At 42.0% G+C, this 57,671-nt stretch carries 41 protein-coding genes (1 of these 41 running past the window's edge); 18 read left to right on the top strand and 23 right to left on the bottom strand.

All coding sequences use genetic code 11. From position 1 onward, the window contains the following. On the top strand, window positions 1-1,986 hold the 3' portion of the coding sequence (locus ACK4HU_RS04545; RefSeq protein ID WP_409803705.1) for a DUF1549 domain-containing protein. The gene continues 429 nt to the left of window position 1, outside the view; only the last 1,986 of its 2,415 coding nucleotides appear in the window; its start codon lies beyond the left edge, outside the window; it ends in the stop codon at window positions 1,984-1,986. 220 nt (window positions 1,987-2,206) lie between these two features. Further along, complete coding sequence (locus ACK4HU_RS04540; protein ID WP_409803703.1) at window positions 2,207-3,634, top strand: DUF1501 domain-containing protein; 1,428 nt, start codon at window positions 2,207-2,209, stop codon at window positions 3,632-3,634. A gap of 13 nt (window positions 3,635-3,647) precedes the next feature. Here the strand turns inward: ACK4HU_RS04540 and ACK4HU_RS04535 are convergent, their stop codons facing one another. Further along, entirely contained in the window at window positions 3,648-4,415 is a 768-nt protein-coding gene (locus ACK4HU_RS04535) for a hypothetical protein (protein WP_409803701.1), read from the bottom strand. 326 nt (window positions 4,416-4,741) lie between these two features. Here ACK4HU_RS04535 and ACK4HU_RS04530 point away from each other — a divergent pair, with 326 nt between their 5' ends. Next, window positions 4,742-5,326, top strand: a complete 585-nt coding sequence (locus tag ACK4HU_RS04530; RefSeq protein WP_409803700.1) for a YceI family protein — start codon at window positions 4,742-4,744, stop codon at window positions 5,324-5,326. A gap of 419 nt (window positions 5,327-5,745) precedes the next feature. Here the strand turns inward: ACK4HU_RS04530 and ACK4HU_RS04525 are convergent, their stop codons facing one another. Continuing rightward, window positions 5,746-8,421, bottom strand: a complete 2,676-nt coding sequence (locus tag ACK4HU_RS04525; protein ID WP_409803698.1) for a carboxypeptidase regulatory-like domain-containing protein — start codon at window positions 8,419-8,421, stop codon at window positions 5,746-5,748. A 62-nt stretch (window positions 8,422-8,483) separates the two neighbouring features. Then, entirely contained in the window at window positions 8,484-9,323 is an 840-nt protein-coding gene (locus ACK4HU_RS04520) for a GLPGLI family protein (RefSeq protein ID WP_409803696.1), read from the bottom strand. Between the two features lie 142 nt (window positions 9,324-9,465). On the opposite strand from ACK4HU_RS04520, the gene ACK4HU_RS04515 reads away from it, so the two are divergent. Both ACK4HU_RS04515 and ACK4HU_RS04510 read left to right on the top strand, forming a co-directional pair. Next, window positions 9,466-11,034: a sensor histidine kinase gene (locus tag ACK4HU_RS04515; protein ID WP_409803694.1), complete on the top strand. Its 1,569-nt coding sequence runs from the start codon at window positions 9,466-9,468 to the stop codon at window positions 11,032-11,034. Then, window positions 11,031-11,711 carry a response regulator transcription factor gene (locus tag ACK4HU_RS04510; RefSeq protein WP_409803692.1) on the top strand — a complete coding sequence of 227 codons (681 nt, stop codon included), beginning with the start codon at window positions 11,031-11,033 and terminating at the stop codon, window positions 11,709-11,711. The genes ACK4HU_RS04515 and ACK4HU_RS04510 overlap by 4 nt, the downstream gene beginning before the upstream one ends. A gap of 96 nt (window positions 11,712-11,807) precedes the next feature. Here the strand turns inward: ACK4HU_RS04510 and ACK4HU_RS04505 are convergent, their stop codons facing one another. Together ACK4HU_RS04505 and ACK4HU_RS04500 are read right to left on the bottom strand one after the other, a co-directional pair. Continuing rightward, a complete protein-coding gene (locus ACK4HU_RS04505; protein WP_409803690.1) occupies window positions 11,808-12,128 on the bottom strand; it encodes a hypothetical protein in 321 nt (106 codons plus the stop codon). A 322-nt stretch (window positions 12,129-12,450) separates the two neighbouring features. Next, window positions 12,451-13,713: an alpha/beta fold hydrolase gene (locus ACK4HU_RS04500; RefSeq protein ID WP_409803688.1), complete on the bottom strand. Its 1,263-nt coding sequence runs from the start codon at window positions 13,711-13,713 to the stop codon at window positions 12,451-12,453. A gap of 181 nt (window positions 13,714-13,894) precedes the next feature. Here ACK4HU_RS04500 and ACK4HU_RS04495 point away from each other — a divergent pair, with 181 nt between their 5' ends. Both ACK4HU_RS04495 and ACK4HU_RS04490 read left to right on the top strand, forming a co-directional pair. After that, a complete protein-coding gene (locus tag ACK4HU_RS04495) occupies window positions 13,895-15,205 on the top strand; it encodes an ATP-binding protein (RefSeq protein ID WP_409803686.1) in 1,311 nt (436 codons plus the stop codon). 528 nt (window positions 15,206-15,733) lie between these two features. Continuing rightward, window positions 15,734-18,151: a penicillin acylase family protein gene (locus tag ACK4HU_RS04490; protein WP_409803684.1), complete on the top strand. Its 2,418-nt coding sequence runs from the start codon at window positions 15,734-15,736 to the stop codon at window positions 18,149-18,151. Window positions 18,152-18,309: 158 nt separating this feature from the next. Here ACK4HU_RS04490 and ACK4HU_RS04485 read toward each other — a convergent pair whose 3' ends face one another. The 5 genes from ACK4HU_RS04485 to ACK4HU_RS04465 form a co-directional block, all read right to left on the bottom strand. Next, window positions 18,310-19,176 carry a sugar phosphate isomerase/epimerase family protein gene (locus tag ACK4HU_RS04485; RefSeq protein WP_409803682.1) on the bottom strand — a complete coding sequence of 289 codons (867 nt, stop codon included), beginning with the start codon at window positions 19,174-19,176 and terminating at the stop codon, window positions 18,310-18,312. A 111-nt stretch (window positions 19,177-19,287) separates the two neighbouring features. Then, the gene (locus ACK4HU_RS04480; RefSeq protein ID WP_409803680.1) at window positions 19,288-20,991 is read right to left on the bottom strand and encodes a GMC oxidoreductase; all 1,704 of its coding nucleotides are present in this window, start codon (window positions 20,989-20,991) and stop codon (window positions 19,288-19,290) included. A 99-nt stretch (window positions 20,992-21,090) separates the two neighbouring features. Further along, window positions 21,091-21,315, bottom strand: a complete 225-nt coding sequence (locus ACK4HU_RS04475) for a hypothetical protein (RefSeq protein WP_409803678.1) — start codon at window positions 21,313-21,315, stop codon at window positions 21,091-21,093. A gap of 10 nt (window positions 21,316-21,325) precedes the next feature. After that, the gene (locus ACK4HU_RS04470; protein ID WP_409803676.1) at window positions 21,326-21,859 is read right to left on the bottom strand and encodes a gluconate 2-dehydrogenase subunit 3 family protein; all 534 of its coding nucleotides are present in this window, start codon (window positions 21,857-21,859) and stop codon (window positions 21,326-21,328) included. 121 nt (window positions 21,860-21,980) lie between these two features. Then, window positions 21,981-23,405, bottom strand: coding sequence for an amidohydrolase (locus ACK4HU_RS04465; protein ID WP_409803674.1), 1,425 nt, complete (start codon window positions 23,403-23,405; stop codon window positions 21,981-21,983). A 408-nt stretch (window positions 23,406-23,813) separates the two neighbouring features. Between ACK4HU_RS04465 and ACK4HU_RS04460 the strand changes: the two genes are divergently transcribed. Further along, the gene (locus ACK4HU_RS04460) at window positions 23,814-25,499 is read left to right on the top strand and encodes a bifunctional metallophosphatase/5'-nucleotidase (RefSeq protein ID WP_409803672.1); all 1,686 of its coding nucleotides are present in this window, start codon (window positions 23,814-23,816) and stop codon (window positions 25,497-25,499) included. A gap of 112 nt (window positions 25,500-25,611) precedes the next feature. Continuing rightward, entirely contained in the window at window positions 25,612-27,714 is a 2,103-nt protein-coding gene (locus ACK4HU_RS04455; protein WP_409803670.1) for an acylase, read from the top strand. Between the two features lie 129 nt (window positions 27,715-27,843). Here ACK4HU_RS04455 and tnpA read toward each other — a convergent pair whose 3' ends face one another. The 5 genes from tnpA to tsaD all read right to left on the bottom strand — a co-directional run bounded on the left by tnpA (window position 27,844) and on the right by tsaD (window position 31,564). After that, complete coding sequence (gene tnpA, locus ACK4HU_RS04450) at window positions 27,844-28,305, bottom strand: IS200/IS605 family transposase (RefSeq protein WP_409803669.1); 462 nt, start codon at window positions 28,303-28,305, stop codon at window positions 27,844-27,846. Window positions 28,306-28,805: 500 nt separating this feature from the next. Beyond that, window positions 28,806-29,318, bottom strand: a complete 513-nt coding sequence (locus ACK4HU_RS04445) for an HNH endonuclease (RefSeq protein ID WP_409803667.1) — start codon at window positions 29,316-29,318, stop codon at window positions 28,806-28,808. A gap of 3 nt (window positions 29,319-29,321) precedes the next feature. Next, entirely contained in the window at window positions 29,322-30,119 is a 798-nt protein-coding gene (locus ACK4HU_RS04440) for a hypothetical protein (RefSeq protein WP_409803665.1), read from the bottom strand. Next, window positions 30,082-30,549, bottom strand: coding sequence for an SsrA-binding protein (smpB, locus tag ACK4HU_RS04435; RefSeq protein ID WP_409803663.1), 468 nt, complete (start codon window positions 30,547-30,549; stop codon window positions 30,082-30,084). The genes ACK4HU_RS04440 and smpB overlap by 38 nt, the downstream gene beginning before the upstream one ends. 1 nt (window position 30,550) lies before the next feature. Further along, window positions 30,551-31,564, bottom strand: a complete 1,014-nt coding sequence (tsaD, locus tag ACK4HU_RS04430) for a tRNA (adenosine(37)-N6)-threonylcarbamoyltransferase complex transferase subunit TsaD (protein ID WP_409803661.1) — start codon at window positions 31,562-31,564, stop codon at window positions 30,551-30,553. Window positions 31,565-31,683: 119 nt separating this feature from the next. Here tsaD and ACK4HU_RS04425 point away from each other — a divergent pair, with 119 nt between their 5' ends. The 4 genes from ACK4HU_RS04425 to ACK4HU_RS04410 are packed head-to-tail and all read left to right on the top strand — an operon-like array spanning window position 31,684 to window position 39,294. Continuing rightward, window positions 31,684-36,168: a translocation/assembly module TamB domain-containing protein gene (locus ACK4HU_RS04425; RefSeq protein WP_409803659.1), complete on the top strand. Its 4,485-nt coding sequence runs from the start codon at window positions 31,684-31,686 to the stop codon at window positions 36,166-36,168. 43 nt (window positions 36,169-36,211) lie between these two features. Then, the gene (locus ACK4HU_RS04420; RefSeq protein ID WP_409803658.1) at window positions 36,212-37,510 is read left to right on the top strand and encodes a cryptochrome/photolyase family protein; all 1,299 of its coding nucleotides are present in this window, start codon (window positions 36,212-36,214) and stop codon (window positions 37,508-37,510) included. Beyond that, a complete protein-coding gene (locus ACK4HU_RS04415) occupies window positions 37,507-38,457 on the top strand; it encodes a DUF2027 domain-containing protein (protein ID WP_409803656.1) in 951 nt (316 codons plus the stop codon). Before ACK4HU_RS04420 ends, ACK4HU_RS04415 begins: the two co-directional genes overlap by 4 nt. A 3-nt stretch (window positions 38,458-38,460) precedes the next feature. Then, complete coding sequence (locus ACK4HU_RS04410; RefSeq protein ID WP_409803654.1) at window positions 38,461-39,294, top strand: hypothetical protein; 834 nt, start codon at window positions 38,461-38,463, stop codon at window positions 39,292-39,294. Between the two features lies 1 nt (window position 39,295). Here ACK4HU_RS04410 and ACK4HU_RS04405 read toward each other — a convergent pair whose 3' ends face one another. After that, window positions 39,296-40,441, bottom strand: coding sequence for a cystathionine gamma-synthase (locus ACK4HU_RS04405; RefSeq protein WP_409803652.1), 1,146 nt, complete (start codon window positions 40,439-40,441; stop codon window positions 39,296-39,298). Window positions 40,442-40,655: 214 nt separating this feature from the next. On the opposite strand from ACK4HU_RS04405, the gene ACK4HU_RS04400 reads away from it, so the two are divergent. Continuing rightward, window positions 40,656-41,351: a TVP38/TMEM64 family protein gene (locus ACK4HU_RS04400; protein WP_409803650.1), complete on the top strand. Its 696-nt coding sequence runs from the start codon at window positions 40,656-40,658 to the stop codon at window positions 41,349-41,351. Here ACK4HU_RS04400 and ACK4HU_RS04395 read toward each other — a convergent pair. After that, window positions 41,348-46,372: a C25 family cysteine peptidase gene (locus ACK4HU_RS04395; protein WP_409803649.1), complete on the bottom strand. Its 5,025-nt coding sequence runs from the start codon at window positions 46,370-46,372 to the stop codon at window positions 41,348-41,350. The genes ACK4HU_RS04400 and ACK4HU_RS04395 overlap by 4 nt on opposite strands. Beyond that, window positions 46,369-47,493 carry a PorV/PorQ family protein gene (locus ACK4HU_RS04390; RefSeq protein ID WP_409803647.1) on the bottom strand — a complete coding sequence of 375 codons (1,125 nt, stop codon included), beginning with the start codon at window positions 47,491-47,493 and terminating at the stop codon, window positions 46,369-46,371. Before ACK4HU_RS04390 ends, ACK4HU_RS04395 begins: the two co-directional genes overlap by 4 nt. 365 nt (window positions 47,494-47,858) lie before the next feature. Here ACK4HU_RS04390 and ACK4HU_RS04385 point away from each other — a divergent pair, with 365 nt between their 5' ends. From ACK4HU_RS04385 to ACK4HU_RS04370, 4 genes are all read left to right on the top strand, one after another. Next, window positions 47,859-48,188: a PadR family transcriptional regulator gene (locus ACK4HU_RS04385; RefSeq protein WP_409803645.1), complete on the top strand. Its 330-nt coding sequence runs from the start codon at window positions 47,859-47,861 to the stop codon at window positions 48,186-48,188. 123 nt (window positions 48,189-48,311) lie between these two features. After that, window positions 48,312-50,267, top strand: coding sequence for a PspC domain-containing protein (locus ACK4HU_RS04380; protein ID WP_409803643.1), 1,956 nt, complete (start codon window positions 48,312-48,314; stop codon window positions 50,265-50,267). A gap of 86 nt (window positions 50,268-50,353) precedes the next feature. Continuing rightward, window positions 50,354-51,754 (top strand): MBL fold metallo-hydrolase RNA specificity domain-containing protein, encoded by a 1,401-nt coding sequence (locus ACK4HU_RS04375; protein ID WP_409803642.1) that lies wholly within the window; start codon window positions 50,354-50,356, stop codon window positions 51,752-51,754. Between the two features lie 259 nt (window positions 51,755-52,013). After that, window positions 52,014-52,478: a carboxypeptidase regulatory-like domain-containing protein gene (locus ACK4HU_RS04370; RefSeq protein WP_409803640.1), complete on the top strand. Its 465-nt coding sequence runs from the start codon at window positions 52,014-52,016 to the stop codon at window positions 52,476-52,478. A gap of 176 nt (window positions 52,479-52,654) precedes the next feature. Here ACK4HU_RS04370 and ACK4HU_RS04365 read toward each other — a convergent pair whose 3' ends face one another. The 5 genes from ACK4HU_RS04365 to ACK4HU_RS04345 all read right to left on the bottom strand — a co-directional run bounded on the left by ACK4HU_RS04365 (window position 52,655) and on the right by ACK4HU_RS04345 (window position 57,473). Continuing rightward, window positions 52,655-52,849 carry a hypothetical protein gene (locus ACK4HU_RS04365; protein WP_409803638.1) on the bottom strand — a complete coding sequence of 65 codons (195 nt, stop codon included), beginning with the start codon at window positions 52,847-52,849 and terminating at the stop codon, window positions 52,655-52,657. A gap of 223 nt (window positions 52,850-53,072) precedes the next feature. Further along, window positions 53,073-55,610 (bottom strand): ATP-dependent Clp protease ATP-binding subunit, encoded by a 2,538-nt coding sequence (locus tag ACK4HU_RS04360; protein ID WP_409803636.1) that lies wholly within the window; start codon window positions 55,608-55,610, stop codon window positions 53,073-53,075. Window positions 55,611-55,690: 80 nt separating this feature from the next. Continuing rightward, the gene (locus tag ACK4HU_RS04355; RefSeq protein WP_409803633.1) at window positions 55,691-56,314 is read right to left on the bottom strand and encodes a WbqC family protein; all 624 of its coding nucleotides are present in this window, start codon (window positions 56,312-56,314) and stop codon (window positions 55,691-55,693) included. A gap of 104 nt (window positions 56,315-56,418) precedes the next feature. Beyond that, on the bottom strand, window positions 56,419-57,048 hold the full coding sequence (locus tag ACK4HU_RS04350; RefSeq protein WP_409803631.1) for an L-threonylcarbamoyladenylate synthase: 630 nt from the start codon (window positions 57,046-57,048) through the stop codon (window positions 56,419-56,421). Then, entirely contained in the window at window positions 57,048-57,473 is a 426-nt protein-coding gene (locus ACK4HU_RS04345) for a (deoxy)nucleoside triphosphate pyrophosphohydrolase (protein WP_409803629.1), read from the bottom strand. The genes ACK4HU_RS04350 and ACK4HU_RS04345 overlap by 1 nt, the downstream gene beginning before the upstream one ends. Window positions 57,474-57,671: the final 198 nt, after the last annotated feature.

Below are 57,671 nucleotides of genomic sequence, written 5' to 3'. Positions count from 1 at the left end.
GCAGGTCACTTCGGAGCCTCTTTGACTCATGGTGAAGATTTTCTGACCGAAGTTTTACCTAGAAATCAGGAATTAGAACCTCCACAGTCCTTGACAGTGAATTTGGCAAACTTTGCATCTGACCTTTCCCCAGAAAAAGAAATCCAACTCGTCACCAATGTCCGATCAGTTCTCGCTCACAATTGCTACAAATGCCACTCCGGAGCCAAAATCGAAGGAGAACTTCGATTGGATGAAAAGGAATTTGTTTTTGCCGGAGGCAAAAAAGGAAAAGTAATCATCCCCGGAAAACCTGATGAAAGTGAATTGATTCGCCGCATTTCTCTCCCAAAAAATCACAAAGAAGTGATGCCCTCCAAAGGCAAACCACTCAGCAAAGATGAAATCCAAATGCTTCGGCTTTGGGTGGAAAAAGGTGCTCCTTGGCCGGATGGTGTAGCACAACAATCTGTATATAGAGTCGCAGCTTTGGCTCCGAGGAAACCAGATTTGCCCACCGCAAAAGCTGGACTGGAAAACCCGATAGATCGCTGGGTGGATCAATACTTTGAGCAAAATCAACTCTCCTGGAGTAAGGCTGTAGATGACCGAACATTCCTCCGTAGGGTTTATCTGGATGTGATTGGACTTCTGCCATCACCTGAAGAATTGGCAGCTTTTGAAAAAGATCAAAACCCTGACAAAAGAGAAATCCTAATTGAAGCATTACTCAATCGAAAAGATGATTTCGCTCAACATTGGTTGACTTTCTGGAATGATGCACTGCGCAATGATTACACCGGAACAGGCTATATTACAAAGGGTCGCTTCGCAATCACAGGTTGGTTGTACACTGCAATTCGAGATAATAAACCCTATGATCAGTTTGTCAGGGAATTGCTCAATCCCAACGACAAATCCAAAGGCTTCATCGAAGGTATCCGGTGGCGAGGAACCGTAAATGCTTCACAACGAACTGAGATGCAAGCAGCACAAAATGTTGGACAGGTGCTTTTGGGTTTGAACCTAAAATGCGCCTCTTGCCACGACAGTTTTATCAGCGACTGGAAACTGGAAGAAGCCTATGCTTTTGCCAACATCTTCGCAGACAGCACGCTGGAAGTTAGCAGATGCGAGCAGCCAACAGGCAAATTGGCCAAAACCAAAATCCTCTGGGAAGAATTGGGGGAAATCGATTCTGCTGCAAGTAAGGCTGAAAAGCTTCGACAGCTCGCCGATCAACTTGTTCAACCTGTCAATGGTCGTATGTACCGAACAGTGGTCAATAGAATTTGGAAGCAAATGATGGGTAGAGGAATCGTGGAGCCTGCTGACGAAATGGATAATCAGCCTTGGAGTCAGGATCTGTTGGATTGGCTTGCAGTTGATTTTGTGGAAAATGGATACGATCTCAAACGTCTGGTTTTTCAGATTGCTACATCCAAAATTTACCAAAGTCAGTCCATTCCACTCGCTTCGCCTGACTTGCTTTTGGCAGAAGACTTCAAGTTTGAGGGAATGACCCGAAGGAGGATGACTGCCGAGCAGTTTTCTGATGCTGTGAGTGGAATATCGGCTCCCTTATTTGATTCTGTGGAAGTCAAATTCCGCCCTTATCAGTTGATTCCTGAAGCTAAAAGTAATTTGGGTTTTGCCAGGGCTTCTTTGGTAGCAAACAATGATTTTCTCAAATCACTTGGCCGACCCAACCGGGAAATCGTTTCTACTAGTCGGGATTCTCAGGCAAGTTTGCTTCAAGCGCTGGAACTTAGCAACGGTGAACGGCTAAACAACACCCTGGAAAAGGGAGGAAAGAATTGGGTGGAGAATTTCCCTGATTCTGACAAGCTGACGAAGGAACTTTATGCAAGAGCACTTCTTCGAAAGCCTACAGAAAAAGAGCTGGCACTTGCGAAAAAAGTATTCGGAAAAACGCCAGAGATAGCTGAAGTTCAGGATTTTCTCTGGGCAATTCTACTACTACCAGAGTTTCAAATGATTTATTGATGAGCATAGCTAAGATCTTCAATTGGAGGCAAATGGTAGGATTCGTTTTGGTTTCTGGGCGGGAAGACCGAAGACCGAGGACGGAAGAATCTCCAATTTTAGCCTCGGTAAACGCTTCTTTTCTCAAAGGCAGATATTCTCTTTCCGTTCATAAAGAAAATCATTGCCTCGGAAGCCTTAGGAAGTGTCCACCCTTAACGGTAAATAAAATTAATCGACTATGAAAACCTTCCATACCAGACGTGATTTCCTCAAAAAAACCAGCGCAGCAGCCGTGGCGACCATGGGAATGAGAGCGCCGTTGGCAGGTTTACTTTCATCCTGCGAAAGCAAAATCCCAAGCACTGCTGATTCGGTGATCCTGCTTTTTATGGCGGGGGGTATGGCACATACCGAGACTTTCGACCCAAAGAAATACACGGCTTTTCGCAAAGGCATGGAAGCGAATGAAGTATTAAGCACTTTTCCATCTATCCCCACCAGCCTCGATGGTATTTCCTTTTCCGAAGGACTTGAAAATATCGCCTCAGTGATGGATAAAGGAACTTTGATCCGATCCTATCAAGCTGCTGATTTGGGACACATACTTCATACGCGCCACCAATATCATTTCCATACTTGCTACGAGCCTCCACAGTCGGTAGTAGTTCCTCATTTAGGCAGCTGGATTGCCAAAGAAAAAGGCCCGCTTAATCCAGTCATTCCGCCCTTTATCAATATCGGTCAGCGATTTACAGTGGGTGAAGGTGAAGAGTTAAAAGCATTTCACAGTGCCGGTTTTTTAGGTTCGGAGTATGGACCGTTCTTGATTCCTGATCCTACCGCAGGATTGGATGCCGTCCGACCTCCCGTTGGGATGGATTCCAAGCGTTTTGAATCCAGAAATCAGCTTTACAAGGATTTGATCTCGGCTGGACCGATGGGAGAATTCGGTTCGGATTATCAGAAAGAATCCCTGAAGCAATCCATGGAGCAGGCTTATATGCTCTTGAATTCGCCTGAGGCGAAAGCTTTTGATCTCAGCTTGGAACCCAAGGAAAGCTATGAGAAATATGATACGGGCGGACGATTTGGATTGGGTTGTCTGCTTGCTCGAAGGCTGGTTGATCAAGGAGCGAGATACATTACCGTTACGACGGAATACGAACCGTTTTTCGGTTGGGATACCCATGACAATGGTCACACCCGACTCAAGGATATGAAAAAAATGATCGATTCACCCATTGCCCAACTGATCAAAGATCTCGATCAGAGTGGAAAGCTGGATCGGACGATGGTCATAGTAGCAAGTGAGTTCAGTCGAGATATGTTGACGGAAGGTCGGCCAGGACTTAAAGTGTTGGATCAGGTCGAAGTTCCGGATATCATCGAAGACATGAAGAATTATGGGATGCATCGTCATTTCACCGACGGATGTTCAGTTCTGATGTTTGGAGGAGGAATTAAGCGAGGACATGTCTTTGGCAAAACTGCCGACGAAAGACCTTGCAAGACCATTGAGAATCCGATCAAAATCGATGGAATACATCAAACGATTTATCATGCCTTAGGAATTCCAGCCGACAAGAATTACGAAATCGAACAGCGGCCTTTTTACACGACTCCGGATGGGCACGGGAAGGTAGAATTTGGTCTTTTGGTTGGGTAATTTTTTTCATTATTTACTCCTTTTCAAGCGTCCGATTAGCAAAAACAAATCGTAATCCGATTGAAAAATAATTATTGTGAATCACGCTTTGTTCTTTTGAAGCCTCTTTGAGGTTGGAGAAATTGTATTGAAGCTCAAGTTTGGCTCCAGGAAATCCTCCACGGATCATAATCCCCGGTTCAAAAACTATTTTATTATGGTTTTTGTCGAAAAATTGATTCGGATTAATTTGATCAGCAGTTGGGGTGAAAAAGAAATCATCCCGTGAAGTGTAAGAGAGATACACTATTCTGGGAGTAACAGCCAGTTCAAAATATTTCGAGGAAAACGCTAAGCTTGGCTGAACAAATGGTTTAATGTATTTCACGTTGATAAAATCACTATTTCTTTCCAAAGATTTATTTTTAATTGAGCCAGTACCCAATCCTCCAAATCCCTCAAACCTAAATTTACTGTTTTGAATTCCCCCAAAAATACCCGCCCCTAATTCGAAATATGAACCTTTACCTTGCCAATCATAATCTTCATCCCTGTCTGATCCAAGCGAATAAAAACTGGAAATTACACCTACATTTTTGGAGACTGCATATGCACCTTGGATTCCCGCTCCATTTGCAGACCAAACACCGCTACTTTCTCCGTAGCCAATTTGTCCACTGAATTCTCCTTTTTCTTGCAAAAGGGGAACATTTTGACCTACAGTTGAATACAAAATTGGCCCACAGCTGATGAGATTGGTAACTGAATAACAAACAATTAACACTTTAATTATCGCTCTCATATTCTTAATGTTTAAATTTCCTTTTCGGGAAAGTTCCAAAAGAATTATCCATTGACTACCTCTGAATTACTAATTCATTGGTTTTTTTTTAGGATATAATACCAAACAATTGAGTATTGGATTTCAATTAATTGATTTGTCAGAAATTGCCAAGTATTGCTCCAGCAAATTTTATAAGGGCAGTTCAAACAAAAAAATTGCCTCTAATCAAAAACCACGAACTCTGGAGACCATCACCGTTAAACTTTTATTCTTAATTCAAGTCTATATTTTAAATCATGCAATTCATTTCTAAATATTAATCAAACCAATCAAATTATAGACACATGAAACTGATTACCACATTAATCCTTGCATTTGGGACGCTACTTGCTACAAATGACTCCCTTGCCCCTGCACAAGTAAATAAATCCGAAAGCACTGTAACCTGGGAAGCGGCCAAAGTTACCGGTAAGCACTGGGGCTATGTGCCAATTGCTGACGCTAACCTTGACTACTCAAATGGTAAGATAACCGGAGGCTCATTCGAAATGGACATGGTCAACCTGACCGTTGAGGATCTTACTGACGAAAAATCAAAAGGCAATCTGACTAATCACTTGAAGTCAGACGATTTCTTTTCAGTAGAAAAATTCAACAGATCTACATTCAAAATCACCGACGTCAAGTCCACAAGTGCCACTGATTACACCATCACAGGTGATTTGACTATCAAAGGGACTACCAAACCGGTGACTTTCCCAGCTAAAGTTGCTGTAGCAGGAAATAAATTGACTGCGACTGGAGTAATCAAATTTGACAGAACTCACTACGACATCAAGTTCCGTTCTGGAAACTTCTTCGAAAACCTTGGAGATCGAATGATTTACGATGAGGTGACTTTGGATGTGAAATTGGTTGCAACAATTTGATTATTTGATTATTTGATTATTTGATTATTTGATTGAAAAATTGAAAAATTAGGTCTGAGAGAAATCTCGGACCTTTTTTTTATGTTCCTCTTTATTTTTCCAGTATTCAAGGATAATCAATATGTATATACGCAATTCTGCCAGTAGCCAAATTTTATTAAGTATCACCTCGACTTCGCTCGGTGTCCGTTAGTTTTTGTTTTTAGGGGAGGGAGGAAAATGTGGCGCAGCCACATTTTCCTCCCTCCCCTTAATAACCTGAAATCCGGTGGCCGAGCGAAGTCGAGGCCATTTTGACCTATTGGCTAAGTAGCGAATAACCAACATTGAATCAGATTAAAGATCCATTTTGTCTTTAAAAACGCATTGTCTGATGAGTTCAATCTTGCAATGTTTCAATTTTAAAATCTTCCAATCCTTCACAAATCATACTTCACAGTCAGCAATCCATACCTCGGTTGAACCAAATAAGAATAGGTACTGATCAGGTTTTCACTGAAACTATCCCTTCGAATCGATCGGGTATCTAATATATTCCAAACTGAAACCCGAAACTCCCAAGGACTTTTTTTGCCCTGATATCCTAGAAAAGCATTCAAAAACTCGAAATCGCTTCTGATTCCGCTGGCTTGATTGAGGTAGGAGTTGTAGGTATAATCCGCATTCAATTTCAAGCCTTTATAGATATCCAAGTCAATCTCAACTTTTGGACTATGGGTGGAGAAGGTATTTGAAAGCGCTCCGGAATTGTAATTGTTGGTAGTAATGGCATAGCCCAAATCCACTTCCATAACCTTGAAAAAGGTAGAAGTGATCTTGAAATCATAGGTTTGAGAAAACTGCTCGTTTCGAATAGGTCTTTCATCCAAAATCAGGTTGGTGGAGAAAGTATTCCAGCGACCTCCTGCAGCTAATTTAAATCTGCTATATCGCTTATCCATTCGCAAATCTCCATTGATCGTTTCATTGACAGGTTCCACGTTGAGGACAGAAAGTAGTCGATTAATCCCTGCAAAATCTGTTGTGGTGATGAGCTCATTTCGTTTTCGTTGCCAACTGGCATTTCCAAAGAAATTCAATCCTGAAAACATGTCGAAATGGCTGTAATTAAGGGTGTGATTGTAAAAAAGTCCATTTTCGAGCATTTGATTTCCCTGGAAAATCGAGTTGTAATCCTGCAGCACCAATCCCTGCGCTAACTTTTGAATATCCATGAAATTAGCCTCTGTCTGGAAACGGTAAGTCAGAGATTTGGTGGATTTGATATTCCATTTGGAATAAAATCCGGGAAGGGCCAAGACTTTATTATAGCTCAAATCACTTTCAAATTGCTGATCCTGCCAAGCATAGCGATGAAGGAAAACAGAAGGACTGATGATGAACTTTTTCCATTTGGTCTTATAAGTCATTCCTAGGTAGATATCCTGAAAACCAAAATCCGCATCATTTTCAAACTCCTCAAAAACCTGTTCGGAATCGACTTGATCCAAGCGCCCAATCAAACTTTGAGAAATTTTTTGATAACCCAATGACCAATTCAGATGGTTGGTGGCATTTAAGATTTGATAGTAATTGAAAGCTCCTTCTATCGTTTGGGTATGGATATCCTGTCGCTGCAGAAATCGGTAGCTCTTTTGATCCAATACTGGAAAAAGCCCCACGAACGGTTTCAAGTTGGAGGTCAGATCATAGAGTGGATCCTGGAATTTCTTTTCCCAATTGGCCTCCATGGAAAAGACCCGCTTGGCACTCGGTGCATGATACCACTCCGCTTTTTGCTGCACACTGTAGGGCATTCTAGTCTGAACAGTCGCGAGATTTTGATTGATTTTCCCAAAATTGGAGTTCAAAAGATTGCCATTTTCGATATCAGCTAGCTTTCCGAAAAAGCTGTATTTGAAATAGGTTTCTTCCTTTGGAGTGAACGTGAGTGCATATTTCAGCAAACCGGATTTATTCTCCACCCGGCTTGCGGAGGTCAGTAATTCCTGATTGTTTTCACCTGAATTCAGATAGGTTCTAAAGGATGAACTGCCAAGCCTATTATCAGAACTAGATCCTATCAAAAAGCCGGAATGCCGCCACTTTTTGCTTGGGTTGAAGTTAAAATTGAAAGCTCCGAGTGTGGTTTCAAGCGAAGCCGCATTATCCCTACTCGCCATAGGAATACCAAAATCATCCCCACCAATATTTACTCGTGAACCGGATCTTCCACCCAAACCTGCCATTCCTCCACTGAATCGGAAATAATCCTGTAGGGTGAATGTCTGTTCTCCTACATTATTGGAACCGGCGATGAGGTTTAGATTGAGTTTTGGTGCATAATAAAAAGCATTCGTATGGGCTAAATACCGCTCCTGAGGTCCTGCTCCGGCGGTAACATCACCGAACACCATATTCTTTTTCCCGTCTTTGAGTTGAATATTCAGTGCCAGCGTCTCGTCATTGTCCATTCCCCTAATTGGAGAGATTTCATTGAAGTTTTTCAAAACCTGAACCCGATCCACGGCATTGGCAGGGAGGTTTTTGGTGGCGAGTTTTGTGTCTCCATCGAAGAAAGTTTTGCCATCGATCAGTACTTTGTCAACCTTCTTTCCCTGCACTTTCACATCTCCATTGTCATCGATCTGAAAACCCGGAAGTTTTTCGAGAATATCTCCCAATTTCCGTTCAGTACCTGTGGTAAATGCGTCGGTTTTATAAGTCAGTGTGTCCCCTCGCATGGTCACGGGCATTTCTGAAACCACTTCTACCAATCCAAGCTCGGTATCGCTTTGCTTGAGCACGATCTGCATTTGAACCTCAGAATCCCATTCGGTAATCAGTCTTTCAAATTGCTGATATCCGACGAAAGAAACTCTAAGCAAATACTGAGAACCTTGTGCCAGAGTCACCTTGAATCTACCCTCCTCATTGGTAATCCCAAAGCCGCCTATTTTCTGCGTGCTTTGGTTGATAGCCACCACATTTGCATAGGCAATCGGCCGATTGAGGCTATCCAAAACCTGCCCGATAAGTGGCTTTGTTTGGGAAAAACAAGGAAATGCAAGCCATGTAAAAATGGCAAACAGGATAATTCCTTTAAAAATAGACATAGTTGGTTTTGTTTTAGCAGGCCAGACCTGCCAGGTTTTGAAAACCTGGCAGGTCTCCAAGATTAAATTCCTATCCTAATCGTAAACCGATTTCCCTCACCGGGCTTTCCCTGATATTGATTCATCATCTGCTTCATGCCTTCCTCTTGGACAACTCGAAATTCTTCTCTGCTTACTATTTTGCCTCTTTTTGGCTTTTCGATTTTTACAGGATTTGCGGACGGGTTCAGTTCGATCCGCTCACAGATCAAAACTCTGCCTTGATTCTGAACTTCCAGGATCAATCCCGGCAGTCCAAAGTAATTTTCAGGTCCATGAGAAACTGGAATCTCCGGAGTAAACCAAGCTGTGATATTGATTGTATCCTTCACATTTTCCATTTCTGTCATTCCGGTAGAAAATTGCTGAGAGTCGATGATCTTAGAATAGGTAGCCTTTTGAGCGGTATAATTCCCGATTTTTTTGGTGTCACCAGTCAATTCCCATTCAGCAGGCTCTAAAATATCTTTAACCAGAAACTCCTTTCCCATCATTTCCTGTTCCTGCTCAAAGGCTTGATCAGCGATATTTTTGTAAAGCATCCGATCTGCACTTCCGGTATTGATCACCATGGTCATACCACCTGAAGATGCTGTCGCAGGTCCACCTCCCAGACTTTCAGCCTGCTTCCAATTGGATTCTGTTTGGGTAAATGAAAGGATGAAATCTTTCTCCATCTGCTTTTTGAGCTGAGCTTGGATTTCAGCCATCTGTTCAGGAGCCATTTTGGTAGAATCCATGGAGATCTTGATTTGAGAGGAAGATTTATAGTAAGCCCGTCCGGTGAGGCCTTGACCAATGGCTGGAGAAATAGTCACACTCATAAAAAAGAAAAAAACCAGAGTTATAAATTTAGCTGTCATAGGGTAGGTTGTTATTTCAGATTGAAATTGCGTTTTGTTTTCGGTACAAACCAATATAAACCTAGAGAAGCCAAGCGTTAAGCACTGTTAACGTGTGTTAACCTCAGTTTTTTCTGCTTCTTTAACCTCATAATTTTACGAAGTGGAAAAACTGAATTTCAAGCGGATAGGGATTTTGATAGGAGCTACTTTGCTGATTAGCATTGGAGTCCAAGCCTGGAGAATGTATTCTCAGTTTGAAATTATTCAGCGCCAGCTAGTCAGCGATATTCAGGAAAGTCTGGATAATGCAGTCGAAAGCTATTATGCAGAAATTGCCAAAACTAACGTCATCACACTGACAGATAATCTTCAACTCGAACAGTCGGCGGGAATGCCACTACTTGTTGACACCCTTCCTGAGGGATTTGATCCAGCGAGATTCTTTACAGCTGACACAGTACTTTTTAATGAAATTTCAAAACCATTTATCGAGCGTGTTGGCAAAAGTAAAATGATCTTCAGAGCAATTGAGGGAGCAGAAAAGGGGCGGCCGGATTCAATTTTTTGGTCTGAAGTAAGAACTGATAGCTTGAAAACATTCACTTTTATTGACTCGGCGAAGGGGAGAGGAGTTGATCAGATTAACAATCTGAATGTATTTTGGGGACAAAAAGCTGCCGACAGTTTGACCCAAATCAAGTATCTGACTAACCGGATCATAATCTCAATCACGAGGGATTCCATTGAAGTTGACAAAATCAGAGAAAACCTAAAGTCCGAACTGGACAGGAGAAGAATCGAGATCGATTATCGCCTTGTTTATCTGAATGGGAAAGAAAAACAAAATTCTTCAACTGTTCTTCGAGCAGAAGAGATGCCTTTTAAGGTGGTTTCCCGCTCCACCTTTCTACCACGAGGCCAATCTTTGGAACTCAATTTTGAAAATACTGCACTCACAATTTTAAAGCGAGGAATCGTCGAAATACTGACTTCCTTGCTTTTCCTTGGGATCATCGCCTATGCTTTTTATTACCTCTATCAGACGATTAAAAATCAAAAGGAAATCGCCGAAATCAAGCAAGATCTGATCGCTAATATCACCCACGAATTCAAAACTCCCATCGCCACGACTCTCTCTGCCATCGAAGGAATCCAACAGTTTAATCCCGAAAATGATCCTTCAAAAACTGATCGATATTTGGGAATTTCTAAAAACCAGATGTTCAAATTGAATCAGATGGTAGAAAAACTTCTGGAAACCGCCACCCTGGATTCTTACCAATTGGTATTGAAAAAAGAAGCGATCGACCCAGAGGTACTTTTACGTCAGCTTGTGCAGAAATTCCAAACTTTGACACCAGAGAAATCGATTGATTTGATCTTACCCGCTAACCCAAAGACCATTTTCGCTGATCCTTTTCACTTTGAGAATGCAATTTCCAATCTGATCGATAATGCGACAAAATATGGTGGAAAAGAAGTCCAAATCTGCCTCGATCAAAATGGCATGAACAAAGTTCGAATTCATGACAATGGAGGAAATATCAATTCTGAGCAAAAAGAACGAGTTTTTGAGCAGTTTTACCGCATTCCAAAAGGTGATGTGCACGATGTCAAAGGCTTTGGAATCGGACTTTATTATGTAAAAAAGATCTTGGAGAAGCACGAAGGAAAAATCGAACTGGAGACGGGAAAGCAATCGACCACTTTTATCACCTATTGGCCATGAGCAAAATCAATGTGATCCTCGCAGAAGATGAATTGTCCTTGGGGACGATCATCCAGGAAAGCCTGGAGAGTCGAGATTTCAAAGTTCGGCTCTGTGGCGATGGACAAAAAGCTTTGGAATGCTACCTACAGCAAAAACCGGATGTGCTCGTTTTGGATGTGATGATGCCAAAGAAAGACGGATTTTCACTCGCTGCCGAAATCCGAAAAACAGATCCGTACACCCCGATTATTTTCCTGACTTCCAAAAGCCAAACCGAAGATGTAGTCAAAGGCTTTGGACTTGGGGCAAATGACTACATCCGCAAGCCCTTCAGCATGGAGGAACTGATTGTGCGAATCAAGTCTCAATTGGACAAAATTCGAGTTCGCCAAAGTCAAAGCGACTGGATTGTATTAGGTAAATATGAGTTCCATCCAACAAGGCAATTACTGAAACTTGGAGAAAGTGAACAGCCACTTACTTCAAGAGAATCCCAACTGCTGCAAATCCTGTTGGAAAACGCGAATGACATCACAGACCGAACGAAGATTTTGAATCAAATCTGGGGTTCGGACGACTTTTTCAACGCCCGAAGTATGGATGTGTTTATCACCAAGCTCCGTAAAAAACTACAAGAAGATCCAACAATTCAGATTCTGAATGTGCGAGGGTATGGGTTTAAGTTGGTGTGTTGAGAGTTTTATCGGATTACAAATCCAAGGTTAAGAAATTGAGATTACAAATCTCGAATAACGGTCAAATTTCAACTCTCGAAGAGCCAGCTGACTTGGTTATGATGATAAGTCCTTTTTACGCTTTATTTTTTCAAACTTCCTGGCAATTTCCTCACCATAGATGGGCTGAACAATTTGATTCCCTTTAAGATAGGTTTTAGCTACATAAAGATCCAAACAGGAAATCGCGGTCTGAATACGTTCCAACTCGGCTTCATCCTTAGCCACAAGCCTCACTTCAAATCCCTGTTTATATTTTTGAGACCCAAATTTTTCAACCTTTGACTTATCTTTAATCCTGAGATTGCCATTCCGTAAGAAGACTTCTTTGAGGATTTTAAAAGCCAACCGCTTCGATACTTTTTCCATAAATTTCAAAACTTTATAGTTTTTTTTCCTATTTCTCAACGACTCAAAACCAAAAATCAGGTTTTTTTATGGGTTTTACCCAAGGTTCAGCCGACTTTTTCAACGCCCGTAGCATGGATGTCTTGATCACCAAGCTCCGCAAAAAACCTCAGGATGATCCAGAAATTCAAAACTTTGGAAAAGTTATCCTTATGAACATCCTTCATAACCGTTTCAGATTGATATTTTGTTCTTATTGTTTTCGATTATAAATCCTGCGGTAGAATTCGAGATTACAAATCTCGAATAACGGGAGATTGCAAATCTCGAATAGCCAATTCTCGAATTCCAATCATTTTTCAACCTTAGCATTGGCCAAGTTCTTTTTGAAAAGCTCCAAATCGTTGTGTTTACTCACTTCACCCATTTTTACAGCTTTCTCAAAATAAGGAACCGCTTCCTTCGCTTTTCCCAAAGCAACTAAGCCATCTCCCATGCTGTCATAGACGTTGGCAGAATTCGGGAAACGATCCACATTGTACTGAAATAATACAAAAGCATATTCTGGTTTATCCCGGCGGAGTTGATCATATCCTAAGCCATTGATAATAGTTTCAGGGATTTTATTTTTGGGAAAATAAGCCAACAAGCCATCCAAATATTCTTGAAATTCTTCTGTTGAATATCGCTCGGCCGCTTGAACTATTTTTTTGGAAGGGTTATTCAAATATCTAAAAGAAATAATGGAAGCGAGTTTTTCTGGTTCCTGAAAAGTAAAAAACTGTGCAGATTGAGAAACCAGCACCATTTCAGAATTACTATTTTTCATAGTCTGCTGCGTAAATTCACCTATTCTATCAGCTTGCAAAATCAGATTTAAATCCTTGAATTCCTCGGCCAGTGGGCTTGATGGATCAAACATGATTTCCGACTTCATTCCTCCAGCAATAATCACAGAAGGTTTTCTAGGGTAATCATATAATGAAGAGTTTGAAATTTCTCCTGTCTCGAAATCCAGGAGTACTTTGGCCTCAGACCGAATACCCTTGGGAGAATACTTGAGTTGATCTTCCTTGATTTTGAAATAGGAAGCAGCGATTCTTTCCCCTTCTAATCCTGCTTTCTCTAACAGCGAAACCATCTTTTGCTTTTGCGTGGATTGATTGATAGGATCTATATAAATCATTGCTTCAATGTCCTGAGGATAAGTCGAAGCAAAGTCCTTGATCAAAATCCCTCCCCAAGCTTGTCCAACTAAAATATAGGGCGGGGTCAATTCCAATTTATCAAGTAAAGCTTTCAGTTGCTTGGTCCTGTTTTCAGGAGTTGGAACTTCCTCCATTGCTTCTGATTGTCCAATTCCAGCACGATCATAGGCAAAAACAGGAGTCGTTTCGCCCAACTCACTTATTACTCTGTGCCAGGTTTCCAGATTCGTGCCAAGGCCACTTTCAAAAATAACTAAGGGCTGTCCAAGCTTTCTGTCTTCAGTGCCAATAGTAAGATAGTGCTGAGACTTTCCATCAATTTGTATGGTCATGCCCTTCTTCTGAGCAAAAGTCAACCCAGAGGAAATGAAAAGAAGTGAGAAGAATAACGAGATAGCCTTTTCCATAAAGAGTTAATTTAAAGATATCTAGTTAAGAAATGATTCGCTAAAAACATACTATTTATAACTTTTTATAGTTAATATTTCGTAATAAGCTCTTTGAAAAAGCTCTCTGGGGATAGAAATTATTTATTGTAAATTTTATTACAGTATTTTTTGTTACAGTAAAAATATCTAGATTTGTACTATGAGATTCTACAATCGAGAAAAAGAACTGGACCAACTGAAGAAGGTTCGGGAGCGATCGACTCAATCGGCTCAAATGACAGTGGTGATAGGCCGGAGAAGGATCGGAAAAACCAGTCTCCTAAAAAAAGACATGGAAGGTCATTTGGCCGTTTATCTTTTTGTCGCAAAAAAAAGTGAGGCATTGCTATGCCAAGAATTTGTCGAAGCTGTCAAAAACACGCTTGAAGTCAACTTTTTCGGAGAAATCACTCGATTTAGAGACTTTTTCGCATGGGTAATGGATTTGTCAAAAACCCGAAATTTCACTCTAATTTTAGATGAGTTCCAAGAATTCAGACTAATCAATCCCTCAGTTTTCAGCGAAATTCAAAACATCTGGGATTCAGAAAAATCTGAGAGCAAGCTTAATCTGATTTTTTGCGGATCGGTTTATTCCATGATGAAGGACATATTTGAAAACTCCAAAGAACCGCTCTTTTCCCGTGCAACAGCAAAATTGGTGATTAAGCCTTTTGAAGTATCAGTAATCAAAGAAATTCTGGCCGAAGCAAATCCCAATTATACGAAGTCTGATTTACTTGCCTTCTTTTCTTTAACTGGAGGTGTGGCTAAATACGTAGAAACCTTCGTTTCCGCTAAAGCAGTTACTCTGGATGATATGCTTGAGGAGGTGTTTTCAGAAAATTCCCTGTTTTTGGAAGAAGGAAAAAACACCCTGATCGAGGAGTTTGGAAGAGATTATACCACCTATTTTTCTGTACTGTCTTTGATCGCTAGTTCCAAAACCTCAAGACCTGAGATTGAATCCATTTTAGAGATAAGCGTAGGTCCTTTTTTGGAAAAGCTTGAAAACGACTTCAGTTTGATTAAAAAAATCCGCCCAATTTTCTCAAAACCAACCGGGAGAACTATCAAATATGAAATTGTGGATAATTTCCTAAGTTTCTGGTTTCGCTTTATTTTCAAAAATTATAGTGCGGTGGAAATCGGAAATTTCGAGTTTCTTAAAGCCCAAGTTGTGAGAGAATATTCAACATTTTCGGGAAAAATGTTAGAGCGGTATTTCTTAGAGCAATTCAAATCAAGCCAGCAGTACTCAGAAATCGGCACGTATTGGGAATCCAAAAATATAAATGAGATAGACTTGATAGCTTTCAATTCAGTTGAAAAAAAAGTGGTATTAGCTGAAATTAAAGTCAATAAAGCTAAAATTAATTTGACTGATTTAATTCAGAAATCAGCTGGTCTGGTTGAAAAGTTGCAAAACTACCAAATAGAATATCAAGGGCTTTCATTGGAAGATATGTGAGTTAAAAAGAAACTTTTCCAATGTTTTGAACTTGGGAAAAGTTATCCTCCTAAACATCCATCTTAACAGTGTAAGAATTGATATTTTTGTTTTTATTGTTTTTGGATACAAATCCTACTGTAGGGATTCGAGATTTGCAATCTTGAATAGGCAAACCAAACGATCCCGAAGGGATCAAACTTTTCAATAACCGTGGGTGCAACCCGTGGAAACTAGGCTTCTACCTCATTCCCGACCCCGAAGGTGGTCAAACTAATGACTACATAAATCGAACTTATGATGCTGTGGCCGCAGGTTTAAGTTGGTTTGTTGAGTGTTTATTCGGATTACAAATCCTACGATAGGGATTCGAGATTGCAAATCTCGAATAGCGGATTTCAAATCTCTAATAGCGGAGATTCGAAATTGCAAATCGAATAGCCCAATAGCCCAAAGTTCTCTACATCAAGTAAGTTTTTTCTCCAACCATCACAATTCCAATGAAAAGCTGGTGTAAAGAATAAATATTCCTGCTTGAAATCAAGCCCAATGAACTTTAAGCATATTCTATTCGCCCTACTTTTATCTCAAACCTTCTTTTTGTCCTCTTGCCAAAATCAAGGATTACTAGTTAGCGGATTGACCGATGAGGTAGAGGTAATACGGGATCAACATGGCATCAATCATATTTATGCGAAAAACGAGCAAGACCTGTTTTTTGCTCAAGGATACTTAGCAGCCAAAGACCGTATTTTTCAATTTGAACTTTGGAGGAGACAAGCGACTGGGACCCTCGCCGAGATCCTCGGGGAACGAGAATTGGAACGTGATCGTGGAGTTCGACTTTTCAAATTTCGAGGGGATAAAGAAACCGAGCTTCGACGCTACCATCCAAGGGGTGTGGAGATTGTGGATGCTTTTGTTGCGGGAATCAATTCCTACATAGAGGAAGTCCGAAAAAATCCGGATACCCTTCCAATAGAATTTCAAATGCTGGATATCCTCCCCGAGTTCTGGACTTGGGAAGCAGTCATTTCCAGACATCAGGGTCTATTGGAGAATGTCAGCGATGAACTTAATATCAGTCGTGTTGTCAGCAAAATCGGCATAGAAAAAGCTAAACAACTCTATTATTTCCATCCCAATGAACCTATTTTGGATATTGATCCGGGTATCACGGAGGAATTGCTGATGAAGGATATTTTGGCGCCTTACCAAGCATTTAGAAGAGGGGTTAGTTTCAGGCCAGAGGATATTCTTACTTCTTTTAGAAGGGAGGAAAAGGAATTTGAAAAAGCCACTGCACTACTGGAGGAAGAGTTGACATTCACATTGGAGTCAGATGCTTTTGCTCAGGGAAGCAATAATTGGGTAATTTCTGGAGAAAAATCAGTGAGTGGATTTCCCATAATGGCCAATGATCCTCATCGATTACAGGCAATTCCTTCTTTACGCTATTGGGTTCATTTGAATGCCCCAGGTTGGAATGTCATCGGGGCCGGCGAACCCGCCATCCCGGGAGTATCTATTGGCCACAATGAGCATGGGGCTTGGGGCCTGACCATTTTTTCTACAGATAATGAAGACCTAAAAGTATATGACCTGAATCCTGGAAATCCCGAGCAATACTGGCATAAAGGTGAATGGCTCAGCATGAAAAGCATCCAAGATACCATCCGAGTGAAAGGTCAAGCAGCTCAAATTGTCACCCATCGCTACACCATTCATGGCCCGGTAACTTTCATTGACGAGGAATTAAATAAACTTGTGGCTGTCCAATGCGCTTGGCTGGAACCGGGTTCTGCACCTTATCTATCCAGTCTGAGAATGGATCAATCCAAAACTTGGGAAGAATTCCGGGAAGCGTGCACTTACAATCAAATTCCTGCGGAAAACATGGTTTGGGCGGATAAAAACGGGAATATCGGTTGGCAGGCCGCTGCAATCACGCCAATTAGAAGGGGCTTTTCCGGTTTGGTCGCAACAATGGGAGATGGGCGATACGAATGGGATGGATACCTACCGGTAACCGAATTACCCAATGCTTTCAATCCCAAATCAGGTTTTATTGCTACAGCAAACAATAATGTTACACCTCCCGATTTTCCACATACCGATGCTTTGGGTTTCAAGTGGGCGGATAATTTCCGTGCGGAGCGGATCAAGGAAATGCTCAGCCAAGAAAAGAAATTCACTGTAGAGGAAATGGGAGCTTTACAAAACGACTACTTGTCTCTTCCTGCTAGACAACTAGTGCCTTTGTTGAAAGAAATTAGATTTGAAGATCCTACCACTGATTCTTTGAGAAAAGCTTTACTAGCTTGGAATTTTATCTTGGATAAAAATTCGGTACAAGCGGGAGTGTATGTGATGTGGGAGCGTATGTTAAGGAGACAACTGGATGATAAATTTATTCCTCAAGCGGTTAAACCATGGCTTGGTAGCATTCCGATGACAAGAGTTTTGGAATGGATGGAAAAGCCGGAACTGATTTTCACCAGCGAGGTAATAATTCAAAGGAATCGAGTGTTGAAGGAGAGTTTTGTCGCTGCGATAAAAGAGCTTGATCAGAAACTCGGCGCAAATGTCCAAAACTGGCACTACGGTCAGTCGAATTATAAACACGCCCAAATCAGACATCCACTCGGCCAGGCAGTAAACGAAACTTGGCAGGCCAAACTTAACACAGAATCAATCCCGAGGGGAGGATATAGCTTCACTCCTGGCGCCAATGGATATGGAGATAATAACACCTCTGGAGCTTCCTTTCGAATTGTAGTGGATACTGAAGATTGGGAAAAAACCATCGGTATAAATAATCCTGGCCAATCGGGCAATCCGGAAAGCCCATTCTACAAGAATCTCTTTCCAATCTGGGCAAATGACGAGTTTGTGACAGTCCCTTTTTCCAAGGAAAAAATTCAAATGCTAAAGGCAAGCCAGGAATGGTTAGTACCTAAGCGGTAAAACCTGAACAAAGTCTATTTATGTTCACATGGCTCAAATGAGTGCCAGTTTTCTGCAGGAAGGTCTTCACTCACTTGATAACATACTTTAAAAAAATTCCGGTTTGTGAAGACCTGCCTACCGTCAGGCAGGCACAAACCGGGGAATTGGCAGAAACCTTAATACTTCAAACTCTTTAAGTAAGCAATGCTTTTTGGTAAGGCTTCCAATTCAAGATCGCTTTCATCTTCGATAAACATGTGCTTGATTCCGATTTTATTAGCCTGTCGAAGGATAGCCGGAAAATTAAGCTCCCCTTGTCCAAGCGGCACATCATTCTCAGGCCCGGTTAAACCGGTCATGTCTTTTGGCGCACCTTTTTTGAAATCTTTCAAGTGAAGTGATACCCATCGCTTTTTATATTTTTTCAGCAAAGCAGCTGGATCGCCACCACCGAAATGAGTCCACATGATGTCCATTTGTAGGGAAACATATTTGGGGTCGGTATTTTTCACCAAGTAGTCAAACAGCGTCCCATTTCCATAGGGCTGAAATTCATAGCCATGCACATGGTATTTGAAAGTGATCCCATTTTCTTTTAGAACTTTACCACCCTCATTAAAAGCTTTGATGGCACGATCGGCGTCAGCTTTATTGAATTCCCCTCTTTTGTGCGGAACCCAGGCACACATCACATATCTGGTCCCCAAAGCTTTTGCTTTATCAGCAACTGCCTGTGGATCGGATTCCAGAGCTTCAAAGCCTGTTCCTGTAGAGGGAATCGAAATTCCCCTATCGGAAAGCATTTTTTTGAAATCCTCCGGGCTTACACCCTGAGGCGCGCCTCCTTCAAATTCGGTGAAACCCATTTGCTGGATGATATCAAGCGTTTGAGGAACTCCGTTTTTCCATTGATTTCGGAAAGTGTAAGATGCGATTCCAAGCGGAACTTGAAGCATCGGTTCGCCTTTTTTCTGAGCGAAAGTTTCTTGTGGAGAAAAGATCCAAGCAAAGGCGAGGAGTAGGAAAACATGGGACTTCTTCATAGGTTTTTGGGATTGATTTCCCGCTTATAACCGCAGTAAAAGACGCTGTTTTTCGTAGAATTATCAGCGAAAATCAGCGCTTGAAATCAGCGCAGATCTGCGGGATACTAATTAAAGATTCATTTTATTCAACTCCTCTACTGCGAAATTCGCAGCTCGGGCAGTCAAGGTCATAAAGGTCAAGGTGGGATTCTGTGTACTTCCGCTGGTCATGCAAGCACCATCAGTGACGAATACATTCTTACAATGATGCAATTGATTATGCTTATTTAGCAAGGAAGTTTTAGGATCATTTCCCATACGAACTCCGCCCATTTCGTGGATATCCGAACCTGGAGGAGCTCCGGAATCGGTCACGTTAATATTTTTAAAGCCCATTCGCTCATACATTTCGCTTTGCTGCTGCACAAAATCGGCTGTCATTTTATTGTCGTTGTCTTTCCACTCCACTGACATGATCAGCTTTGGAATTCCGTATTTGTCTTTTTCATCGGGTGAAAGTCGAATATGGTTAGATTCTTCAGGGACCATTTCGCCTTGCATCCAAGCCGCCATGCTCCAATTCCCATACTTTGGGTTGAGCAAATTGTCTCGAAGCGCATCCCCTATTAATTCGCCATTTCCATCCAGCTGACGACTCCCTGACATGCCGATGGCATAACCACGCAGAAAGTCAGTTTCCTGCCGATAGACATTGCGGAATCTCGGCACATAGGCATGACCCGGATTTCGTCCATCGTTGAATTTGTCCAAAAAGCCTTCAAACGTTGCATTTCCTTTCCCGCGATAATTATGACAGGTGATGAATTTTCCCATCAATCCGCTGTCATTTCCGAGTCCATTTGGGAACCTATCAGACTTGGAGTTAAGTAAAATTGCATTGGAATTGATCGTCGAAGCATTAAGAAAAATGATTTTAGCATAAAATTCGATCGATTCCTGAGTCAGTCTATCAATAACGCGAACACCGATCGCTTTGCCTTTTTGCTCATCATAAATAATCGATTCCACCACTGAATCGGGGCGAAGGGTTAAGTTTCCTGTCTTTTCAGCCCATGGCAAAGTCGATGCATTGGCTGAAAAATATCCTCCATAGACACAGCCTCGGTTACACATGTTTTGACTCATGCATCTGTTTCGACCCTGATCTTTATGTATTTGTTGAGGATCTGTGAGGTGGGCACATCGGCCTTGGATCAAATGACGATCTCCGTACATTTCCTTCAACTGCTCACTGTAGTATTTTTCCAAGCAACTCAATTCAAATCCCGGTTGCACGATCTGATCAGGCAAGACATCCAATCCATCCCGACTGCCTGCGAAACCTACAAAAGTCTCCACATAGCTGTACCAAGGCTCCATATCTTTGTACCGAATCGGCCAATCGACTGCATAACCGTCTCTTGCAGGTCCTTCAAAGTCAAAGTCAGACCAGCGCTGCGTTCCTCTCGCCCAAAGCAAGGATTTTCCCCCGACATGATAGCCGCGAAACCAGCGGAAAGGTTTTTCCTCTATGTAGGGCTGCTCATCCTCTGCCATTGCCCAGTGCATGGTTTCTTCTCTTTTCCAGTTGGCTGCTCCGATTCCGGATCTTTTATCAATTGGAACTACACCTCGGAATTCAAATTCCCAAGGTGCTTTCGATGCAGAAGGATAATCTTCAATATGTCGAACCATTCTTCCCCGCTCTAGAACGAGGGTTTTCAGGCCTTTTTCTGTAAGTTCTTTTGCCGCCCAACCTCCGGAGGCTCCTGAGCCGATTACAATTGCATCGTAGGTGGTGGTTTGTTTGGCTTTCAGGTTAAGGTTTGACATGGCCCAATTCTTTTGTTTCAATTAAATTTTTCGAGAAAATCTCTAGGAGTGATAATTTCGGTTTTTTGGAATCTCTCCAAATTGGAATCAAATATTACCCTAATCCTCATTTAGGATTTGATTGAGAATATCTTCTGTCAATCCTCTTTCCTCTGCATTTTTTCGGATTTCCCGTAACCTCTCCCAATAATCCGCATTTTTTGTTCGCTCGCTTGTCGAAATGATCTTAGACACAAGTTCGTTAATTTCCTTTTTCTTTTTTTCTTCCAAAGCATTCCATGTATTGGCTACACTTTCAGAAACTTCGATTGTTATCTTTTCCATGGCTATCTTATTATGAAACTGTCAAATCCACACATCCTTTATAAAATCCAGGCGCGACCTGATATTTTCTATAGTCTACCATCACTTCTTTCACAGTAGTAAAACCCATCACGGTGTTGGATCGCATCAGACCATAGAATTTCTTCTCATCTTCATTTTCAGAGACCTTCAAGGCCAGCAGGGCTTTTTCCTTCTCTTCCTGAGATAGGTCCTCAAAGCCTGATTTCTTAAGTGCCTTGAGTTGAAATTTGATCAAATCCTGATCTTCTTTTTCGTAGCACTTTTCAAAAAGCTTGATCAAAAACTGATCTGTGCCAGTACTGAGTGCTCCGATTGGCTGCGCATCAGGATTGGGCAATTTGGCAGGAAGCCCGACAGGTATGAAAGTGTCAGCAATCATAGAAATCAGCTGCTCCTCATCAAAACTGAAAAAGCCAGAATGAGTCAAACGATCAATAATCTGCCACTTCCAATCTACTAAAGCCAAGCCAGCGATGCCTGCTACTGAACCCCCTATGATTTTGAGTGATTTACGTCTATCCATTGATTCGATATTTTGGGAGAAAGACAAAGCACAAGTTAGATTTTTTTGAAAAAGCACAAACGTAAAAAGGCCGGAATTCCATCAACGGAATATCCAGCCTTTCGAATTGGGATTCAACTTCCTATTTCCTGTAATCTAGTGGAGCCTTACGATTTCCGACCAAGGCTTCATACACAAATCCTTCTCCTCGCCTACGGTTCAGTTCCTCCAAGGCTTTACTGGTTACTGACGGATCTTTAAAAATATCCATTGCTGTCAAGGTCAAGGTCTTGGCAGCCACCATCATTCCTTTTTGCCCGATTGACATTCCACCAGCCGCAACAGCCTGCCAAGTATGAGCGGAAGTCCCAGGAACCCAAGTTGCAGTTCCTAGTCCCACGGTAGGCACTAGCCAGCTGATATCTCCCACATCTGTGGATCCTCCAGCACCAGTTTCGCTGACGACAAAAGGAGTGATTTTCCCGGCATCATCCGGACTGGATTTAACTCCGGCAGGATAGGTTTTGATGATTTCTTCTGCAAATTTCCGCTCCTCGGGAGTATAATTTATACCACCGATTGACTCCAGATTTTTATGCATGATTCTGGCAAGTGTTTCATTTGGCAGAAGATTATATACCCCATTGATCACCTCATATTCCATACGGGTTTGGGTTCCCAAAGCTGCTCCTTCCGCAGTTTTCACCATTCTGGCAAAAATCTCCTGCACGACAAGTGCATTGGGATGACGCACATAATGATAGGACTCTGCAAAAGCAGGGACCACATTGGGTGCTTCGCCTCCACGGGTAATCACGTAGTGCATTCTGGTTTCCATTGGCACATGCTCACGCATTAAGTTAACCATGAAATTCATAGCTTCTACCGCATCAAGGGCAGATTTGCCACGCTCTGGAGCTGCAGCAGCGTGAGAAGCTTCACCATAAAATCTGAATTTGGTGGAAATGTTCGCCAGTGAAGAAGTCGCTCCGGCAGCATTTTGAGATCCGGGATGCCAATGCATCATCACATCCACATCTTTGATTAAGCCAGCGCGGGCGATGTACACTTTTCCTCCACCACCCTCTTCAGCTGGGGTGCCATATACGCGCAAGGTTCCTTTGATCTTATTCTCCTTCATCCAATCCATTACTGCAATTCCAGAGGCAACTGAAGCCGCACCAAAAAGGTGGTGACCACAGGCATGTCCTGCGCCACCTTCTACAATCGGCTTGCGAAAAGGAGATGCTTCCTGAGACACACCCGGAAGCGCATCAAACTCTGCCATGATCCCGACAACCGGCTTACCCGAACCATATTCAGCAATGAAAGCAGTAGGTATTTCGGCCACTCCTGCTGTCACTTTGAATCCAGCATCAGCAAGAGTTTTCTGCAAAAGCGCTGAACTCTTGGTCTCGAGATAGCCCAATTCTGGATTTGACCAAATCTGCATGGCGATATCACCATAGAAATCGGCTTTGGAATCGAGCTTTTTCAAAACTTCCACTTGGCCGAAGAGAGGCGAGAAGGAAAGAAATAACAAAAGGAAAGCGAAGTACTTATTCATGTGAGGTCTATATTTTTTGGCAAAATACTAATTGTTCCCAATTGATTTACACTTTCTTCTTTTCAAGCAAAATCTCCCATTTTCTTCCAACAAATAAAACATAGCCAAGAAAATTTTTAATTTTTCAAATACCCTCCTCAATTTTAGAACTCATTAATTTTCAATGAGTTAGTTTTTTTTTAAATTTTATTAACCAATCAAAAATCAGGTGATTAAGTTTACAGCTTCAAAATAAATTACATAAACTTCTAAAGTTTTGACAGGGGTTTCAATCATTCGGAACCCCTTTTTTATTTCCATTTGTGACTCCGATCACCAAATTTTGGATTGAAGGATTTCTATTTTTCAGCTAGATTGGAAAAGTGTTCCCTATCGAGGAATTTAAAAATCAATTTTATAAGCCCAAATATGATGCAGCCATCTCGGAGAAAATTTATTGCACAATTAGGAGCATTAGGAGCATTAGGAGCAAACACAGGCTTTGCAGGGATAGCTTCTGCGACTCAAAATGATGAAGAAATCCAGAAAAGTAACCCTTGCTCATTTACGCTTACTATTCTCCAAACTACCGATGTGCATTGTCAAATTCATGCGCATGATGAGCTGTTTTGGGAAAATGGAAAATCAGTTTACCGGAAAACTGGGGGATACGCTCATTTGAAAACTTTCCTTGACCGGGAAAGAAAAAAGATGGAGCACAGCTTCCTAATGGATACAGGAGACATGTTTCAGGGATCTGAGCTTTCTGTGAAGACTACAGGTGAAGCGATGGTTCCCATCTTAAATGCGCTGGACTATGATCTTTATCTACCCGGCAATTGGGAGGTGATTTATTATAAAAAGACCATGCAGCACCTTCTGGGGTCGCTGGCAGCTCCAAAAGTCTGTGCAAATATGTACCACGATTTGGGTGAGGGCAAAAAAGGAGAATTGATTTTCCCACCTTATCACATTTGGAAAGTGAATGGCGTTAAGGTAGGCTTCTTGGGATACACAGATCACCTCGTCCCTATCAGACAATCTCCGAATTACAGCAAAGGAATCATTTATACCAAGCCGGAAGAAAATCTTGCACACTATGTTGATGTGCTCAATACCCAAGAAAAATGTGCCTTTATCGTAATTGTAGCCCATTTAGGCCTTTCACAACAAATCCATTTGGCCAATCATCCTTCCTGCGAAGGTGTGAATTACATACTGGGAGGTGATACCCATGAACGAGTGAGAAAACCGATCCAAGCCAAATACGCCAAAGTGGTAGAACCCGGAGCTTTTGGATCATTTGTAGGAAAATTGGAACTGAAAATCGAAAACGGAAAAGTGGTATCAGACCACTATGAACTCATGGAAGTCGATTCCAGGAAATATCCAGAATCTATAGAAATGAAGAAGATCATTTCTAAATATGAAGGCCCCTATCTTGCCGATATTCAAAAAATTGTAGGGTATTCGACCATTCCCCTATTTCGATATTTTGTAATTGAAAACACTATTGACACCATGATTCTTGATGCCATCAATTGGCAAATACCAGAGGTGGATATCGTCCTTTCAAATGGTTTCCGCTTTTGTCCACCTCGAGCCACGGCGGATCAGACAGGAAATATTCCAATTACCAACGGCTTTATTTTTGACATGCTTCCTGTGGACAGTACCATCAGAACTGGCAAAGTCACGGGAAAGCAAATACAGGAATGGCTGGAAAAAGAACTTAACAATGTATTTGCTGCGGATGCCTCTAAGCGATTTGGCGGCTGGGTTATTAAGTTCAAAGGCATGGAAGTGAAGTTTAATGCATATGGAGAAGAAGGAAAAAGAGTCCAATCAACTCTGGTAAAAGGAAAGCCACTTGACACAGAGAAAGTCTATACTATCTGTGCCTGTGAACGTGATGGAGATCCTGATGATATGCTTTGTAGATTCAAAGGTGTGATGGAAACTGAAAATACGGCATTCACCTTGCATCAAGCTATGAAAAATTATTTAGCCCAAAATTCACCAGTAACCCCAACACCTCCACAATCTGCCGTGGCACTCGATGCGTCGGTCACCTTGCTGACTCAGGTGAGTGGAGTGGATTATGAGTTCAGATAATTAAATGCTGAAATCCGAAAATGGATATTGAAAAGTATTTAATCACCCCCAAAAGCCGATCAATTGGTCGGCTTTTTTATTAATCTTGGTAAAAATTGAATCGCTACATCTCATGTCTTCAAAACACTACTTAAGAGCCCGCTTTTTTTTCATTTTCCCAATTCTTCTTTTTGCTTTTGCCTGCCAATATGTCCACAAACCTTCCAATTGGGACAGGACGCAAGTGGAAATCGCTCGGGATGAGTTTGGTGTTCCTCATATCTTCGGAAAGACCGACGCCGATGTAGCTTATGGTTTGGCTTGGGCACATGCCGAGGATGATTTTGCGACGATCCAAATGACCGTATTGGCGGGAAAAGGACTAGCAGGACGAGTATTCGGCGAGCAAGGTGCGGCCATCGATTTTTTTGTCCACTTGCTCGGAACACGAGAAATTGCCAAAGAAAAATATGAGGACAGTTTCTCATCCGAATTCAAAAAAGTACTGGAAGGCTATGCAGCAGGGCTCAATGATTATGCCTTTGCGCATCCCCAAGAAGTACTGTACAAACAATCATTCCCTATCAATCCCAAAGAAATCGCTTCAGCATACATTCTTTCACTTGCTCAAATGTCAGGTGCAGATCGGGCCGTTCAAGCTATTGTTGGTGGCAATGTGGATTTGATCCCTGAGGACACTTTGCCCAAAGGTTCCAATGCCATTGCTATTCATCCCTCTCGAACTGATACCGGAGAGGCTTTTCTTGCCATCAACTCCCATCAGCCTTTGGAGGGGCCGGTTGCCTGGTACGAAGCACATCTCCATTCAGAAGAAGGCTGGAACGCGCTGGGAGGACTTTTTCCGGGCGGTGCGATGATTTTCCATGGGGTGAATGAGCACTTAGGCTGGGCTCATACGGTGAATAATCCGGACTTTTTGGATTTGTACCAATTGGAGATCAACCCGAAGGACAACAACCAATATCGAGTGGATGGAGAATGGTTGGAATTGGAAGAAAGGACCATTTGGCTGAAAGTCAAACTTTGGGATCTGATCACCATACCTGTACCCAAAAAAGTCTGGAAAAGCATTTACGGACCCACATTGGTGACTGATCAAGGAGCTTTTTCAATTCGGTTTGGTGCATTAGATCGAATAGGAGCACCTGAACAATGGTGGCGAATGAATAAAGCTAAGAATTTCACAGAGTGGAAATCAGCCATGAACTCCATGCAGCTATCCAATTTCAATACAGTCTATGCAGACAAATACGACACAATATTCTTTGTCAGCAACGCACTTTTACCGAAACGAACTCAGGGTAATGACTATTCAGGAACTGTTCCTGGCAACAAAAAAAAGACTTTGTGGAAAGAGTATCATGCCTTTTCTGAGCTTCCCCAGCAAGTAAATCCTCCTTCAGGTTACCTTTATAATACCAATCATTCTCCATTCAAAGCATCTTCCTTTTCTGACAATCTCAATTCGGAAGAATATCCTGTGGAAATGGGATTTGATCTTAGGGACAACAACCGATCAACGCGATTTCGTGAGCTAATGCCGGACTCGGGAAAGATCAGTTGGGAAGAATTTGAGCGGATTAAATATGACCAAACCCTACCTTCCACTTTAGCTTTCCGAACGGATATGAGCAAGCTGTTCAGTCTGGATTCAGCCAACTATCCAGACATTGAAAAGCATATTTCCACTTTGAAAAACTGGAATAAAGAAGCTTCTATTGAAAGTGAAGGCGCTGCGCTTTTTGCTTTCATCTACTACTATTGGTGGGATGAATTTGCTAAGTCTGGGCGGAGTTTTGAAACCAAATTAACAGAGGAAGAGGCTGTACAAGGGATTCGAGCTGCTAAAGGCCATTTTGAAACGCAACTAGGTAAAGAACTTGTTGGTTTGGGTGACTACCAAAAGTTGGTGAGAGGTGATAAGGTTTTGCCTATTTGGGGAATTGACGATGTCTTGACCACTATCCGATCCACACCTTGGGAAAATGGTATGCGAAAAGCTGCCCAAGGCGAGTCATACATCCTGATGGTGAAGTTTGGAGATGGAATGCCAGTCATCGAATCCATCAATGTCTATGGAGCGAGCAACCGTCCTGAAAGTCCGCATTATGCAGATCAAATGGAGCGATTTATCAGCCGAGATTTGAAGCCGATGACACTGGATAAGGCGGAAGTATTGAGGACTGCAAAGCGGGTTTATAGACCTGGGGAGTGACCCTTTTTTTTTATTAGAATTCAAACAGTCCAATTTGGTAAGAAGATATTGTTAAAAATAACCCCGAAGGGGTGTGATTATTATAGAAAAAATAAAAGGCAAATGACCTATAACCCCGAAGGGGTGAGATTATTCAATCCACTCAAAAAGATATTTTTCTTCAAATGGTATTTCGAATTTTTTTAAAAATCCTAAATATTCTTCCTTGAATGTTTTGGATTGATGATGCCGCTCCTGCTTCAATATATATTGGTAAACATTGTTTAGCTGGGAATGAGAATAAGAAAAAACACCGTAGCCATCTTGCCAAGAAAATTTACCTTTTACAAATTTATATTCATTGATGAAATTCGAAGAATTGTTTTTGACGTCCCGGATCAGGTCTGAAGGACATTTAGCCGGCTTTAATCCTACAAAAACGTGTACATGATCCGATACCCCATTTACGATAATGGCTTTTTGGTCTTTATTTGTAATAATACCGGACATGTATTTAAAAACTTCTTCTCTCCAAGGCTTTAAAAGAAGGTTTTGTCTTCCTTTTACTGCGAAGACATATTGGAGATAAATTTGGTGAAAAGTGCCGGCCATGATCAAAAAGATTAAATGGAAAATCAGGTTTGTTATTTTAAATTTCACTCTTTGAAGCTTTTATTCAAAAAAATCTATTCCATTTTTCTATTATTTTTTCAACCTATTATCATTTCATCCCTTCGGGATTAAGAATCCTGCCCAGCACCTTGAATTCTTCTACAATCATTTCACCCCTTTGGGGTTTTCGGGAATCTGTTTCATGTATTTGATAACAAGATATCTGATTAAAAATCTGCCTACAAGAGTAATTTTTCTGGTTTTTTACTCTCGTTCTACTTTCGCAGGTAATTCTTACTCTCGTATTAAGTCAAAATATCGAAAGCGGAATAAAAAAATCTGATTATTCGCTTTTCCACCAGTAGGCGAATTTTCTTTAGGTTACTGGTCTGATGTCAGATGACCGATGACCGATGAAGCCCAAAATTAAGTGTTTAGAAGTATTTTCAGATCTATAATTTAAACTACTGGTAAGATTGCGGATATACATAAAAAAAAACTCAGGAATTCATAATCCTACTCGACAAAAACGGCAACCATTCTTCCGCCTGTCTTTCTGCATATTCCGCCAAAAAATAGGAAAGTGAAGGCTTGAATGGCTCAGATCGCAAAACCAAACCTGCCTGTTCGGGAGTTTTGTCTCCTTTGTTCACATTGCATCGATTACAGGCTGTGATCAGATTGGACCAGGTGGTTTTTCCTCCTTTAGACTTGGGAATGATATGATCTATTGTGAGGTGTCTTTTGCTGCCGCAATATTGACATTCGCCGTTATCACGCTTGAATAGATTGTTTCTATTCAGAAGGACCCCTCTAAAAGGAATATTCTTGTAATGAGTCAATCGGATTACAGCAGGATAATCAAAGCTACGGTCGACGGTGCGGATCTGTAAAAGCTCATATGTTGATAGAATATTGGCTTTTTCCAGAAGACAAAGCACAATGGCCTTCTGCACGGGAACAACTGCCACCGGCGAATGATCTAAGTTTAATACCAACACACGCTTTTCCATACCCTAACCCACAATTGATCTTGCGTCAAAAACGACTTGTTCCCCTGTATTGTTTCTCAAAAAATCCTCCCATTCATCCAGGTCGGAGACTTTCATCTTGTTATCCATCCAGAGGATTTCCTCTGCTCCCAAAAACAGGCCAAAATGGGACTGCTGTTTTTCCAAATCTCTGAAAACAAACAAATCGCCTGGAACAGCTTCTTCAGGTGTAACGCTTTTGCCAGGAGTTTTGCCGGAAATCCAGGAATATCCTGCGATGAAGAAAATCAGGGCAAAACCCAACTCTTCATCTAAGCCAAAAATACTCCTGCCTCCTGCCTGAAATGGCGCATTGAGGTATCTTAGTCCGATTTCGAGCAATTCTTCCCGAGTAGCCCGGACCGCATGCGGTCGATAGTTTCCGGTAAATCCAATATGATCCTGCCAATTGAAAAGCTCCAACTCGCTAAAATGAAGGCGACTTCCGGGAAGAAGATAGAGATTAGTGCCAAGGTATTCTATTGCGGCAATAGGGCTGGTGACGATCTGAAAATCCTGGTTGAGAAATTTTCGGTATTCATCGCCTGTAATTTCTTTGATGAGCTTGGCCCAAACCCAGCCTCCCATGCCAGTGTCCTCATGATAGATCCGAAACCATTGTCTGTCAGAGGTCAGCCCATTGATCTGATAGCATTCCCCAAAAAGCAGCTGACTGACCAGTGCAGAATCAAAAGTAGGTTGGCGGTAAACTGGAAGGATGGTCTGACGACATATTCCATACGCATCAATCAAAGGCCATTCGCTGGAGCTCTCTTTTTGCATCTTTTTCCTTCAGGTCCTGACGTTTATCGTGTGTTTTCTTTCCCCGTGCTAAGGCAATTTCCAATTTTGCCAGTCCACGGTCGTTGATAAATATACGAACCGGAATGATTGCCAGACCCTTTTCGGCCGACTTAGTTTCGAGCTTTTCCATTTCTTTTTTCTTCAAAAGCAACTTCCGGTCTCTAACCGCCACATGGTTATAGCTTGCCGCCATGCTGTAGGGCGCAATGTGCATCTGACGGATGTATAATTCCCCGTCCAAAAAAATGCAAAATGCTTCTGTCAGCGACACCTTACTTTCGCGAATAGACTTAATCTCAGTCCCAGTCAGCATCAATCCAGTCACATAGGTATCGATGAATTCAAACTCGAAGTTTGCCTTCTTATTCTTGATGTTGACAAATTTTTCGAAGCGGTTGGACTTAGCCATATCAGAGTTTCATTTTTGCTAAGGGAGTAACGTCGAGCCCGACGAATTCACCTTTGCCGTATTTGTAATGTGCTGCCATGGCAATCATGGCTGCGTTATCCGTACAGTATTCGAATTTCGGGACGTAGAGGTTCCATCCTTTCCTTCGGGAAAGTTCTGCCAAGGTCTCCCTCAAACCGGAATTGGCTGAAACTCCTCCCGCAATGGCAATTTCTTTCACCTCATATTGCTTGACAGCTTCCTTCAATTTGATCAGGAGCATTTCTATCAAAGTGTATTGAATGCTTGCGCAAAGATCAGGCAGGTTTTCCGTGATGAAATTCGGGTTCAACTGCAACTGGTCTCTTAGGAAATAAAGTACGGCGGTTTTGATACCTGAAAAAGAATAATTCAATCCTGGCATCCGTGTTACCGGAAATTTGAACGCTTTAGGATTTCCCTGCTGTGCATATTTATCAACTAATGGTCCACCTGGATAAGGCAATCCGAGGAGCTTGGCAGTCTTATCAAATGCCTCACCCACCGCATCATCCTGTGTTTCTCCTATGACCTCCATTACCAAGTGATCTTTAACCAAAACCAATTGTGTGTGTCCACCGCTCACCGTAAGGCATATGAACGGGAATTTAGGCTTTGGATCATCGATAAAATGAGCCAAAACATGCGCTTGCATATGGTTCACTTCAATCAATGGAATCTTCAAAGCTGCCGCAAAAGCCTTGGCAAAACTCACCCCAACCAAGAGCGAACCCATCAGTCCGGGGCCTCTGGTGAAGGCCACAGCGGATAATTGATTTTTGGAAATTCCGGAGGACAAAATAGCTTCCTGAATCACAGGAATGAGGTTTTCTTGGTGTGCACGCGAAGCAAGTTCGGGAACTACTCCTCCATATTTTTCGTGTACTGATTGCGTTGCGACAATATTATTAAGTACTTTACCATTTACTATAATGGACGCTGAAGTTTCGTCGCACGAAGACTCGATTGCTAGTATAGAAATATCCTTGTTACCCATTGGAAAAGAACTCGAAAGTTACTCATTTTTTGCACAAAGCTTTCCGAGTACTCCTTTGGTTCGTCTTTTCGACAACACTTTTACTCATTTTCATAGCTCTTGCCCTCCAAATCACGAGTGTGCAAAATTGGATGGTAGACAAGGTCACAACCTACTTGAATGAAAACACCCATTTTACTACTGAAATCGGCAAAATCAGGATTACCTGGTGGGATGCGGTGGAGTTGGACAATATCTCCATTCGTGATCATCGAGACAGTTTAATGATCGGAGCAGAAAAAGCCCATGCAGACTTTTCACTGCTATCCCTGATCCCTCCGGGAGATTTTGTGGTAGATGCAGTACGATTGGAGCAGGCCGAGGTGAATTTCTATACTCACGCAGAGGATACGACATTGAATATTAATCGATGGATAATGGAATTGGGAGCTTTGTTTGGTTCGTTGGATACCACTGCAAAAGATCCGGTGAACTTTTCGATTAGCTCCCTCGAACTAAGACAGGCTAGATTTTCATTGGTTAATTATAATGCAGAACCCGCTGAGTCCGGCTTTGACTACACCAATATCAGATTCAGAGATCTCACAGCAAATGCCGAAAATTTCCGAATGAAAGATGGCAGGATCGCTATCGACATCAAACATCTCAGCGGGACAGAAAGGACTTCGGGCGTAAAAATCGAAGAATTTAAAACGAACTTAACCTTTGCCCCTACCTATCTCGAGCTGGATCAATTAAACCTCAAAACTGAAGGAAGCCAAATCAAAGATTACCTCAGAATGGATCTCATCGGTCCTGATGGATATACTGATTTCCTCAATCAGGTGAAGTTGACAATTCGAATGGAGGAGACTAAAATCCTTTTGGACGATTTACGGATATTCGCTCCTTCCTTGCCGGACTTTGAAGATGTCATCTACCTGAGTGGCGATGTAGTGGGCACCGTTTCGGATATGAAATCAGAACAGTTTTTGATTCGATTGGGACAGAAAACAGCACTTTTTGGAGCATTCGAATTGGACGGTTTGCCTGATTTCGAAAAAACTTACATCAATCTCTCACTCAAGAACTCCGTCATTTCCGCCCGTGACCTCGCCCCTTATTTGACACCGGAGCTTGAAAAAGAAGTCAATAAATTCAATCTGATTCGCTTGGATGCAGATTTTACCGGTCTGATTACCCGCTTCACCACCAATGGGAATTTTCGGACCAGTATCGGAAACGTGGAGGGAAGAATAAACTACGATTTGGTAAATGGCATTCCTTCAGTTGTCTCACGGATACGCGTTCAAAACCTTGACTTGGGCATTTTAGCAGAAAACCGTGAATTACTCCAAAAAATCAGTCTAAGCGGGAATGTAAATCTGAAAGGAAACACCATTGAAAATGCACTTTTCGATCTGAATGCCACAATTTCCGAAGTTGGGATCAATAAGTACAATTTCACAAACATCCGAACTGATGCCACCTATGGATTGAATTTATTCAGGGGGAATTTTTCTATCGATGATCCTAATCTCAAAGCCCAAGCCAGAGGCTATGTAAACCTCAACGAATCTGTGGATTCGGTCAGAATGCTAGTGACGCTCGATACGGCATTTTTGGATAAGATCAATCTCGTAGAAACTCCAACATTCCTCAGTGGAAAACTGGATATCGATACCAAAGGAATTAAGCTCGATGATGTTCAGGGAATAGGTCGGTTTTCCAATATCAAAGTCGGCTATGAAGACCGATTCTTGGATGTGGGCAATTTCTTCGTCCAGTCTCTTTTTGCCGGAGGTACACGGACATTATCAATCAATTCCGATTACTTGGTAGCAGCAGCTTCAGGGCAGTTCAATCTGGAACAAATGAGTCGGGATCTAAACATCCTTACTCGACAATATATTTCTATTCTGATCAATGAGGAACAGCCCATAGCGAATCTGGAGGAAAACTTTTCTGAGGCTTATAACCTCGATTTAAATATTCGGCTTCAGGACCCTAATCCCATCATTCAGCTCTTTCAGCCCGATCTTTCAATATCAAAAAACACAATTTTAGAGGGAGCTTTTTACCAGACTCCTGAGAATACGGTATTCAATTTCTTTACGAGCATAGACACCTTAACGTATCAGGGGAACACGGCTTTTGGGACAAATATTGACTTCAATACGTCCAAGATTATCAATAGTGCAGATATTTTAGCTTCATTTTATGTGTATTCCAAACAACAGAAAGTTGGGAACACCCTCGGTTTTACCAATCTTGGACTCGAGGCAATCTGGGACCAAAATAACTTGGACTTACAGTTGAGTCTGGACCAAGACCCGACGCAAAGCAGAGCAAGAATATCGGCAGAAACTCGATTTTCGGCATTGGGAACAGAAATTCGTTTTCAACCCTCCCAGTTGAAAGTGTTGGACAAAAATTGGAGTTTTGACCCTAAAAACGAAATTCTGATCTCAAATGGAGAAATCACAATCAGTAGCCTTTCAGTTTTCAACGAAAAACAATCACTGGGAGTGGATGGAAAAATCAGTCAAAACCCCGATGATGTGCTTGATTTAATATTTAAAGATTTCGGGATTGACATCTTAAATACACTCACAGTCCAAGAATTTTTGGGCACGGCTAATGGGTCCTTTCAAATGAAAAGCCTTTTAGATCAACCCCTTGTAGAAGGTGAAATGACCGTCGATGAAGCAGAAATCAACAGTTTCCCGATAGGAAATCTGTTTGCTTCCCTGAGACTTCTGGACAATGAGTTGATGCTAAATCTACAAAATGAAATCAATGGCCAAAAGAAGATAGACGTCTCAGGAGTCATTGGCCTTGAATATCAAAACCTTGATTTGGATGCCGTTCTCACTGAGGCAAATCTTGTTATTTTGGAGCCTTTCCTTTCCAATTACATTTCCAGACTAGATGGTACTGTCACAGGAAACCTCCAAATCAGAGGAACTGTCGATGTGCCTGAAATAATTGGAAGCGGCCGTATTGATCAGGGGAAAGTCAGAATCAATTTCCTGAATACCAGCTATTCATTAAATGGAAGCATTCTTTTCCAACCCACTCAAATCAGTTTTAGAAATTTAATTTTTGGAGATGTGAATGGAAATCGAGCCACATTTACCGGCGGGCTGAATCACAAAGGGTTCGAAAATATCTTTCTGGATATCAACTCTACGCTGAGCAACTTTCAGATCCTGAATACCACTGCTCGAGATAATGAGGTTTTCTATGGTACTGCTTATGCTTCCGGGTCCTTGGCGATCAAAGGAAGCACTACCAATCTCGATATCACTGCAAGAGCCACTACTCAGCCAAATACCCGGATTTTCATTCCCCTCACCAGTAGCAATACTCAATATCAGGAAGATTTTATTCAGATCATCAATATTCAGGATACTGTTCGGATCCAGCAACTGGCTGAGGATATCAATCGGCTGGCGATAGAAAATGTACGGATGAATTTCATCTTGGACATCACTCCTGATGCGTTTACCCAGATTATAATTGACCCGAAAACCGAGGAAAGTCTGGAAGCGAGAGGAAGAGGAGTACTGACAATGAATATTGACACTCAGGGAAACTTTAACCTGACCGGAAACTATGAAATCACCGAGGGAAAATACAATTTTTCACTCTTCAATGTAGTCAAGCGACAATTTGACATTCAACCGGGTGGCAGAATAACTTGGTTTGGTGATCCCTATCAAGGAATCATGAATCTTAAGGCTGTCTATGAAGAAACTATTTCTCTTCAGCCCCTTCTCTCCTCTTCTGCCGCCTCCGAAAACAGTCAAATGAGAAGAAGGTATCCCGTAAAAGTGCTGATGGATCTTCAGGGTGAACTGCTTTCACCTAATATAAAATTCGGTTTTGACTTTGGACAGTTTCCCTCCAGTGGTGATGTCCAGACTACAATTTCTGCATTTCAGAACCGAGTAGCATCTGATGAACAAGAAATGAACAGGCAGGTATTCTCCGTGATCATGACTCGCAACTTCTCTCCCGAGGGACAATTTTCCGGTGTGGCAACCTTCTCTTCAAGTCTTGGAAACTTACTTTCTTCTCAGCTTAATAGCTTTTTGGGTCAAGTCGATAAAAATCTTGAAATCAATATCGACCTCGCCACCTTGGATCAAAATGCGCTTGAGAATTTCCAACTCAGTGTCGCTTACACCTTTTTGGATGGTCGCCTGAGAGTTTCCAGAGATGGAGGATTCACCGATAATCAGGGAAATGCCAGTGCCGCTTCCGTGATCGGGGACTGGCAAGCTGAGTACTTATTGACTGAGGATGGTATCTATCGGCTCCGCGTCTTCAACCGAAACAATTACAATACATTTACTTCACTCTCACTCACCCAAAATGTATTGACATACGGTGCTTCACTCACTCAAAACGTTTCCTTTAACTCCTTATCAGAACTATTCAAAAAAATTACCGGTAAAAACACTGACAAACTTATTATTACTGACACCGATGATTTTCTAAGAAAGGAATATCAAGGCGATCAAGAATGGAAGACACTCGATCTTGATGATCTTCCTCCAAGAAAAGAACCTGCTATTCCCTTGAAAAAGGATATAATCCCTTCTAAAGAGGATCTTTGAAACAATTTAGGACGCTCATTACTTTTCTTTCAAAAACGATCTTATGGAAAAAATTACACTGTTCTGGTTTCGAAGGGACCTCAGGCTGGAAGATAATACCGGACTTTTTTATGCGCTGCAGCAAGAAAAAAACGTGCTTCCAATCTTCATTTTTGACCGGAATATTCTCGACAAGTTAGAAGATAAAGCAGATGCAAGAGTGGAATTTATTCATTCGCAACTAGCTGAAATCAAATCCCAATTGGAGGAAAAAGGAAGCTCCCTTCTGGTCCGATATGGAACCCCGGAGGAGATTTATCGGAAACTTTTGAATGAATTCGATATTCAAGCCGTCTATACTAATAGGGATTACGAGCCCTATGCTAAAGAGCGGGATTCCAAAATTGAAAGCCTGCTGAAAGAAAATGGTATTACTTTTCTCAGCTTCAAAGATCAGGTAATCTTTGAGCCGGGAGAAATCCTCAACGGTTCCGGGGAATTCTACAAAGTCTTCACGCCGTTTTCACGCAATTGGCTGGAAAAATACAGAAGCACCAAGGTACAACCTTTGGAAAATCCGGCTTGGAAAAATCTACACCCTATTTCCTCATTACCTATGATTTCCCTTGTGGAAATGGGCTTTGAGAAAACTGCTATACAAATCCCTCCAAAAGTCGCTGATCAGGATATCATCAGCCACTATGACAAGACCCGCAACTTTCCTTCCCAACATGGCACCTCCAGATTAGGCATTCATTTGCGTTTTGGGACTGTTTCTGTCAGAAAACTAGCTCAAGTAGCGGCCCAGCTAAATGACACTTATCTAAATGAATTGATCTGGAGGGAATTTTATATGATGATCTTGGCTTATAACCCACAGGTAGTGGACCGAGCTTTCAAGCCAGCTTATGATCAGATTCCTTGGCGCAACAATACGGATGAGTTTCAGGCCTGGTGTGAAGGAAAGACTGGGTTTCCGATTGTCGATGCAGGGATGCGCGAACTCAACAACACCGGTTACATGCACAACCGTGTAAGGATGGTCGTCGCTTCATTTCTCACCAAGCATTTGCTGATCGACTGGAGATGGGGCGAAGCATATTTTGCCAAAAAGCTCCTTGACTTTGATTTATCAGCCAACAATGGAGGCTGGCAATGGGCAGCAGGGACTGGCACGGATGCCCAACCTTATTTCCGGGTGTTCAACCCCGATTCACAGACAGAAAAGTTCGACAAGGACCTCAAGTATATCAAAAAATGGATTCCTGAATTGGGAACATCCAAGTACCCAAAACCCATTGTGGATCATAAATTTGCTCGAGTGAGAGCAATTGATACCTACAAGCAAGCCCTCAATCAATGAACATCGGAGACAAAGTCAGATTACTACGCGGAACAGAAGAAGGAATCATTCGAAAGATCTCTTCCTCTGGTAGGATAGAGATAGAAATCGAAGATGGATTTCTTATTCCAGCCATGAAATCCGAAGTGGTAATTATTGCCGAAGCAGAGTCAAATTACTTTGGCGCAAATGCCGGTGTTAAAAAAGAAACTGAAGCCCCGATTCCGATCTCCGGTCCAAAAGATCAAGGTCTCTATTTGGCTTTTCTACCAATCAATGATCAAAATTTAAGCCTATATCTGATCAACGACAGCCATCAGCCTTACCTCGCCCATACTTCGGAGGTGTTTGGAGGAAATCATCGGACGCTTTTTGCAGGAACTTTGAATCCTGGCGAAAGCAAGAAAATTGATGACAGACTGATGAAAGAAATGGACGAATGGCCCGCTTTTTTGGTGCGATTTATCCCAATACAGAACAAGCTGGAAAAAGCAATTCCAGCATTTGAGCGACAGCTGAAGATGAAAGCCACTCAATTTTTCAAGCATTTGAGCAAAGCTCCTATTTTGGGAAAAAGCGTCTACCTCTTTGCCATGGAACAGACGACCAAAGATCTGGACATACGCAGTCTAAATGCAGAACTCAATCATATTTCAGCAAAACCCGAACCCGTAAAAGCAGTAAAACCTCCTCGATCTATTGATCTCCATATCGAGGAACTCCATCCTGATCCAGACAAGCTCAGCAATTCTGAAAAGATGCGAATCCAGCTGGAGGTGTTCGAAAAAAACTTGAATCAGGCCCTAGCTTCGGGGATGGACGAGGTCACCTTTATCCATGGCATTGGTAATGGTGTATTGAGAAAAGAAATTCATAAGCGCCTCAGTCAATTAGGAAATATTAAGTACTTTCAGGACACCCAGAAGGACCAATGGGGCTATGGTGCTACCTTGGTTCGAATTTCCTAATCCATGCCAGTCAGAACTTCTCCTGTTTTCCAGATTTTTGAGCTACAGCATCAAGAAGCCAAAACACTCTTTTTGGCCCTCGGTAAACAGGTGAAATCCAAGAAAGCAATCGAATTACAGACCAAACTGGAGTTTTTGGAGCTTTTTGTAGACTTGATGGAAAAAGTACATTTCCAGAATCTAAGCCTCGGGAATGACATATTTTCTCCTTTCAAGGACTTGAAACGGTCACTCCGTAAAACTCACCACTTGAAGTTGGTAGAGCGAAACCTACGATCTCGTGAAGAAAAAACCGAGTTGCTTTACGACAGTTATCGAGAATATCTGATGGTGCAGAAAAGAAAAATTCAAAAGGAAGCTTTTGACCTTGTTGTTGGGAGTCCGTTGAAAACCTGGGATGATTTCAGCGAAAAAGCACATCAGACAAGTCGGGGAATCAAACCACTCACGATCAATACTGCCATAAATCAGCTCGTACAGGAAGAGCTTGAGTCCATACATCGCGAACTCAAAACTCCGATGTCAAGTCAGGGATTTCGGGATTTATTTGAGAGTCTTCGCAAAATAATCATGCTGGAAAACTTACTGATTCAGCTTGGTTTCAATCCGATATTTGTTTCGGCCATACATGAAGAAATCAGTCAACTGAAAGAAAATCTCAAGCCTTGGTATTCCAATCATTTGGCTTTTCAGACACTTTCGGGATTTTTGGCAGAAAAAACCAGTATTTCCAAAAAGTACATGGAGTGGATCAAAGAATTGAAAGTAGAAAAGAAAAGCCTGTCTTCCGAGATCGAAAAACAGGCTTTTTCACTGCTTAATAAGGTTTTGGTCTGAATTAGATTTTTGCCAAAGCCTGTAATAAGTCATTTTTGAGATCTTCCGCATCCTCTACTCCGACACTCAGTCTAATCAGTGAATCCACTAGACCTACTTTCTCACGTTCTTCTCTTGGGATACTTGCATGCGTCATAGATGCCGGATGCCCACAAAGTGATTCTACCCCTCCTAGCGACTCAGCCAAAGCAAACAGCTCGAAATTCTCCATAACGATTCTTGCATCCTCAATCCGGTTTCCCTTTAGGGTGAATGAAATCATCCCACCGAAGTCCCGCATTTGCTTTTTGGCAACGAGGTGATTTGGATGATCTTCAAATCCAGGCCAATAGACCTTGTCTACCTTTGGGTGATTTTTCAAATAACCCGCTATAGTCTTTCCATTCTGGCAGTGACGCTCCATTCGAAGGTGCAGTGTCTTGATTCCTCTCAACACCAAGAAGCAGTCTTGAGGACCTGGTGTTGCGCCACATGCATTTTGCAGGAATACTAACCTGGCAGCAAGCTCGTCATCATTCACTACCAATGCTCCCATGACTACATCTGAATGTCCGCCGAGATATTTGGTCACGGAATGCATAACAATGTCTGCACCGAAATCCAGTGGATTTTGCAGGTAGGGAGAAGCGAAAGTATTATCCACAGCAAGCAGCAAATTGTGCTTTTTGCTGAAAGCAGCTAAAGCCTCCAAGTCAATGATATTCATCATCGGATTGGTGGGAGTTTCCACCCAAACCATTTTGGTGTTTTCATTTACATAAGTAGCAAGCGAGGCTGGATCAGCCATCGGGACAAAGTGGAATTTGATCCCGTATCGCTCAAAAACTTTGGTGAAAAGTCGGTAGGTCCCGCCATAGAGGTCATTGGTCGAAATGATTTCATCGCCCGGATTGAAAAGCTTGATCACTGAGTCAATTGCTCCAAGTCCTGAAGAAAAACAGATCCCATGCTTTCCGTTTTCCAAAGCAGCTAGACTGTTTTGAAGCGCTGTGCGGGTGGGGTTGTGTGTGCGGCTGTATTCGTAGCCTTGGTGATCTCCCGGTGATTTTTGGACATAAGTGGATGTCTGATAAATGGGAGTCATGATAGCCCCGGTAGTTGGGTCTGGGCTTACGCCCGCATGAATGGCTTTGGTACCAAATTTCATTTGTGGATTTTGTTTTTAAATGGTCAAATGGAATGTCCTGAATAATCATCCTCCTTTTGGAGAAGCTATTCTGATGGGCATTTCATTATTCTTTTGAGTTTAAATTCTTAACGTAGAGATTTCCAGTGATTGGATGATTTCCGGTGAAAATCCGATTTTGGGTGCTAAACTTGCTGGGAATTCTATCAAAAACTCCCGCAATTACCCGTCAAAGATGACAAAAAAGACCAGCATTTTCAAGACTTTAGGTGTGTACTTCAAAGAACATCCTGGGGCAACAATTGGTTGGATTTGGGTGACATTAATGCCCGGGATAGGGAGTCTGATTTTGTTTTCAAACTTTTCTAATCTGGAGAGTATGAATCTTGAAGGAACATTTTTTCATCTCGGCTTCATCCTTTTCACCGCTGTTTCATTGGGTCTTGCACTTTTACCAACGACACTGACCGCTCTTGCCACCGGTTATTTCTTTGGATGGATTGGTTTTCCCGGATTATTTATCGGCTACCTCCTTGCCAATGTGATCGGATACACACTTGGAAAAACGCTAAATGCCAACTTTTTACCTCTATTATCTATTCAAAAGCCCGAGTTTAAACAGCAATTGGAAAGGAGAATTGAACATCCCGAGAGCCTGATTTTCTTCGTTCGGATTAGCCCTGTCATTCCATTTGCAATTTCTAACTTCCTTTTTGCTTCGCTAAAAATCGATCTAAAGAAAGTCCTACTTTATGGAATTCCCGGCATGCTTCCCAGAACACTGATTGCCTTTGGTACCGGGCTTTTGGCAAGTTCATTTTTGGATGCACAAAGCGCCATGAATGATCCCGTTCAATGGATCATCCTGGCAGTTTTGTTTGTGGTGAGTTTTTGGGGACTATATAGAAACTGGAAAAATGCTAAACCCTAGCGAAGCAGGTACATTTTGCCATAACCCTTGGTAAATCCTCGGTCTCCGGCAGTCGGTCGGTGCTCCATGAATTGGCCATTTTTCCGGATCAAGACCCGATAGATATACACGCCATTTGCCAATTGATCTCCAAATTCATCTTTTCCATCCCAAGCATATTCCGTTAAATTATTGCCGATTCGGATTGGTCCCAGCTCATTTTGAAGGATTTCTCGCACCACTTTACCCGTCACGGTCATTACCTGAATTTTGATTTCATCAGGAATTTCTGAACCGGTTAGGGTGAACACAAACCGGACTGAAGTGCTGAAAGGATTTGGATAAGGATAGAAGTTAGTAATCTGAGACTCGTTGACCACCTCAAAAGTGATCTCATAGGGTTGAGAAGAGTCTTCATTGGTGATTCTCAAGGTATAAATACCATCTTCGAGAGGTCCAGGGATGAAGGATACTCTAAAGCTCTCGGTAGCTGAGGCTGGGGTCCAAGTCAAATTGGGATTGGAGAAGTTGACTTTGGCATATTGACAGCCATCACATTTCTTCTTTAGGAAGATTTCCATTCCCAAGGTATCCTTTTTATAAAGTAGGGTTTGGTCGTTTTTGAGTAAAGCGGTAACCATCACATTTGGTGAAACAAGGTCCCCATCCATGATGTAGATTCCATCAAAATTCACATCCAGAAGCGAGGTGGAATTATCCCCTTCTACTTCAAAAGTCACTCCCAAATCGATCAGATTATTACGGTAGGTTTGTTCCCTTAAGATTCTCGGGTTGGCAAAAACCTCCAATTTAGTTTCTCCGGCCCGACCAATGCTATTAAACTCAACCGTGAACTCAGCTTGATCTCCGGCTTTTACAGGAGGTAGTTTTATGGTAAAATTCTCTACTTTTTTGGTTGTGATATTGGTCATTTTGTAATTCACCTGAATAGAATCCGGAAAATCGTAAATCGAAGCATTTTTGAAAATGAAATCAATTTTGGAGCTCTGACCTTCTCTTAGTCGGACACGATCACCTGGATTTTTCTCCAAAAGAACACCCTCAGGAACGCCAATAAAATCTACCTGCCACTTGTCCAATTGAGCCGGCTTAGTGGAATTTTTATCATTCATTTGATACCGAAGTCTGAGGTACGGATAACTCATGGGATTGATAAATGAGAGATCTATTTCCTTTTCTAAAGTATTTGACACCAAGACCGATTCAACTCCATTCTCGTTGATTCCCAAAATATCAAATTGGGTGAAGTCTTCCTCATTGATCCAGTTTCTGGCATTTACATTCTGGAAAAATCGTTCCCACGTTGATGCAGGACCAATTCGTGGAGAGAGGATCACTCCATCGGTGAAGTATCCTTCAATGTCTGATTTAAAGCTAAGGGTTTGTTTCGAGGATGGCTGATTGAAATTCGGATTGCCAACGATCTCGATTGATTCACCCGGTCGCATTCCTTTTCGTCCGTAAAGAATGTAAGGGTCTCCACTTTTCAAGGCTCTTAGCGTCGCTTCGTTTGCTCCAAAGGCTCTCAGACTCTGGAAGGCACGATCTGGCCAAGCATTAAAGTTGACATTACCGACGGTAAAGAGGACCACATAATCTCCCTCTTTGACACCTCTTACATAGTCCTGCAAAATGGTATTCCCCGGTGTGGTAATCCATGCATTTTGGATACTTTGGATCATCTGCGGAACCCGACCGCATGCCCTGGAATCCAGGATATCAAATCCCGGTACAGGAATGGCCAAATAAGGAAGTAAGGTTCTTTGATCGATTGCTACCAGCCCTATCGATCCATTGGGACAAAGCCTGCTGTTTGCGTTGTTTACATTATCGATGATCTGCGGAACATTATCATAGTAAAACTGTGTATTCCGGAAGTTAAGCGAGTCCACACCCGTTCCAATCGTAAATACTTCAATATTGATTTTTTGGCTGATGTACTTCCAGGACTTTCTTGCCTGATCCAATTCAATGTTTTTAAGATCACTTTGATCCAACTGATCCTCTACCCGTTGAGTCCAACCATTTCCAGTATTTGGAATAAACGAAAAACTACTGGTAGACCAAGCATCAGTTTCCCCGGCTCTGGGATCCTGATAGCGAGATCTCCAATAATAAGTCGCGGAGTCGTTTCCGGCCAAGAGGCTTACAGGCCACTCTACCAGTCCTGAAGTGGTGGAGCGAAGTTCTTTTCTGAAAGCAGAATTGAAATTAGTAGTAGTATCCAACTGAATGATAAGCGTTCTGTTCTCCGTGAGTTTTCCCGGAGCTTGAGTGATCAGTTTAAGGTCTTTTTGGTTGACTATTCCAAAGTCTGTTGGATAAAGGTTGATCGTACCACTGAGCGCAATGAAAGCCGTGTAGGTAATTGAATTATTTGAAAAAGTCATTTCAGGAACTGATCGATCAGTATTTACAGCGATTGTAAACTGATTTTCACCTGCTGCATCTAGCTGAAAATTTGGAATAGAAAAAACCAAAGTATCCGACCTGGAAAAGGATGGAATTCTGACCGGATCAAAACTAATAACAGTTCCATCAGGAAGTTTTCGATCGATCTTGAAATCCAAAGAATCAGGATTGATGATTCCCAAATTTCTGACAAGAAAAGAAAGTTTGAGGTTTTCCGATATTGCTGATAGTGGAGAATTATCGAAGGTTCCCAAACTTACCTCTTCTACATTTACTGCATAATCGGCTTTGTCTGCCGGGAAAATGCGTATGGCAGGATCTCCCAGCATGATCATCTGCTCCATATGAGAGTAATTCAATGGATTAGTGCCATAAGTTTCGACAAAATTCTTCTCAGCTTCTTGCTTCACCTCACCGATAGTTCGATAAATTCTGGAGCTATCCGCAAATGCAGTATTGTAAAATAAATCAGAATATCTTCTCAAGTAAATATCCACCCCAATGGAGGAATTGGCCATGACAGTCACCGCACCTTTGTCTGGAGTAATCACCCAATCTTCGCCTTGTGTATATAAGGTAGTAAAAGCACTTCCATAGTCACATCCATTGAATAACATGACCGGATATTTCCCTTTGTTAGCATAGCCTAAGGTAGGATCTGAGGCAAATCCAATTTCAATATCAATGATGGTAGGTGCTCCATGTCCGAAAAATGTTAACATGGATCGACCTTCATTAAGATCACCGGAAATATCTATTGACTCTACTACAGAATTTGAGCGCTTTCTGTGGGTCTGTACATGTCCTCCCAGAAAAGGACCTTCGGCAATTGCCTTGAAGCCGTTGAGAAAACCGAAATAACGCTCTAGTTCAAATTCTGAAACTCCCCCAGACAAGTGAATCAATTCCTTCTGCCAGGGTGCACTGACACCGACTTGGTCTTTTTCGATTGCCTTGTCAAGATAGTCTGCTAAATGTTGCGAGTTTTTGGCAGGAATTCTACCTACAGCAAAAGCCGGTGTTGTAGGATTGTCGGAATCCAGATTTAATGCGTAGACATTGTCCGAAAAAGGATAACCACCTACCGGGACTAAATCCTGAAATGCAAATGCCTCCTGGGAATTTCGATAAAAGACGTTTTGATTATTGAGTCGAGCTTGAGAATAAATAGCGAGAGACCGACCGGCAAGTAGCACATGAGTTGGCTTGTGAACAGGATAATATGCTTTGAAAAATTCATACAAGGCCACAGGCGATTTTTCACCGTATCCATATTGATCATAAATCTCCTCCATTCTCACCGTCAGTGTATCAAAGCCACCACCTAAAGCCGAAGCTCGATGTTGGGCATACATTTTAAGCGGATTGGCGTATTTGGAACTTGGCTTTTCCAATTCCCGATGACCCACAATGACATAATTAGCGGCCTGGGCAAGGTAATTTCGAAATTTTACCTTTTGCATAGGGCTTACAGGAATTACAGATTTTTCTGTCTGAATCCAGATTTGGCTGGATTGACCAGGGACAGCGGCTGTAAAACTCATCGTTGTTCCTACTTTAGATATAGCCACTTTCTGAGCCGAGTAGATATCCGACACATCTAAGGCCACATAATTCTCCTGCACTTGATTGATCACAGCCCGCTGATTTCCTGCCGGAAAGATCATTAGTCTCGGGTCGAAATCTCCTGCCTGAATTGGCTTACGAAAAGTGATTTTAGCATAGGCCACTGAGATATTGTCTACAGATTGAGTTCCTTGAGGTAGGATTTTTACCACGAGCGATCCATTCGTATGGAAATCGCTCATTTGTAAATCAAGGACAAGCTGAGGATTTTCAAAACCGGTAAAACTAGCCTGGGTCAGTGCTCGCTGTGTACCAGTCAATGGTCCAGCGCTGATAGAGACAGCATGGCTATTCTCTGACCTCCCGACTAATCCTATTTCCAATTGGGCGGTGCCAGAGTTAAGAAGTGTGCCCAAACCTGTAAAAATCAAATCGCGGGCATTCCCTTTGGTGATTATAGTACTCATCCATCCTTGACCTAAATCAAAGGAAGAAAGTCTAAAACCTAATGCGTACGCTCTACCAAGGGAATATTGATCAGAAAAAACCTGAAGCCGCTCAGTTTCAAAACTGGTAATCTGAGGCAGATTTGCGGTCGGCAAAGGCCTTAGAGTCATGCGCTTTCCGGGTGTACCCGGTGTAACAGTCAGAAAAAAAGCAGTGGTATCAGTATAGGTGTTAAAGTGCGGATTTGGAACCTTTGGAACTCCGGAATAGAGCTTTTTATCCAATTCAGCGTCATTTCTTATTCCATAAAAATCAATAAAATCCTGCGGGTCAACCTTACCGTCATTTTCTCCTTCCACATGGATAGCCACCTCCCTGCCCCGATGAAATACCCGAATCATTCTAGGGTCAAGGGTGGAAAGATTCAGCCCGGAAGCTTGGAGAACATCTGCTGAAATTCGATAAATTCCATCCTGAGCAGTTGGGATCTTGTAATAAGTTAATGAATAATCATACCAGATAGGATCTTGAGCTTTTGCAAAGGCTACAGCAAAAAACATCATCAGTAAAGTCAGAAAGGTCTTTTGAAATCTCATCTCTCCCAAGCTTTAAATTTTCTGAAATCTGAAGAAAGCTTTTCCAGACTCACTTTTATACTAAAAATATGAGAATAGGGACTCTCAGAGACATCTCCTAAATCCGATAACGCATAATCAATCTGAAAGCGCTCATTCAAAATCACACCTATTCCTGCTGCGGGCATGTAATTCAATGTTTCCTTTCCCTGAAAATCTTTGATGTACTGGAAATTGCTTACCCCTCCTCTCACAAAAACCAATTGCTTGAATCCTAATTCCAATCCAAACTTAGGATCAATATTGAAAGCTGAAGAAGATATGACCGTGTTTCGAGCTCCATCAAAAGTAGTTTCCAAATCCAAAGCAGTTAATAAGTTAAACTGTTCACCAAGTTTCCAGTCGTAAGCGATACTGGCAATCGCTTTTGGTAATGTGATCTCTACAGAATTGATTGGAACTTCATTATTTGTCTGGGAATAAATATCACGAACCATTTCAGCATTATGAGACCAGGCATTGTAAGTTGTGGTAATGTCTCTGACCATTAGTCCAAAAGTCATTCGCTTTTGAATATAAATTCCTCCCACGTCCAATCCAAAACCCCAAGCTTGTGCAAACTTCCCGACGTTGCGGTGAATTACCTTAGCGTTGGCTCCGAGTTTGAACTTGTCCGAGATATCTCGTGCAAAACTGAGCAGTAAGGCGTAATCTGCTGCGTTGAAAAATTGGATGTTGTTGTAATTGAGAGCACCATTAGCATCATATAAAAATCTGGTATCAGGAATATCATCAACACCAAATCGGATTAGGGAAACTGCCACTCGGTTTTGATTTCCAACTGGAGTGCTGAATCCCAAGTAATCATACTGTGCAATCCCTGCGAAATATTCTGCATGCATTAAGGAGAACTCATATTGATGTTGAATGCCGGTGAGGGCGGCCGGATTCCAATAAGCGGCGGTCACATCCCGAACGGCACCAACTTGGGCACCTCCCATTCCGAGTGCTCGTGCACTTACTCCAATGCTTAGAAATTCATTGGAATATTTTGGAGTAAGGTCTTGGGAAAAGACAGAACTTGCCCAAAAAACTTGAACCCAAAAGAGGATAACGCAATAGAAAAATTTCACTTTTCTCATTTTCACGTTTCGAAAATAATTCAAATTCAAAAACTCCTAACAGCTTACATAGAATTTAATCAATAAAACGCTGTGTAATGTACATCATCGGACACTTTAATGTCTCAAATTAGAACATACGCATCAGCCCTTCGATCAAGACGGAGGTCAGGATAAAAAAAAATCGTTCCTATTGAAATGAATAGAAATATCCTCATTTGAGCTCTCAAAGCTTATTTTTCAAAGCTCGGGTATCCATACCCGATAGTTTTAACAAGGAATTAGGTTATACAAGGTAGCTTAGAAAAGATTGGTATCATTTTTCTTCAATTCATGGAAAGTGAAATAAAATTTTACTCCGAAAGGAGACTTAATCACAACCTACCATGAACGTCGCCAACACACAGATTCAAATGCGTAAAGGGCTCCTTGAGTTTTGCGTATTGCATATCATCTCCCGAGGCGAGGTATATACTTCAGATCTCATCGAGGAGCTGACCCAAGCTCAGATGATAGTGGTCGAAGGCACCCTCTACCCGCTACTCAATCGGCTCAGATCTGCCGAGCTAGTCACCTACAGATGGGTGGAGTCCGAATCCGGACCACCTCGAAAATATTACTCTATCACTGAGGAGGGGAAGAAATTCCTGCTCACCCTGTCTGACACCTGGTCTTCACTGGTCAATTCTACATCTGAAATCACCGCTAAGAATTGATCACAAGCCAACCCTTAAAAAGACATATCATGAAATCAAGCATGACCCAAAGCGACACACAGAGGGATGATTATAATTCATGCGAAGATTCCATGTGGCCTTTGAAAAAAAAATTATAAACACATGAAAAAGACCATAAGCATCAACATCAGCGGCATTCTCTTCCACATCGAAGAAGACGGATACGATACGCTACGGAAGTACTTGGACGCTATCAACAGGCACTTTTCCGGCTACAAAGACAATCAGGAAATCATCTCCGATATAGAAAATAGAATAGCAGAGATTTTCCTGAGCAACCTGAAAAACAACAAGCAGGTGATCACGGCTGAAAATGTGGATAAACTCATTGAAAAGATGGGAACCATTGCAGACTTCACGGCTGTGGAAGACGAAAAAGAAGAACCCATTCTAGATGACACCGATACTCAAAAGGAAGATTTCTACAAATACGTCACGCCTCCTGGAAGTGAAACAGGAGGTTACAAAAAACTAAAGCGGCTTGAGAATAAAAAAATCCTTGGTGGGGTCTGTGCAGGAATTGCCAGTTACTTCTCTGTGGATCCACTATGGACAAGACTGATTGCGATTCTGCTTTTATTCAGTGGCAATCTCAACATGAAATTTGGATTCTTTGATTTTCTGCCCTTCGATAATTTTAGATTCAATTTGAGCTTTGGCTTCTTCGCCATAGTAGCCTATATCGTGCTGTGGATCATTCTTCCCGTGTCTTATGAAGTCGTAGAAGACACTAAAGTCAAAAAACTCTACAGAAATCCCGATGATAAAGTCTTGGGAGGAGTTTCAAGTGGCTTGGCTGCATACTTTGGAATTGAGGTGCTTTATGTGAGACTTGCCTTTGTATTATTGGCTTTTGCAGGTGGATCAGGAATTCTGATTTATTTGATTCTATGGATTATCACTCCGGTTGCCAGCTCTATCATGGAACGGATCAAAATGAAAGGTGGCGAGATCACGCTAGACAGTATTGATTCCACCATCAAGGAAAGTATCAATCCGATACCTCCACAACCTGAATCTCAGGCAAGGAAATTATTAATGGCTCCTTTCCGGATTTTGGGAAAAGTGATTGACGCTATTGGATCTGCATTGGGGCCTCTCGGAAACTTAATAGGTACCGTGATTCGCATCATCTTTGGATTGATTATCTTCTTTATTGGATTATCACTGACAATTGCTCCTCTGATAGCTTTGGCTGCATACTTTGGATTAGCAGATCCGGATTATAGAGCTTTGATAGATAATTTCCCGGTGGAATTATTCACCAATATGGTTCCTATTTGGCTGGTTGTGGCAAGTATGGGATTATTGATCATTCCTGGAATCATCATATTGCTTCTCGGCCTTAGCGTGCTGGCGCAGAAAAATCTAATTGGAGGCCGTTTTGGATTGGTCGCTTTGGGTCTGTGGTTACTTTGCATCGGGATAGCTGCATTCCAAATTCCAAAAATTGTGGCTCAGTTTAAAGAGGAAAACAAGTTTGAATCCACGGTAATTCTACCTGTTAGCAAAGGCACTTTAATCCTAAAGGCAATTGACTTGGAGGATGAGGATCTTTTCAATAAGGCTAATCTCCGGCTTGTCGGAACTCCAGATTCTGTGATTACATTATCCCAGGAGTTTTCGTCTCGCGGAAGAACCAAGCAAGAGGCATTGGAAAATGCCAAAAAACTCACCTATTCCTATGCTGTATCAGATTCGGTAGTAACATTTGATGAGGGATTTGATTTCAGAACCTTGGATGCTTTCCGAGATCAACGCATCAATCTCAAACTCAGCATTCCTTATGATCAGCCATTCATCATGGAAAGGTCTCTGCTTGGAATACTCCGCAACACGATCTACAACAATGGCTATCGGTCTTCAGATGTGAGATCCTCCGCTGTTTGGGTGTTCAATGAGGCTGGACTAGTTTGCTTGTCTTGTCCCACCAAAGGCGAAAACTCAATGACATGGGAAAATGAGGAAACAGAAAAAGTCAAACTAGACTCCCTCACCAAAGCTAAAATCGACAGCACCACTCGCGCAAAATTTGCAGATTCTTTCTTTATGAAATAATAACTGAAAAAAACCACCCAATTGAGAAAGAGGCACCGGAAGGTGTCTCTTTTTTTGTACCTTCTAGCCAATTAAAAATTAAGGAAATGGATGTCACAGCAAAATTTTTGGGAGGCGCAGGAGCCGTCACCGGATCAAAATATCTAATTGATTTAGGTGAATTTGAATTTTTGGTGGACTGCGGGCTATTTCAGGGTCGTAAGGAATTGCGAGAGCGAAACTGGGACAAATTCCCAATGCCGGTAGACAAGTTGGATGCGGTAATTTTGACTCATGCCCACATGGACCACATTGGGTATTTGCCAAGACTCGTAAAAGAAGGCTTCAAAGGACCCATTTACTGTACTGAAGCTTCAGCGGAATTAGCTAAAATTTTACTTCTTGACTCCGGGAAATTACAAGAAGAGGAGGCTGAGTTTGCCAGAAAAAAAGGGTATTCCAAACACGAAGATCCACAGCCCTTGTACACGATGGAAGATTCGGAAGCTGTATTTCCTCAACTGGTACCCAAGTCTTTTGATTTGCCGTTCAACATTCACCCGGGAGTTGATGTGACGTTTTTCCATGCTGGTCATATCCTTGGAGCATCGATTGTCAAGGTGATTTTAAAAGGGGATTCGCAGACTAAGAAACTGGTTTTCTCAGGAGATCTTGGCCGATATCATGACCCCATTCTTTTCCCACCATCTCCCATTCCGAAGGCAGATATTGTGTGGATTGAATCCACCTACGGTGACCGAAAAGCGACCAATACCAAACCTGAAAATGAGTTGGCAAGGGTAATTCGGGAGACATTTGACAGAAATGGGCTGGTGATCATTCCTTCTTTTGCGGTGGGAAGAAGTCAATTGATGCTTTACCTAATTTATCAATTAATGGAAAAAGGAAAGATTCCCAAAGTGCCGGTTTTCCTGGATAGTCCTATGGCGATTGATACCACCAAACTATACTTGGATTTTCATGCAGACCATCGGCTTTCGGCTATGCTGGAAGAAGAAAATGAGCATGCATTTAAGCATCCACAGCTTCAATACATTCAGAAAAAAGAACAGTCCAAGGCCTTGAATGAATTTAAAGGACGAGGAATCATAATTTCGGCAAGTGGGATGGCAACAGGCGGCCGTGTGCTTCATCACTTATTTCATCGTCTACCGGATGAAAGAAACGGCGTGGTAATAGTGGGCTATCAACCTGAAGGAACTCGAGGCAGGAGATTACTGGATGGTGAACCAACAGTCCGGATTTATGGGGTGGATGTACCGGTGAAGGCTGAAGTCTATCATATTTCAGGTCTTTCTGCCCATGCAGATCAAGATGAATTGATGGAGTGGGCGGAAGGATTTTGTGAAAAGCCGAAATTGACATTTATCGTACACGGCGAGGCAAAGAGTGCAGATGCTTTGGCTACAAAATTAAATGAAGAGTTGGGCTGGAATACGGTGGTACCACAATATTTGGAATCATTTGTGCTTTTTGAAGGGATTTAAAAAGATATAAGACGGGAGACAGAAGACGGAAGAAAAACATAATCAAACGTTGAGATTGGCTTTAGTTTTATCTAGGGACAAAACCACTCAATAAATAAAATCTGATTATACGCTATTCTGCCAGTAAACAAATTTAATAACTCAATTGGGTCGGATGTCGGGTGTCCGATGTCCGATGAAGCCTAACATTTGGTGTTTCCAGGTAATTTTAAGTCTATACCAATTCTACTGGCAAAGTTCCATATATACATAAAATATCATGAATTCGCTTTCACTTCTTGCTTCCATCTTATTTACAGGAATACTTCTAACTAGCTGTAAACAATACAAACCCGAGGGTCAGGGCATCACAGGAACAGTCACCTGGCTGGAAGGAAATCACATGCCCATGATGACTGAGGATAGAAAAGCCAATACCAAAGCGGGCCCAAAGCCAATACAACGGAACGTAAGAATCTATCCATTAACCAAGTTTTCTGATTTGAAGATGGAGGAAGGCCTATTCACGGCAATCGCCAAAAAGCCAGTTGCAGAAGTTGAATCAAACGAAAGTGGGGTATATTCCATTAAACTCAGTCCGGGAAGATATTCGGTTTTTATCGTGGAGGAAGAAGGACTTTTCGCTAATATTTTTGACGGGGAGGGAAATGTAAACCCTGTTACTGTCAAAGAAAACGAATGGACTTTGTTGGATGTGGTGGTGAATTATAAGGCTGTATTTTGATGGATTGGTTCTCACTTATTTGGCTAAAGCCCGATTGAGATTATAAATCATGGAGGAATGGGCTAAAGCCACATTCCTATTCATAAAAAAGATCATTTTGGTGTTTCATCGATGAATTCCCTCCAACTTTAGTTGGAGGATTAAAAAATCACAGCCGCTTCCCGGCTTTAGCCAAATCATTTATCACAGAATCGCTCAAACCCGTATTTGACGATGAATTCTTCATATTCCTTTTGAAAAGTTTTTTTATGGTGATGTTTTCTTGATTTTGAAATTTGCCTGGAGGAGGCTAAAGCCACATTCCTATTCATGGAAATGAATTTCACCCGGAGTTTCCATCTGGAATGGGCTAAGGCCGAATTTCTATTCATTGAAAATGTCATTTTATGGGTTCATCCATGAATCCCCCCCACTTTAGTTGGAGGGTTAAAAAATCGCAGCCCGCTTCCCGGCTTTAGCCAAATAATTTATCACGGGAATTTTAGGAAGTAGTATTTGGCGATCTAAAGGTTCGTTTTCGAAGAAATTGAGAACACAAAAAAGCCCCAAACTCTCGTCTGAGGCTTTCTCTCATTTAATCATTTTCACTTAAACTTATTCTTCTGCTTTCTCTTTTTTCTTTACAGAAATCGTAAGCTCGGTGCCTTCTCCGACATAATCGGCAGTGATGACATCGCCTTCGGAAAGGTCACCTTTCAATATCTCTTCAGCAATCGCATCCTCAAGATATTTCTGGATCGCCCTGTTCAAAGGTCTGGCACCATACTGTTGATCGTAACCTTTTTCCGCAAGGAAATCCTTTGCCTTGTCAGTCAACTCAATCTTATAACCTAGGTCAGTTATTCTTCTGAAAAGCTTACCCAAACTGATATCAATTATTTTAAAGATATGATCTTTGCTCAGTGAATTGAATACCACCACATCATCCAATCTGTTCAGGAATTCTGGACTGAAGGCTTTCTTCAATGCAGACTGAATCGTTGCCTTCATGACGTCGTCATTTCCTTCAGACTTGGCGCGATTGGCAAAACCAATACCTGCACCGAAATCCTTCAAGTCACGCACACCAATATTGGAAGTCATGATGATAATCGTGTTTCTGAAATCTACTCTTCTGCCCAATCCGTCAGTCAAAATTCCGTCATCCAAAACCTGGAGCAATATGTTGAATACATCCGGGTGAGCTTTTTCGATCTCATCAAGCAATACTACGGAGTATGGCTTTCTTCTGACCTTCTCGGTCAATTGTCCACCTTCTTCATATCCTACATAGCCTGGAGGCGCTCCAACCAATCGGGATACAGAGAATTTCTCCATGTATTCTGACATGTCAATTCTGATCAAAGAATCCTCTTTGTCGAAAAGGTAAGTAGCTAACATTTTGGCCAATTCTGTTTTCCCAACTCCTGTTGGACCAAGGAAAATAAATGAACCGATCGGCTTTTTAGGATCTTTCAATCCTACTCGGGTTCGCTGAATGGCCTTGGTCAATTTCTTGATTGCCTCGTCCTGTCCGATCACTTTTCCACCCAACTCGATATTCATGTTGAGCAGTTTTGCGCCTTCATTCTGTGCGATACGTTTGGCAGGAATACCGGTCATCATCGCAATTACCTCGGCGACATTATCCTCTTCTACCACAAAACGCTTGGACTTACTTTCTTCTTCCCAACGATTTTTTGCAGTTTCCAATTGCTCAAGGAGTTTCTTTTCCTTGTCGCGCAACTGGGCAGCTTCTTCGTATTTCTGAGATTTAACTACTCGATTTTTTTCAATCTTGATATTCTCCACCTCAGCTTCCAGCTTCAATATATCTTCCGGAACGTGAATGTTGTTTATGTGAACTCTCGCTCCTGCCTCATCCAAGATATCGATTGCCTTATCAGGAAGGAATCGATCAGAAATGTACCGATCAGATAACTTCACACAAGCAGCAATAGCTTCGGGGGTGTAAATCACATTGTGGTGATCCTCATATTTGTCCTTAATGTTTTCAAGGATTTGAATCGTTTCTTCAGGTGAAGTGGCATCAACCATTACCATTTGAAATCGGCGAGCCAAAGCTCCATCTTTTTCAATGTACTGACGATACTCATCCAAAGTAGTGGCTCCGATGCATTGGATTTCTCCACGGGCTAAAGCCGGTTTGAACATGTTAGAGGCATCCAGGGATCCGGATGCACCACCAGCTCCTACGATTGTATGCAACTCGTCAATGAAAAGGATAACGTTTGGAGATTTTTCCAACTCATTCATCACGGCTTTCATTCGTTCTTCAAACTGACCTCTATATTTTGTGCCTGCAACTAATGACGCCAAATCCAAAGTCACCACACGCTTGTTGAAAAGCACTCGGGAAACTTTCTTTTGAACGATTCTCAAGGCAAGACCTTCAGCAATGGCAGTTTTACCTACACCAGGCTCACCAATCAGAATTGGGTTGTTTTTCTTTCTTCTAGAAAGAATCTGAGCTACTCGCTCAATTTCTTTTTCACGACCGATGATTGGATCCAACTTATCATCTTCCGCCATTTTGGTCAAATCACGTCCAAAATTATCCAAAACCGGAGTTCTGGACTTTTCAGCGCCTGGCTTTGCCTGACCACCGGATCCACTCCCGGATGAACCAAAGAGTTTGGATCCATCATCATCTCCGTCTTCTGCTTCAGCTTTTGCTCTTGGAGCAGTACCCGCATCTGACTGCATTTCCAACATTTCTTTTACAGAGTCATAGTTCACTTCAAACTTATTTAAAATCTGTGTTGCAATATTGTCTTCATCTCTTAGGATAGAGAGAAGCAGATGTTCGGTTCCGATTAACTGGCTTTTGAATATTTTAGCCTCCAAATAGGTGATTTTAAGCACTTTTTCCGACTGACGAGTCAGTGGGATATTAGCCATATTTTTCACATTGTGGTTAGCAGTGCCTTTCACAGCACGCTCGATTGCATTGCGCAACTCATCGAGAGGTACGCCAAGTTTTTTTAGAATGGAAACAGCTACACCTTCTCCCTCTCGAATCATGCCTAGCAAGAGGTGCTCTGTACCAATGTAATCATGACCCAACCGGAGGGCTTCTTCGCGGCTGAGGGAGATCACCTCTTTGACTCTATTTGAAAATTTTGCTTCCATTTAATTCCTTTCTTATTGATAATAAACCTTTACGTATGTTACCGAATTTGTTTTAAAAACACAATCCTTTTAAGGATTGTTCACTGTTTTTTTCTCGAATCTCTCAGGATTCTATCAGACTCAGGGCCTACACAAAATAACAAATCCAGAATTCCTAGATTAGGCTCAAAGTCTAAGCCAAAAAGCTGACTGTAGGATTGAGGCATATAGTAATTTCTCTCTGAAAATAGCCTTGAAGGCACAATCTGAGCCCTTATGTCCAATACATCACTAGGGATATTCACCCCCTCAAATACAGTAAGTCTGGCAGGCCAACGAAGCAGCCTCAGACAGATTGTCAGCAAGCTTAGATTGAACCTCCAAAGACTCGACTCTTTGGATTCATAAATTTCCTGGAAATAAGGAAAATAATATTCTAAAAACGGTGCTTTCCCATACCCACTTTGAATTCCTCTTAGGTGAGTTGCTTGCCAGTTTTGGGTGAAATCGATCTTTACTTGGTCGATTGGCAACCTGGGACGACGCCCTTGAATTGGTACACTTAGCGTCTCCACCTTATTTGCCAAGCGAATTTTTGTCCTATTAAAATAGGATTGTCTTGGGTAACTATCCTTAGGGAAAATTAAAATCTCTTCAGCATCGGCAATCGCAGCAAAAAATTCAAGACAAGGGAGAAAGTGAAGGTCTACGGCGACTCGGGACATGGGGTTTGCAGTGGTTATTGGTTATTTGTGAAAGTATGAAAGCTCAAGTACGAAAGCTGAAAAAACTTCATCGGACATCTGACATCCGACATCGGACTAATTTCTTACACAATATCCTCCAATTGACCGAGTCCTTGACGGATAATTTCCACGTCGTCACCTGTGCAATCCAAAATCGTAGAAGCCACATTTTGACCGTATCCTCCGTCGATGACTATATCTACCAAGTGCTGATATTTTTCGAAAATCAATTCCGGATCTGTGCTATATTCAATCACTTCATCCTCATCATAGATAGAAGTCGAGAGAATCGGCTGACCGAGTTCCTCCACAACTGCTCTGGGAATAGAATGGTCTGGCACACGGATGCCGACTGTCTTTTTATTACTGTAAAGGATTTTTGGTACCACAGAACTGGCCTCCAAAATAAAGGTAAAAGGTCCCGGGAGAGCCTTTTTCATCATCTTAAAAACAGGTTTGGTGATCATTCTAGTGTACTGTGCGATATTACTCAGATCGGCGCAGACAAAAGAAAAGTTATGCTTTTTGGGATTGATTCCCTTGATTTTGCAGATGCGCTCTACCGCTCGCTGATTGGTGATATCACATCCCATTCCATAGACTGTATCAGTCGGATAGATGATGATGCCTCCATTTCGAAGGACGTCAACTATCTGTCGCACTCGCTTGGGGTCAGGATTCTGTTCGTATAGCCGGATAAATTCAGCTGCCATTATAGGTTAGGTTTGGTTTCTTCTACATGCTTAACCCATTTCTCATGCAATTCGTGCACAATCGGCAGATCGGCTGCCGCCCAATCCACTGAGAAAAGGGCCTTTTCACCAAGCCAAGTGATCTCCGCATGCTCCAGCAACTGAAAATTAAAACTTTCAAGCGAAGCCAAAAAAGGAATCAATTGAATGATTTTACCGGAGGTATAGCTGTGTTCACTTGGAGAAAGAGCCCCAATGATCCTGATTTTGACAGCCAATTCTTCCATAATTTCCCGTACTAAGCAGACTTCAGGCTTTTCACCATCCTCAATTTTTCCTCCTGGAAATTCCCATTTCCCCGGCAGATCCATAGTTTGGGATCGCTGCGCGGCCAAGACTTTTCCTTGGTGCAAGATAATGGCGCAGGTGACGGGAATTATTTTCATTGAATAAAAGTAGAAATACTTGGAAATTAAACCGCTGACGCGGTTGAAATAGGAAAATAAAGAAATACGGTTTAGATAAATCCGCTAGCGCGGACGAAATAAAGATTTAAAAATATGATTGTCCGCTTCTTTGCCAGTAGATCAAAATGGCCTCGACTTCGCTCGGCCACCGGATTTCAGGTTATTAAAGGGAGGGGA

The organism is Algoriphagus sp., assembly GCF_046296635.1.
In the GTDB taxonomy this organism is placed as follows: Bacteria; Bacteroidota; Bacteroidia; order Cytophagales; family Cyclobacteriaceae; genus Algoriphagus.
Note: the sequence above shows the minus strand (reverse complement) of the source record. Positions and strands in the feature narration are given on the sequence as shown.

Coding starts and splice junctions, on each gene's coding strand:
- ACK4HU_RS04540 (WP_409803703.1), top strand. CDS start 2,207: ATGAAAACCTTCCATACCAGACGTGATTTCCTCAAAAAAACCAGCGCA.
- ACK4HU_RS04535 (WP_409803701.1), bottom strand. CDS start 4,415: ATGAGAGCGATAATTAAAGTGTTAATTGTTTGTTATTCAGTTACCAAT.
- ACK4HU_RS04530 (WP_409803700.1), top strand. CDS start 4,742: ATGAAACTGATTACCACATTAATCCTTGCATTTGGGACGCTACTTGCT.
- ACK4HU_RS04525 (WP_409803698.1), bottom strand. CDS start 8,421: ATGTCTATTTTTAAAGGAATTATCCTGTTTGCCATTTTTACATGGCTT.
- ACK4HU_RS04520 (WP_409803696.1), bottom strand. CDS start 9,323: ATGACAGCTAAATTTATAACTCTGGTTTTTTTCTTTTTTATGAGTGTG.
- ACK4HU_RS04510 (WP_409803692.1), top strand. CDS start 11,031: ATGAGCAAAATCAATGTGATCCTCGCAGAAGATGAATTGTCCTTGGGG.
- ACK4HU_RS04500 (WP_409803688.1), bottom strand. CDS start 13,713: ATGGAAAAGGCTATCTCGTTATTCTTCTCACTTCTTTTCATTTCCTCT.
- ACK4HU_RS04495 (WP_409803686.1), top strand. CDS start 13,895: ATGAGATTCTACAATCGAGAAAAAGAACTGGACCAACTGAAGAAGGTT.
- ACK4HU_RS04490 (WP_409803684.1), top strand. CDS start 15,734: ATGAACTTTAAGCATATTCTATTCGCCCTACTTTTATCTCAAACCTTC.
- ACK4HU_RS04485 (WP_409803682.1), bottom strand. CDS start 19,176: ATGAAGAAGTCCCATGTTTTCCTACTCCTCGCCTTTGCTTGGATCTTT.
- ACK4HU_RS04480 (WP_409803680.1), bottom strand. CDS start 20,991: ATGTCAAACCTTAACCTGAAAGCCAAACAAACCACCACCTACGATGCA.
- ACK4HU_RS04475 (WP_409803678.1), bottom strand. CDS start 21,315: ATGGAAAAGATAACAATCGAAGTTTCTGAAAGTGTAGCCAATACATGG.
- ACK4HU_RS04470 (WP_409803676.1), bottom strand. CDS start 21,859: ATGGATAGACGTAAATCACTCAAAATCATAGGGGGTTCAGTAGCAGGC.
- ACK4HU_RS04465 (WP_409803674.1), bottom strand. CDS start 23,405: ATGAATAAGTACTTCGCTTTCCTTTTGTTATTTCTTTCCTTCTCGCCT.
- ACK4HU_RS04460 (WP_409803672.1), top strand. CDS start 23,814: ATGATGCAGCCATCTCGGAGAAAATTTATTGCACAATTAGGAGCATTA.
- ACK4HU_RS04455 (WP_409803670.1), top strand. CDS start 25,612: ATGTCTTCAAAACACTACTTAAGAGCCCGCTTTTTTTTCATTTTCCCA.
- tnpA (WP_409803669.1), bottom strand. CDS start 28,305: ATGGCCGGCACTTTTCACCAAATTTATCTCCAATATGTCTTCGCAGTA.
- ACK4HU_RS04445 (WP_409803667.1), bottom strand. CDS start 29,318: ATGGAAAAGCGTGTGTTGGTATTAAACTTAGATCATTCGCCGGTGGCA.
- ACK4HU_RS04440 (WP_409803665.1), bottom strand. CDS start 30,119: ATGCAAAAAGAGAGCTCCAGCGAATGGCCTTTGATTGATGCGTATGGA.
- smpB (WP_409803663.1), bottom strand. CDS start 30,549: ATGGCTAAGTCCAACCGCTTCGAAAAATTTGTCAACATCAAGAATAAG.
- tsaD (WP_409803661.1), bottom strand. CDS start 31,564: ATGGGTAACAAGGATATTTCTATACTAGCAATCGAGTCTTCGTGCGAC.
- ACK4HU_RS04420 (WP_409803658.1), top strand. CDS start 36,212: ATGGAAAAAATTACACTGTTCTGGTTTCGAAGGGACCTCAGGCTGGAA.
- ACK4HU_RS04415 (WP_409803656.1), top strand. CDS start 37,507: ATGAACATCGGAGACAAAGTCAGATTACTACGCGGAACAGAAGAAGGA.
- ACK4HU_RS04410 (WP_409803654.1), top strand. CDS start 38,461: ATGCCAGTCAGAACTTCTCCTGTTTTCCAGATTTTTGAGCTACAGCAT.
- ACK4HU_RS04405 (WP_409803652.1), bottom strand. CDS start 40,441: ATGAAATTTGGTACCAAAGCCATTCATGCGGGCGTAAGCCCAGACCCA.
- ACK4HU_RS04400 (WP_409803650.1), top strand. CDS start 40,656: ATGACAAAAAAGACCAGCATTTTCAAGACTTTAGGTGTGTACTTCAAA.
- ACK4HU_RS04395 (WP_409803649.1), bottom strand. CDS start 46,372: ATGAGATTTCAAAAGACCTTTCTGACTTTACTGATGATGTTTTTTGCT.
- ACK4HU_RS04390 (WP_409803647.1), bottom strand. CDS start 47,493: ATGAGAAAAGTGAAATTTTTCTATTGCGTTATCCTCTTTTGGGTTCAA.
- ACK4HU_RS04385 (WP_409803645.1), top strand. CDS start 47,859: ATGAACGTCGCCAACACACAGATTCAAATGCGTAAAGGGCTCCTTGAG.
- ACK4HU_RS04380 (WP_409803643.1), top strand. CDS start 48,312: ATGAAAAAGACCATAAGCATCAACATCAGCGGCATTCTCTTCCACATC.
- ACK4HU_RS04375 (WP_409803642.1), top strand. CDS start 50,354: ATGGATGTCACAGCAAAATTTTTGGGAGGCGCAGGAGCCGTCACCGGA.
- ACK4HU_RS04370 (WP_409803640.1), top strand. CDS start 52,014: ATGAATTCGCTTTCACTTCTTGCTTCCATCTTATTTACAGGAATACTT.
- ACK4HU_RS04365 (WP_409803638.1), bottom strand. CDS start 52,849: ATGAATAGAAATTCGGCCTTAGCCCATTCCAGATGGAAACTCCGGGTG.
- ACK4HU_RS04360 (WP_409803636.1), bottom strand. CDS start 55,610: ATGGAAGCAAAATTTTCAAATAGAGTCAAAGAGGTGATCTCCCTCAGC.
- ACK4HU_RS04355 (WP_409803633.1), bottom strand. CDS start 56,314: ATGTCCCGAGTCGCCGTAGACCTTCACTTTCTCCCTTGTCTTGAATTT.
- ACK4HU_RS04350 (WP_409803631.1), bottom strand. CDS start 57,048: ATGGCAGCTGAATTTATCCGGCTATACGAACAGAATCCTGACCCCAAG.
- ACK4HU_RS04345 (WP_409803629.1), bottom strand. CDS start 57,473: ATGAAAATAATTCCCGTCACCTGCGCCATTATCTTGCACCAAGGAAAA.